This window comes from Lentzea tibetensis, from assembly GCF_007845675.1.
In the GTDB taxonomy this organism is placed as follows: Bacteria; Actinomycetota; Actinomycetes; order Mycobacteriales; family Pseudonocardiaceae; genus Lentzea; species Lentzea tibetensis.
This window is the reverse complement of sequence record NZ_VOBR01000044.1, coordinates 1-50,547: the sequence shown is the minus strand read 5'-3', so window position 1 is coordinate 50,547 and position 50,547 is coordinate 1. Positions and strand designations below refer to the sequence as shown.

The following is a 50,547-nucleotide window of genomic DNA, read 5'->3' as shown; positions in this document are numbered from 1 at the left end:
CCCGCCTCGATCGCGGCGAACACGTACTTCGGCTGGAAGTGGATGTCCGCGATCACCGGGATCTGCGACTTCTTCGCGATCGCCGCCAACGCGTCCGCGTCGTCCTGCGACGGGCACGCCACCCGCACGATGTCGCAGCCGGAAGCGGTGAGCTCCGCGATCTGCTGCAGCGTGGCGTTGACGTCCGCGGTCAGCGTTGTCGTCATGGACTGCACCGACACCGGGAACTCGCTCCCGACGCCGACGTTTCCCACCATGAGCTGCCTCGTCTTGCGACGTTCCGACAGCACCGGAGGCGGCAATGCCGGCATTCCGAGCATCACGCCGTCACTCATGGGTTGTGCACCTTCCACTGAACGATCTCGATCACTGACCGAGCCTGATGGGGTTGACGATGTCGGCGGTCACGGTCAGCAGGGTGATCGCGCCTCCGACGAAGATCACGAAGTACGTGAGCGGGAGCAGCCGCAGGTAGTTGACCGGGGCGCCGGCGGGCTGGCCACGCAGCTTCCTCACCCAGTCTCGCACCCGTTCGTAGAGGTTGACGGCGATGTGACCACCGTCAAGCGGGAGCAACGGCAGGAGGTTGAACACACCGACGAAGAAGTTCAGGCCGGCGAGCATCAGCAGGAAGAACGCCCACAGCCCGCGCTCAGCCGCCTCGCCGCCGAGCCTCGACGCGCCGACCACGCTGATCGGGGTGTCGATGTCGCGCTCGCCGCCGCCGATGGCCTTGACCACGGCCGGGATGCGCTCGGGGAAGCGCATGAGGCCTTCCCAGGTGTTGACGAACATCGTCCCGGTGAACGCGACGGAGCCGCCGATCGCGGTGACCGGGGTGTACTCGAAGTTCGTGGTGGTCTGCACGCCGATGGTGCCGACCTCGCGCACGGTCTTGTTGCCGCTGGCGTCCAGGAACTCGCGGGAGACCTTGGGCACGTCGATCGTGATGAGCTTCTCCTGGCCGTCGCGGAGCACCTTGAACTCCGTGGGGCCGCTCGAGTCCTGGGTCTTCTTGCGGACCTCGTACCAGGTGGGCGTGGTGACGCCTCCGACAGCGAGGATCTTGTCGCCCGCCTGGATGCCCGCCGCCTTCGCGGGCGCGGGCGCGCCCTCCTTGCACGGGGCGTCGACGGGGATGGTGTGGTCCTGCACGCAGTTCGACACCTGCGACAGGATCGGCTCGTCCTTGGTGTTCGGCAGGCCGAGCGTGGCGGCGAGCAGGTAGAGCACGATGAAGCCCACGATGAAGTGGGTGATCGAACCGGCGGACAGGACCACGACGCGCTTCCACGTCTTCTGCTTGTAGAACGCGCGGTGCTTGTCCTCCTCCGGCACCTCCTCCAGCGCGGTCATGCCGGTGATCTCGCAGAAACCACCGGCCGGGATGGCCTTCAGGCCGTACTCGGTCTCGCCCTTGCGGAACGAGAAGAGCTTCGGGCCGAAGCCGATGAAGTACCGGGTGACCTTCATGCCGAAGGCCTTGGCGGTCAGCAGGTGACCGAACTCGTGCAGCGCGATGGACACCGCGATGCCGAGCGCGAAGAGCACGACGCCGAAGACGTAGCCCACGTTCAGTTCCTTCCGACCAGTTCGCGGGCGCGTGCCCGTGCCCATTCCTCGGCGGCAAGCACTTCAGCTGCGTCCGCCGGGTCGTGCTTCCAGTCGTCGCTCTCCCCCAGCACCTGCCCGATGGTGTCCACGACGGAGAGGAACGACGTGTCGCCGGCGACGAAGGCGGCGAGGCCTTCCTCGTTCGCGGCGTTGTAGATGGCGGGCAGGCAACCGCCGCCCGTGCCGGCCTGCCTGGCCAGCTCCACCGCGGGGAACGTGACGTTGTCCAGCGGCTCGAAAGTCCATGCGGTCGGTACGTCGAAGGTACACGCGGGCGCGGCACCGGCGACGCGCTCGGGCCAACTGAGACCCAGTGAGATCGGAAGTCGCATGTCCGGCGGGCTGGCCTGCGCGAGGGTCGACCCGTCCGTGAACGTGACCATCGAATGGATGATCGACTGCGGGTGGACGACCACGTCGATGCGGTCGTACGGCACCCCGAACAGCAGGTGCGCCTCGATCAGCTCGAGGCCCTTGTTGACGAGGTTCGCCGAGTTGATCGTGACGACCTGGCCCATCGACCACGTCGGGTGCGCCATGGCCTTCTCGACCGTGACGTCCTTCAGCTCGTCGCGCGTCCGGCCGCGGAACGGGCCGCCGGACGCGGTGAGCACGAGCCGCGCGACCTCGTTCTCGGTGCCGCCGCGCAGGCACTGCACGAGCGCCGAGTGCTCCGAGTCCACGCTGATGATCTGGCCGGGCTTGGCGGCCTTCAGCACGAGCGGGCCGCCCGCGATGAGCGACTCCTTGTTGGCCAGCGCGAGCAGCGCGCCGGTGTCGAGCGCCTTGAGGGTCGGCTCCAGCCCGCGCGAGCCGTCCATGCCGTTGAGGACGACGTCGGCCGGGCACGCCTCGATGAGGTCGAGCACGGCGGTGGGGCCGGCGAGCACCCGCGCGTCGGTCGGGACGTCGACCTGCTTGGCGACGGCGACCGTGCGGACGCCGAACTCGGCCGCCTGCTCGGCCAGCAGCGCCGGGTTGGCACCGCCCGCCGCCAGGCCGACCACCTGGAACCGGTCGCGGTTGGCCCGGATGACGTCGAGCGCCTGCGTGCCGACGGAGCCGGTGGACCCGAGGATCAGGACAGTGCGTGGAGTACTCATCGCCCCTCATTGTTCCGGAACGCGCCTGAGAGCTGCGCGCGCCCCGTACTGTGATAACGAGAGAGTCACGGCCGTGTGAAGTCCCCGAATGTGGCTATTCCTTACCGGGATAGACCAACGAAGGGAGACCCACGGTGGGCGTTCTGGGCTGGATTGTTCTCGGACTACTGGCCGGCGCGATCGCGAAGGCCATCATGCCTGGTCGTGACCCCGGCGGACTCATCATCACGATGCTGATCGGCATCGTCGGCGCGATCCTCGGCGGGTTCGTCGGCTCCGCGCTGTTCGGCACAGACCTCGGCACGTTCTTCGACCTGCGCACCTGGTTGCTCGCGATCCTCGGGTCGCTGGTCCTGCTGGGCGTCTACCGCCTGGTCACCGGCAACCGCGCACGCGCCTAGCCACTGTGCCGTCAGGGGCACCCTTAGGACGGACGCCGCCGCGAGGGTGCCCCTGACGGCCGCTCAGCCGGCCATACCGGCGTCGCGAGCCAGCAACGCGGCCTGCACCCGGTTCGTCAGCCCCAGCTTCGCGAGCAACCGGCTGACGTAGGTCTTCACCGTCGCCTCGCTCATGTGCAGCTTCTGCCCGATGTCCGCGTTCGACATCCCCTGCCCGAGCAGCGCGAGCACCTCGACCTCGCGCTCGGTGAGCCGCTGCACCTGCCGCACGGCCTCCTGCCGCTTGGGCTGCCCGCTGGTGGCGACCATCCCGACGACCCGGCTGGTGACCATCGGCGAGAGGTACGCCTCCCCGTTGTGCACGGCCCGCACGGCCCGCAGCAGCTCCTCGGGCGCGGAGTCCTTCAGCAGGAACCCGGCGGCGCCGTCGGACAGTGCGCGCACGATGTTCTCGTCCTCGCCGAACGTCGTGAGCATCACGACCTTCACGTGCGGTGCCACCGAGTGCAGCTCCCGCGCGGCGGCGAGGCCGTCGAGCCGGGGCATCCGGATGTCGAGCACCGCCACGTCGACCCGGCGCTCGCGCACGGTCTGCACGGCCTCGCGGCCGTCGCCGACCTCGGCCACCAGCTCGATGTCGTCGGCGGTGCCGAGAATGGCTTTGATGCCCGCGCGCATCAGCGGTTCGTCGTCGGCGATCAACACCCGGATCATGAGGTCCTCTGCACGTGGAGCTTCTTTTCGATCAGCTTGCCGTCAACGAAGCAGAAACGCACGAGCTGCACGCCGCGTGCGAGGTACCGCTGCTCGTCGGTCACCCGGTACTCGCAGTGCGACCCCGGTGGCTCAGGTGTGGCGTCCGAGCTGGGATCGCCCTCCGTCAGCAGCGGTGGACTGCCCTTCGGGATCTTCGCGATCACCTCGGCCTCGGACTGACCGGGCTGGATCGAGTTGAGCACCTCTGCTGACACGACGTCGGTCACGGGTTGGGACCCCAGCCAGGTGAACCCACCGACCACGACGGCGACGAGGAAACCCGCCACGACGATCGAGCCCACACCGGCCCACTTGCGGATCCGCGTCGGCGGTTCCTCGTCGTCCGGCTCGTCGGCGGGCTCCGCGACGTGGCTCTCCTCGTACGGCAGCACCGCGGCGATCCGGTAGCCGCCGGTCGGCAGCGCGCCGACGTGCAGCATGCCGCCCGCCACCCGGACCCGCTCCCCCAGCCCGATCAGGCCGACGCCCGCGCCGTTCGGCGTGGACCCCGAGCGAGGGGGGTTGTTGCGCACTTCGACGACGAGCGCGTCCGGCTCGTACTTCACGGTCACCTGCACGGTCGCGCCGGGCGCGTGCTTCGACGCGTTCGTCATGCCCTCCTGCGCCACCCGGTACGCGGCGTGCGACACCTTCGCGGGCACGTCGGTGGCCTGTCCGCCGCGCACGAGACTGACCAGCATGCCCGCGCGCCGCGCTCCCTCCACCAGCTCGTCGATCGCGTCGACGGTGCGCCGCGCCGGGTCGTCGTCCGGCTCGTCCTCGCTGCGCAGCACGCCGATGACGGCGCGCAGCTCCTCCATGCCGGTCAGCGCGGCGCCGCGCAGCACGCCGATCGCCTCGCGCTGCCGCTCGTCCAGCCTGGTGTCCATCGCGAGCGCACCCGCGTGCACGCTGATCAGGCTGAGCCGGTGCCCGAGGCTGTCGTGCATGTCCTGCGCGATGCGGCTGCGTTCCCGCAACCGGACCTGACGCGACAACATCTTGTGCTCCGACCGCATCCTCGCCTCGCGTTCCTGCATCGCGACGACGAGCGCCTGCCGGGCCGCGAGGTAGCGGCCGACGAGGAACGGCACGGCGACCACCATGCTGAAGACCGTGATCATGATGAACACGCCGAACGAGCCGCTGACCCCGACGGGTGTGTCGTTCCACATCGCCACCAGCAGCACGAACGCCACCAGCGCGGTGATCGACGCGCGCAGCCACGACTCGATCCGCCGCCCGGCGTTGTAGCTGAGCACGAGGAAGATCGCCGCACCCCCGTACGGCGTGATCATCGCGAGCGCCACGCCGAGCAGGAACGCCGTCGCGGGCAACGCGAGCCGCAACGGCAGCACGAGCACGTACCCGGCGATCAGGGCGGCGAGCACCCACCCACCGGTGGTCTTGCTGGCCCACCACCCCGGCCAGAGGTCGAGCAGGACGGGCACGGCGACGACGGCGATCTCCCCGGCGAGTCGCAGCGGCGTCACCCGGCGCATCCGCGCCCAGGTCTCGTCGACGAACGCCGTCACTGACGCGCGCACGTCCGGGAGGACGGGCAGCAGACGGCGGGGAACGGCTTCAGTCACGACACAAAGCTACGAGACATCCCACGTTCCGTCCGCGCACGTTGGTAGCGATTAGCCCAGACGAAAGTTGACGTCACGCGCTGACCAGCGCCGCGGCCTGGCCGGCCCGCCGCGCGCGCCACGACGCGATTAGCACGCCCGCGAGCAGCAGCGCGGTCGTCGCGGTGACCATCAGGGTGGACAGGGCGACGATCTCCGGCGAGATGCCGCGCTTGCTCGCCTGCGCGTAGACGAACACCGGCAACGTCGTCGAGCCCACGCCGGTGAGGTAGCTGGAGATCACCACGTCGTCGAACGACAGCAGGAACGCGAACGCCGCGCCCGCCAGCACCGCGGGTGCCACGAGCGGCAGGGTGACCGTGCGGAACGCCGTGAGCGGCGACGCGCCCAGGTCGGCCGCCGCCTCCTCCATGCGCGAGTCCATCCCCGCGACGCGCGACCGCACGACGACCACCACGAAGCTCAGCGAGAACGCCACGTGCGCGAACAGCAGCGCGCCGAACCCGAGCGGGATCCCGGCCAGCTTCACGCAGAACCCCAGCAGTGCCACGCCCATCACGACCTCGGGCACGACCAGCGGCAGGCTCAGCAGCACCGTCCACAGCGACCGGCCGGGGAACGCCTTGCGCAGCCCGAACGCCGCGAGCGTGCCGATCACCGTCGCGATCACCGCGCTCGCCAGCGCCAGCCGCAGCGTCAGTGCGAGCGACTCGAGCACGCGGGAGTCCTCGAAAAGCTCGCCGTACCAGCGGCCCGACAGCCCGGTGATGCGGCTGAGCGAGCGGGAGTCGTTGAACGACACGACGGCCAGCCACGCGATCGGCGCGTACAGGAACAGGAACACCAGCCCGGCGACACCGCCGAGCACCCACGGCCTGCGGTTCACAGGACGTCCTCTCCGCGCCGTCCGCGCAGGACGAGCACCGCCACGACGAGCAGGAGCAGCAGCACGGCCATCGCCGACCCGAGCGGCCAGTTGTTGCCGCCGCGGAACTGGTCGTCGATCACCGAGCCGAACGTCGACTGGCCGACGCCGCCGAGCAGCCGCGGCGTCACGAAGTCACCGGCCGCGGGCACCAGCACGAGCAGCGACCCGGCCAGCACCCCGCTGAACACGCCGGGCAGCACGATCCGGAAGAACGTCGACACCCGGCCGTGGCCGAGGTCGAACGACGCCTCGACGAGCCGGTGGTCGAACCGCTCGCACGCCACGTACAGCGGCAGCACCATGAACGGCAGGAACCCGTAGGTCAGGCCGAGCACCACGGCGGAGTGCGTCAGCAGGAACCCGCCGGAGCGGTCCAGCCCCACGACGCCGAGCAGCTGGTTGACCAGCCCGTCGCCGTCCAGCAGCGCCTTCCACGCGTAGATCCGGGCGAGGTAGCTCGACCAGAACGGGATCAGCACGGCCACCAGCAGGACGGTGCGGAACCGGCCGCCGTGCCGCGCGATGAACCACGCCAGCGGGAACCCGAGCAGCAGGCACAGCGCGGTCGTGGCGAACGCGTAGGCGAGCGTGCGCAGGAAGATGGGCAGGAACGCGGGGTTCAGCGCCGTCAGGTACGCCTGGGTCGTCCACGGCAGCACGGCCCGCGCGACACCCGTGTCCCGCGTGGCGAAGCTGAACTGGACGACCAGCGCCAGCGGCGCGATGAGGAAGATCCCGAGCCAGACTCCGGTCGGAAGTAGCAGGCCGTTGGCCTTCAGCCACCGCGATCGAGACACGAACGCACATGATGCCATGTGAACATTCGTGTACCGTTGTGAACATGAGTGTTCACCTCCTGCAGATCGCCACCACCGTCCTGCTGAAGGACCAGACCGCGACGCTGGGCGACGTCGCGAAGGCGGCGGGCATCGGCAGGACGACGTTGCACAAGCGGTTCCCGACCCGGCAGGACCTGATCGTCGCGATCGCCGAGGCGGCGCTGGACGTCATCGACGACGCGCTGTCCGACACCGAGCCCGGTGACCTGGAAGGGCTCATCACGACGTTGATCCCGCTCGGTCCCAGGGTCGAGTTCCTGCTCCGCTTCCCCGGCCTCGAACGCGACGAGCGCATCGCCGCCCGCATCGAGGCCATGGACGCCCCCGCGCTCGAGTCGATCCGACGCCAGCAGGAGACGGGCGTGCTGCGCGCCGACCTGCCCGCGTGGTGGATCGGCCAGACGCTCTACGCGGGGATCTACAGCGCGTGGGAGTCGATCGCCGCCGGACGGCTGGCACCTCTCGACGCGCCTCATCTCGTGCTCACCACGCTGTTGAAGGGGGTAGCGACATGATGCCCAGAGAAATGATGCTCAGAGAACTGTCCGGACACGAGGACCCGCATCCGGTCTACGAGCGGATGCGGGCACGGGGGCCGCTGATCCTCGACGGCGGCATGTGGCTCACGACGAGCTACGAGCTGTCGAACAGGATCCTGCGGGACCGCCGGTTCGGTGTCCGCTACACCGACGGCACGTATCCGAACGCCAGCGAGGTGTTCCCCGAGTCGTTCCTGGAAGCCGATCCTCCCGACCACACCAGGCTGCGCAGGCTCTCCGCGCCCGCGTTCAGTCCCAAGAGGATCGACGAGTACCGCCCGCGCGTCGAGAAGATCGCGGAAGCCTTGCTCGACAAAGGCGAGTTCGATCTCATCGCGGACTTCGCGGCGCCGCTGCCGATCGCGGTGATCAGCGACCTGCTCGGCATTCCCGACGAGGACACGACCGAGTTCGCCGACTACGGCAAGCTGGTCGCCGCGTCGTTCGACGGCGGCGTCAGCGAGGAGATGATGCGGGCCAGTGAGAAGGTCCTCGCGCTGTTCACCCGCCTCATCGAGGAACGGCGTGCGAAGCCGGGTGACGATGTGATCAGCTCACTGGTCGCGGCCGAAGCCGAGCGCGAGCTCACCGCGCGCGAGCTGATGGGCACGCTGCTGCTGTTGCTCGTGGCCGGGTTCGAGACGACGGTGAACCTCATCGGCAACGGCACCAAGGCGTTGCTCGACCACCCGAGCCAGTGGGCGTTCCTCAAGGCCAACCCGGACGTGGCGCCGGACGTGGTCGAGGAGGTGCTGCGCTGGGCGCCGCCCGTGCAGCTCACCTCCCGCATCGCACACGAGGACGTCGGCCAGATCGGCGTCGACCAGGAGGTGAACATCATCATCGGCGCGGCGAACCGCGACCCGGCCGTCTACCCGGACCCGAACCGGTTCGACGTCATGCGCGTGCGCAAGCCGGAGCACCTGGCGTTCTCCAGTGGCATCCACTACTGCCTCGGCGCGACACTCGCCCGCATGGAGGGCGACGTGGCGTTCCGCGCGCTGGCGAAGCGGGTGCCGGACCTGCGCCAGGCAGGCCCGGTGACGTACCGCGACTCGGTGGTGATCCGAGGTCTGGCGACCTTCCCGGTCAGCCGGTCTTGACGCGCGTCCAGGCGTCCGCGTACTTGGCCTCGACGTCGCCGCCGAGATCCTTGGTGAAGGGCAGCTTCTTCAACTGGTCATCGGAGGGGTAGACCAGCGGGTCCTCCAGCAGCTCCTTCTCGATCATCGGCTTGGCGGCCGCGTTCGGGCTGCCGTAGCGGACCGCGTTGGAGAGCGCGGCGCCGACCTCCGCGCCGAGGACGTAGTCCATGAACCTGTGGGCGTTCTCGGCGTGGGGCGCGTCCTTCGGGATGCACAGCACGTCCACATAGGACATGCCACCCTCCGTCGGGATCGCGTAGGCGACGTCGGCGTTCGCTTCCCGTGCCTGGAACGCGTCACCGGAGTACGCCTGCGCGAGCCGGACCTGACCGGAGGTGAGCGGCTCGATCACGTCGGAGGTGATCTGGCCGAGCTTCTTCTTCAACGACAGCAGGAAGTCCGCCGCGTCGCTGATCTGCTCGGCGTCCGTGGTGTTCGGGTCGTGGCCGAGCTTCAGCAGGCCCAGCGCCAGGCCGTCGCGCGCTTCGTCGAGGATCGTGCAGCGCTTGTCCGCGTTCGGCAGGTCGAACGCGGAGAAACCGGTGACCTCACCGCCGATCTGCGACTTCGAGTAGGCGAGACCGGTCGTGCCCCACGCCCAGGGCACCGAGTACTCGTTGCCCTGGTCGTAGTCCGCGTCGGCGAACCGCTTCTCCAGGTTCTTCAGGTTCGGCAGCAGCTCGTGGTCCAGCGGCTGGACGAGCCCGGACCGCAGGAAGCGGCGCAGGAAGTTGTCGCTCGGCACCACCAGGTCGTACCCGGCCGAGCCGGACGCGATCTTGGCTTCCATCTCGTCGTTGGTGCTGAAGTTGTCGTAGGTGACCTCGATGCCGGTCGCCGTCTTGAAGCCCGACAACGTGTCCGGCGCGATGTAGTCCGTCCAGTTGTAGAAGTTGAGCTTCGGCTCCTGCTTGAGGTTGGACGCCTTGACCCCCGTCGCCGGGCCGGACGTGCTGCCCGACGGTGCCGCGCCGACACCGCACGCGGCGGCACCCTGCGCGGCGAGCGCGAAGAACGCCATGGTGCGCAGCATGCTGCGGCGCGTCACCCGCGGGCTCGCGGCGTCCCACAGGCGCGCGATCCGGACCTTGTCGTCAGTCATCAGCACTCTTCTCCAGCAGCACGGTGAACTCCGGGTCCCACGCCATGCGCACGGGCTGGCCCGGTGCGCCCGCGTCGTCGATCCTGCGCGCGTTCTGCACGAACGCCACCAGCTCGCCACCGGCCGGCGTGTCCACGACGAACTGAGTGGACACCCCGGTGTAGACGACGTCCTTCACGACACCGCGCAGCACGCACCAGCCCGCGGGCGGCTCGGTCGCGTCGTCGTACAGGTGCACCTTCTCCGGGCGGACCGTCGCGGCGACCCGCTGGCCGTGCCGCGCGGTCTGGTTCAGCCGCGCCCGCAGCCGTTCGACGCCCGGCGCGTCCAGCTCGACCCACGCACCGTCCACACCGGACACGGTCGCGTCGAGGATGTTGGACGTGCCGATGAACCCGGCGACGAACCGGGTCGCCGGGCGCTCGTAGACGTCCTCCGGGTAGCCGACCTGCTCGACCTTGCCCGCGTTCATGACGGCGATCCGGTGCGACAGCACCAGCGCCTCCTCCTGGTCGTGCGTGACGTAGAGGAACGTCGTGCCGACCTCGCGCTGGATGCGCATCAGCTCGATCTGCAACTCCTTGCGCAGCTTGGCGTCCAGCGCGCCGAGCGGCTCGTCGAGCAGGAGCAGCTGCGGGCCCGCGGCCAGTGCACGGGCGATCGCGACGCGCTGCTGCTGCCCACCGGAGAGCTGGGCCGGACGGCGCTTCGCGAACTCCGACAGCCGCACGAGCTCGAGGTGCTCCCCCACCCGCTTGGTCAGCTCGGCGCCGCGGACGCTCTTGCGGCGCAGGCCGTACGCGACGTTGTCCCACACCGACATGTGCGGGAACAGCGCGTACGACTGGAAGACCGTGTTGACGTCGCGCCGGTAGGGCGGGACGCCGACCATGTCGTTGCCGTCGAGCTCGATGCGGCCCTCGTCCGGGTCGACGAACCCGGCGATCATCCGCAGCACGGTCGTCTTGCCGCAGCCGGACGGGCCGAGCACCGAGAAGAACTCGCCCTCGTGCACCTCGAGGTCGATGCCGTCGACGGCGACCTGGTCGGAGAAGCGCTTCGTCACCCCGTGGAGACCGATCTCGACCGGGGCGTAGGTGTCGGGAGTGCTTGCCTCAGCGGGCTGGAAGCCGGTCAATCCTGGCGCCTTAGAGATCGGATGTGTGTGGCCGCGGCCGAGGGTAGACGAGTCCGGCCGCCGCTGACAGCCGCACGCGCGCGACCTCACACCGTCGGGGACTCGATCGTGTGCGACGATGACGCCGTCACCGGATGAGCTGTGGAGGAACTGTGTCTTCGTCTTCGGAGCTGGACAAGCGTCCCGCCGTCGACACCCACGACGAGCCCTCGGCCGAGTGGGGCTGGCACGGCACCTTCCCCAAGGCCGTCCGGATCGCCGGGGTGATCTCCGCCCTGTTCTGCTTCGCGATGCTGATCGGCAACCACCACGGGTTCACCGAGGACCTGTGGCTGATCGCGACCGGCACCTCGATCATCCTGTTCCTGGTCTGGGACGGCGTGCGCGGCCGCACCTCCTGGCGCCGCTAGTCCGTCACGCTCCGGCGAGCACCCAGCCGAACTGGAACTCCCTGGTCTGACCCTCGCACGCCGCGTCGAGCGACGTCATCCAGTCCTCGCTGTCCTTCACTTTGCACGCGTAGAGCGGCCGGGTGTTCGCCTCCTGGCTGGCCGCGAGCCAGCCGAGCGGGCCGTCCACGTGCGAGAACCCCGGCGGGACCGCCACGTTCGGCGTGCCGCTGAAGTGCCACTTCGTGTCGTGGTAGCGGGTGATCGCGAGCGTCTTGCGCTTCGGCTTCTCCGCGCTGGTGGCCGGCTTCGTCGGCTCCTGCGGCTTCGCCGAGTGCTCGACGACGCGGCGGTGCTCGTGCTCGTCGAGGTGCCGGGGACCGCGGGGTTCTGCCCGGCCGCGGCCGTCCCGTTCCGGCCATCCGGTTCGAGCACGAAGAACGCGGCGAGCGCGATCGCGACCACGGCGGCCGCCGTGCCCGCGATGATCACGGTCTTGCGCCGCGCCGGCTGACCGTCCGGGTTCGGGCGGGTGTCGGACGGGCGCGCGGTGACGAATGTCGTGGGTGCCTCGATGATCACGGTGTCGGCCTCGACCGGCCGCACCGCACGGGTGCCGTCCTGCAGGTGTTCGCGCAGCTGGGCCGCGGTGAGCCGCTGCTCGACCGGGGTGAGCAGCCGCATGACCACCGACGCGAGCTGCCCGGTCGTCCGCTCGAGCCGCGGTGCCTCGTACATGATCGCGTGCATGGTCGCCGCGGTCGTGTCCCGCGCGAACGCGGACCGGCCCTCCGCGGCGTGGAACATCGTCGCGCCGAGCGCCCACAGGTCGCTCGCGGGTGACGGCGCCTTGCCCGCGAACAGCTCGGGCGCCATGTAGCCGGGCGAGCCCATGATCCCGCCGGTGGCGGTCAGGCCGGGGTCGTCCATGGCGCGGGCGATGCCGAAGTCCGCGAGCTTCACCCGGCCGTCGGGCAGCACCATGATGTTGCTGGGCTTGACGTCCCGGTGCACGATCCCGGCTGCGTGCGCCGTCTCCAGCGCGGTCAGCACCTGGAGCGCGATGTCCCGGACGCGGTCCTCCGGCAGCGCGCCCTCGCGGGCCATGACGTCGGCCAGCGTCGGCGCCTCGACCAGCTCCATCACCAGGTACGTGACGCCGTGCTCGGTGATCACGTCGTGGATGCCGACGACGTGGGGGGCTGTTCAGGCGGCCCGCCGTGCGCGCCTCGCGGAGCACCCGCTCGTGCTCGCCCGCGGACGTGGTGCGCAGCTCCTTGAGCGCGACCTGACGGCCGATCACCTGGTCCTCGGCCAGCCAGACGACGCCCATGCCGCCCCGGCCCAGCTCGCGGAGCTTGCGGTAGCGGCCGGCGACGATCATCGAACGACCCACCCGAACTGGAACTCGACTTGGTAGCCCTCGCAGTTCGTGGTGACCGAGTCGAAGTGGTGACCGCCCATGTTGCAGCGGAACAGCGGCAGCACCTCGACGTCGGCCGGCTTCTTGCTGAAGACGTAGCCGAGCGTGCCGTACACCGTCTGGCTCTCGCAGGTCGACGACCCCGAGGACATCCGGTCCTCGCTGTTGTTGACCCGGCACGTGTACAGCGGCTTGGTGTCGGCCTCGGGGTTGGCGAGCAGCTTGCCGAGCCCGCCGGTGTTCTCGACGCTGAAGCCCGCCGGGACCGGGACGCGCGAGGTGCCGCTGTAGTGCCAGCCGCCGCCGTTGCGGTACCGCGCCAGCGGGAGGGTTTCCCTCGGCGGCTTGGGTTTCGTGGTCGTCGGCACCGGGTTGTTCGGCGCGGACTGGGTGGGCTTCGGGCCTGCCGCCGCGTTCGACGACGTCGGGCCGGCGCTGCTGCTGGGCGCGCTGCTCGGTGCCGACGACGCGCTGCTCTCCGGGGTGGACGACGCCGCTGCCGAGGACGACGCCGGGTCGGTGCCCTGCTGCGCGGCGGCCGTTCCGGTCTGCTGGTCCGGCTTGATCAGGAACACCGCGGCCAGCGCCACCACGACGACGACCGCCGCCGCACCCGCGATGATGCCGATCTTGCGCCGGGACTTGGGCTTCTCCTCGTCGTCCCAGCTCTGCGCCCAGCTGGGCGCCGTGCTGGCCGGGGTGACGAGTGAGGTCGGCGCCTCGACGATCACGGTGTCCGCGGGCCGCACCGCTCGGGTGCCGTCCTGGAGGTGCGCGCGCAGCTGGGCCGCGGTGAGCCGCTGCCCGACCGGCGTGAGCAGGCCCATGATCACCGACGCGAGCGGGCCGTCGGCGCGGCTGAGTGCGGGCCGGTCGTACATGATCGCGTGCATGGTCGCCGCGGTCGTCTCGCGGGTGAACGGCGACCGGCCCTCGACGGCGTGGAACATGGTGGCGCCCAACGCCCACAGGTCGCTGGCGGGTGAGGGCGGGTCACCGGCGAACAGCTCGGGGGCCATGTAGCCGGGCGAGCCCATGATGCCGCCGGTGGCCGTGAGGCCGGGGTCGTCCATGGCGCGGGCGATGCCGAAGTCGGCGAGCTTCGCGCGTCCGTCCGGGAGCACCATGATGTTGCTGGGCTTGACGTCCCGGTGCACGATGCCCGCCGCGTGCGCGGCTTCCAGCGCGCTGAGCACCTGGAGCGCGATGTCCGCGACGCGGGCTTCCGGCAGCGCGCCCTCGCGGGCCATCAGGTCGGAAAGCGTTGGCGCCTCGACGAGTTCCATCACGAGGTACGTGACGCCGTGCTCGGAGATCACGTCGTGGATGCCGACGACGTGGGGGCTGTTGAGCTTGCCCGCCGTGCGGGCCTCGCGCAGCACGCGTTCGATGTCGGTCTTCGACGAGGTGCGCAGCTCCTTGAGCGCGACCTGACGACCGATCACCTGGTCCTCGGCGAGCCAGACGACGCCCATCCCGCCCCGGCCCAGCTCGCGGATCGTCGCGTAGCGGCCCGCGACCAGCCTGTTCTGTTCCCCCACGGCGGGGCATGGTATCTGGCCGCGCCGCGGCGCCTGTCGTGAGCACCGGCCGGTGCGCGGACGTTTGCCGCGCACCGGCCACCTCGCGTTGCTACGCGTACAGGCTGTTCCCGGTCTCCAGCAGCGACTTGAGGTCGCTGAGCACCTCGGGCCAGCCGCCGCCCGCGCCCTCGACGTTGCCGGACACCTGCGCCCCGGTGAGCGGCGCGTCGTGCACGTCGTGGGTCAGCGTCAGCGAGCAGACGCCGTTCTCGCCTTCCTTGATCTCGTAGGTGACCGTGGTGAAGGCCTCGTCGAGCCACGTCGGCCGCCAGGTCTGCACGAGGCGGTGCGGCGGGTCGACCTCGACGACCTCGCCCTCGACGACGCACGCGTCGGACTCCATGCCGGGCATGTTGTCGCCGGCGAGCGTCTTGAACGCGCCGCCCGGCCGCAGGTCGTAGTCGACCACGCCGCGGTAGCCGTACTTCTGGCTCCACTCGGGGTCGGTGATGGCGGTCCAGATCGCCTGCGCCGTCGCCTTGATGAAGACGCGGTGCACCTGCACGGTCGTGCCGGTCTCGGTCGTGGTCATCGGATTCTCCAACTCGATCTTCAGGTCGGCGAGCGCCGCGACCTGCGGTTCGGTGTACTTGTCGATCCATCGGTCGTGGATGAGCCGGATGGGGACGGCGTTGAGGAAGTGCAGCTTCTCCCGGCCGGACTTCCGCGTGACGACGAGACCGGCGTCCTCCAGCTGGCGCAGGTGCTTCATGACACCGAACCTCGTCATGTCCACATCGGACTCGAGGTCGGACAGCGTCCGCCCGTCCCTGGAGAACAGCCGGTCGAGCAGCCGCCTCCGGGTCCCGTCGGCCAGCGCCTTGAAGACGCGGTCATCGTCGTCGTTCACGGTTCCGACGATAGGTGACCAAATGGTCACATGTCAACCGTGCACGGACTACCTGACGCGGTGTTCGAGGCAGTATTCGACGTGCAGCCACTGCCTCATCCCGTCCACCGTCACCTCGGCGCAGCAGTGCGTGCCCGGTTCCTCGTGCATGTGCCGCGGGCAGTCCTCGACCAGCTCCCGCAACGGCTCGCCCCAGTACTCGAACGCCTTGCGGCTGCCGACGAGGAACAGCGTGTCGGCGGCGATGTCGTGCCGCAGCACGTCCCTGTCGTCGTGCTCCACGACGTACTCGACCTCGGGAAGTCCTTGGGAGACAACGGTGTGCGGCCGCCCAGCGCCGAGCTTCGCGCGCACGGCCTTCCACCGCGACGCCGGGAACCCGAGGCTGTGGTGGAGCAGCACGAGGTCCAGCAGCCGCTCCTCGCCGGTGCCGAACAGACTGCAGCGCCGGTCGCTGTGCCGCATCGGCAGGTAAACGATCGTGCGCGGCGACCGCGCCGCCAGCGCCCAGGCCATCGCCAGCGTGCGCGCGGTGGTCTTGTCCACCGTCATCTGCATGCCGAGGTAGCCCTCGTGCATCGGCGCGTGCGAGAGCGGCTTCAGCGGCCGGATCACCCGGTACTCGTCGGGCCCCAGCCGGACGGTGCTGAGCAGCGTGCGCCAGCGTTGACCTTCGAGCTTCACCCGGTCAGCGTGCCGCGCCCGTCAACCGGTTTGGATCTACCCCCAGGTCAGCCCTCGGCCGCGAGCTGGCCACAGGCCGCCGCGATCTCCTGCCCGCGGGTGTCCCGCACGGTGCACTCGACACCCTGCTCCCGCACCCGCCGCACGAACTCGCGCTCGACAGGCTTCGGGCTGGCGTCCCACTTGCTGCCCGGCGTCGGGTTCAGGGGAATCAGGTTCACGTGCACGAACTGCCCGAGATGCTTGCGCAGCTTCTTGCCGAGCAAGTCGGCCCGCCACGGCTGGTCGTTGATGTCCCGGATCAGCGCGTACTCGATGGAGACGCGACGGCCGGTCTGGTCCGCGTAGCCACGCGCGGCCTCCAGCACCTCGGCGACGTCCCACCGCGTGTTCACCGGCACCAGCGTGTTGCGCAGCTCGTCGTCCGGCGTGTGCAGCGACACCGCCAGCCGAACCTGCATCTTCTCCTCGGTCAGCTTCCGGATCGCGGGCACCAGACCGACCGTCGAAACGGTGACCGTGCGCTGCGAGATCCCCAGCCCGTCCGGAGCGGGCTCCGTGATCCGGCGCACCGCCTCGATGACCCGCTTGTAGTTCGCGAGCGGCTCACCCATGCCCATGAAGACGATGTTGGACAGCCGGCCCGGACCACCGGGCAGCTCGCCGTCACGCATCGCCTTCGCGCCCATGCGCACCTGGTCGACGATCTCCGCCGTAGACAAGTTGCGCTGCAGGCCACCCTGCCCGGTCGCGCAGAACGGGCACGCCATGCCGCAGCCCGCCTGGCTCGAGATGCACAGCGTCGCGCGGTCCGGGTAGCGCATGAGGACGCTCTCGATGAGCGTGCCGTCGTGCGCGCGGAGCAGCGTCTTGCTGGTCGTCCCCTCGTCACAGGTGACCTTGCGCACCGTCGTGAAGAGCGGCGGCATCAGGTCGCTGACCAGCTTGTCCCGGCTCGCCGCCGGGATGTCCGTCATGTCCGCCGGATCGACGGTCAGACGGCCGAAGTAGTGGTTCGACAGCTGCTTCGCCCGAAAGGGCTTCTCCCCCAGCTGCTCAACGGCTTCCTGCCGTTCAGCGGGGGTGAGGTCCACCAGGTGGCGCGGCGGCAGGCCGCGCTTGGGCGCATCGAAGACAAGGGGAAGAGACGTCATAGCACACCTAGTGTCCCATGAGATTCACCCGGCACTTACCGATAGTCGACGACACACTTCGACCGTCGGCGATAGCTACCGATAGTTACCGATAGTCGGTGAGCGCTCCCGATCATCGCCACACCTCGATGACCATCGCCGAGCCTCACCAGCCATCGCCCCCGCACTCACGACAGCAGGCGACACCTGCCGACTGCTACCGATAGTTACCGTTGCATCCCGATAGTTTACGATATATCGTTAGCGCCATGAGACGACACATGAACGAACACATGCACAGGCACGGTCACGGCCACCATCTCCGCGGTTTCGGCGGCAGGGAGGGGTTCGGCGGTGGCGGAGGTTTCCGAGGAGGCCCTGGTCACGGCCATGGCCCGGGATTCGGACACGGGCACGGCTTCGGCGAAGGCCGCGGAAGGGGCAGGGGCAGGCAGCGACGCGGTCAGATGCGCGCGGCCGTCCTGCACCTGCTCGCAGAACGACCGATGCACGGTTACGAGATGATCCAGGAGATCGCCAGGCGCACGGACGGCCAGTGGACGCCGAGTCCCGGCTCGATCTACCCGACGCTGCAGATGCTCGCCGACGAGGGCTTTGTCACGTCGACCGAGGAGGGCGGCAAGAAGCTGTTCTCCCTCACGGACATCGGCACGACCGAGGGCGAAGCCGCCCCGTGGGACGTGCTGAGCTTCCAGCTAGACCCGGTCGACGGCGAGCTGCGCAGCGCGGTGCGTCTGCTCGGCAGTGCGATGGAGCAGATCTCCCACGCAGGCACGTCGGCGCAGAAAGCCCGCGCCGCGCAGCTCTACAACGAGCTGCGGCGCAAGCTCTACTCGATCCTCTCCGAGGAGTCGTAGTTCACCAGCGGTCGTGCACGTGCGGCCGGATCAGCTCGTCGTAGATCTTCTCGATCTCGACCGAGTCGACCGGCGCCAGCTCAGCCGCGGCCGAGTTCGCCCTGGCCTGCTCCACGTTGCGCGCACCGGGGATCACGACGGTCACACCCGGCTGGTCGATGATCCACCGGAGCGCGAACTGCGCCATCGACGCATCACCAGGCACGAGGGGACGCAACCGCTCGACGGCCTCCAGGCCGACGTCGTAGGGCACACCCGAGAAGGTCTCGCCGACGTCGAACGCCTCGCCGTTGCGGTTGTAGTTGCGGTGGTCGTCCGCACCGAACGACGTGTCCTTCGTGTACTTCCCGGACAGCAGTCCGCTCGCGAGCGGCACGCGCGCGATGATCGCGACGCCTGCTGCCGCCGCCGCGGGCAGCACCTCTTCGAGCGGCTTGAGCCGGAACGCGTTGAGGATGATCTGCACGCTCGCGACGTTCGGGCGCGCGATCGCGGCCAGCGCTTCCTCGACCTTCTCCACGCTCACGCCGTAAGCGGCGATCCGCTGCGCCTCGACGAGCTCGTCGAGCGTGTCGAACACCTCGTCGGTGCGGTAGACGGGCGTCGGCGGGCAGTGGAGCTGGACGAGGTCGAGCGTGTCGACGCCGAGGTTGCGCCTGCTGCGGTCGTTCCACTCCAGAAAGTTCGCCCGGCTGTACCCCTCGGGGGTCTGCGCGGGCAGCCGCCGTCCCATCTTGGTGGCGACGAAGACACCCGAGTCCTTGCGCTCCTTGAGAAAGCGGCCCACCAGGGTCTCACTGCGGCCGTCGCCGTACACGTCAGCGGTGTCGAAGAAGTCGACCCCCGTGTCGGCGGCGGCGTGCAGCAAGGCCAGCGCCTCGCTCTCGTCGACCGCACCCCAGTCGGCGCCGAGCTGCCAGCAGCCCAGCCCCACCACGCCGACGTCCCGCCCGAGCCTGCCTGCGCTTCGCTTCTCCACGAACCTGATCGTAGTCAGATCCGCTCGCCGAAGACGCACAGGTACTTGGCCCCCTGCTTGCGCCGCTCGAGCAGTCCGACCATCTGGCCAAGGACGATCAGCGCGGTCTCGCACGCCTGCCCCAGATCAGGCCAGACGATCACGAACCGGTTCGGGCGCTCCAGCCAGAACCCGCCGCTCACCGAGTCGACCGCCGCGCCTCCTGCCGAACCTCGTCGAGCACGTGCGGCTCGACGAACCACACCCCGGAGCGGATCTTCACGTCAGACGATCAGCCCGGCCGGCTTGCGGCGCACGTGCAGGCGGTACCCGACGGGGAAGCTCAGCCCCGGCGTGGCCGCGATCGCCTGGTCCGCGACCTTCTCCGAGAACTCGATGCGCAGCACCGACTCGAGGTCCTCGCGCCGTTCGAACCGCCACTCGGCGACCACGCGCTGCAAGCTGAACCCGTTGTCGGAGAAGAACTTCTCCACCAGTGACGGGTTGTAGCGCGGTTCGTCCGCGCACAGCCACGGCCCGTACGGCTCGGCGGTGCCGTCGAGATCGACGATCGCCAGCGCGCCACCGGGACGCAGCACGCGATCAGCCTCCTGCATGCCGGGCTCGCAGCCAGGCCCGAAGAAGTACGCGGTGCGCGCGTGCACCAGGTCGACGCTCGCGTCGGACAGCGGAAGCCGTTGTGCGGGACCGGAAACAGCCCGCGCGTTGGGCAGCGACGCGACCCGCTGCTCGGCGCGCACGACGAGCGGCTTGTGCGGTTCGACGCCGAGGACGCTGCGCGCGGACTCGGCGAACATCGGCAGGTGGAAGCCCGTGCCGCAGCCGACGTCGACCACGTCGAGTCCGGCCCAGTCGCACGACGCGCGCAGCGCGGCCCAGATCGCGCCGCCGACGTCCTGGGCGCGGTTCTCGACCTCGTAGACCTCCGGCCAGTGCCAGATGTTCGGGCTCGGCACTACGTCGATCGGACGCACCGCGGCCAGCGCCGCACGGACAAATCCCCTCACAGGGGCACTGTAGTTGCTGGAGGAGTGTTCGGATTCGCTGTTTGACGGCGTAGCGTGATCGCATCTTCACCCCTTGCAGGAGGCGGTTGTGTCGATCGCACCCAACTCGCCCCAGCTGACGCCGCTCCTCGCCGGTAGTCCGTGCTGGGTCGAACTCCCCGTCCCCGATCTCCGTGCTGCTGTCGACTTCTACACGGGACTCTTCGGCTGGCACTACGCCGACGACGCCGGCTACTGCGTGGCCATGGTCGACGGCATCCCCGTCGCCGGGCTCCCCACCGCCGAGCAGGCCGGACCGTGGCGGCTGTACCTGCTCACGCCGCACGCTCGCGCGACCGCGGAGAAGGCGTTCCACCTGGGCGGCACGGTGCTGCGCAACCCGGAGGACATCGCAGATCACACGCAGTCCACGCTGATCAGGGACCCGTCGGGGGCGGTCGTCGGCTTCCGGCACGTGCCGCCGGACTGGCGGTTCGGCACGAACGGGCACGGCGCGTTCGCGTGGGCCGAGCTGAACACGCGTGACGGTGCGGCGGTGGACGCGTTCTTCCGGGATCTGTGCCACTTCGACATGACCCAGATCGGTGACGGGCACCGCTTCGACTACGTGGTCTGGTCGGTGGAGGGCCAGGACGTGCTCGGCAGGCAGCGCATGGGGCGCGAGTTCCCGTACCGGCAGAAGCCGCACTGGATGATCTACTTCAACTCCGCGCCGGAGATCGACATCGACGCGGTGGCGAACCGGGTCGTCGAGCTGGGCGGACGGATCACGGTGGAGCCGTACGACACGCCGTTCGGGCGGATCACCACGGTCGAGGACAACAACCACATGGCGTTCTCGGTCGTCGACCAGTCTCGTGCGATCGAGGCCGAGCCTCGTGCCGAGGTCGATGACCCGTACGACGACTAGGACACGAACAGGTGCAGCAGCAGCCAGGACGCGACGGCCGACGGCAGGAGTGAGTCCATCCGGTCCATCAGTCCGCCGTGGCCGGGCAGCAGCGTGCCCATGTCCTTGATGCCGAGGTCGCGTTTGATCAGCGACTCGACGAGGTCACCCGCGGTGGCCGTGATGACGAGGACCGCGCCGAAGAGGACGCCCTGCCACCACTGGCCGTCGATCAGCAGGCTGACGGTCAGCGCGCCTCCGACCATGCCCGCGACCATCGAGCCCGCGAAGCCCTCCCAGGACTTCTTCGGGCTGATGGTCGGCGCCATCGGGTGCTTGCCGAGGAACACGCCCGCCGCGTAGCCGCCGGTGTCGGACAGCACCACGCCGATCAGGAAGCAGAACGCGCGGCCCGCGCCGTCCTCGGGGACGACGAGCATCGCGGCGAACGTGCCGAACAACGGGAGGTACGCGGCGGTGAACACCGAGGCGGACAGGTCGCGCAGGTAGCCGTCGGAGCCGCCGCGGAATCGCCAGATCATGCAGACGAGCACGGTGATCACGAACGCGGTCATCAGACCGGTGCGCTCCAACGGCCAGGACAGCCAGATCATGGCCTGGCCGCCGACGAGCACCGGGATCAGCGCGATGTTGATGCCGCGCTGCTTCAACGCACCGGCGAGCTCGACGGTCGAGACCGCGACGGCCGCGGCGACGATGCCGATGAAGATGTGCCGGTAGGTCAGCAGGGCGGCGATGATCACGGCGCCGAGGCTGACGCCGACGAGGATCGCCGCCCGCAGATCGCGTCCAGCCCTCGACGGCTTGGACGCGGCCGCGTCTTGCTGCCCTGCCACCTGTGCTCCCATCACGGCCTCCGCCCGGCCAATGCAACCACGCCAACGGCGACTCGGCCGGGCGAACCCAACAGGAACATCAGACCTCGAGGAGCTCGGTTTCCTTGTGCTTCACCAGCTCGTCGACCTGCGCGGTGTACTTGTGCGTGAGGGAGTCGAGCTCCTTCTCGCCGCGCGCACCGTCGTCCTCGCCGACCTCGCCGTCCTTGACGAGGCGGTCGATCTCCTCCTTGGCCTTGCGGCGGACGCCGCGCACGGAGACGCGCGCTTCCTCGCCCTTGGTCTTGGCGACCTTGACCATCTCCTTGCGGCGCTCCTCGGAGAGCTGCGGGATGACCACGCGGATGATCGTGCCGTCGTTGCTCGGGTTCACGCCGAGGTCGGAGTCGCGAATCGCCTTCTCGATCGAGTTCAGCTGCGTGGTGTCGTACGGCTTGATGACAGCCATGCGCGCCTCGGGGATCGCGACGCTCGCCAGCTGGTTCAGCGGGGTCGGCGAACCGTAGTACTCGACGACGATGCGCGAGAACATCGAGGGGTTCGCGCGACCGGTCCGGACGGAGGCGAGGTTCTCCTTCGCCACCGAAACGGCCTTTTCCATCTTCTCCTCGGCATCGAGGAGGGTCTCGTCGATCACGACTGCTCCTTGCTCTGCGTGTGCGTCTGTCCCGAAAACCCGTCTGGCCTGATCCCAGCAGGTCTAGAAGGACGGCCGCCCACCGGGGGTACTCACCAGGGTTCCGATCTTCTCACCACGCACCGCGCGCGCAATGTTCCCCTCGGTGAGGAGGTTGAAAACGAGGATCGGCATGTTGTTGTCCATGCAGAGGCTGAACGCGGTCGCGTCGGCGACGTTGAGGCCGCGCTCCAGCACCTCGCGGTGGGTGATGTTGTCGAACATCAGCGCGTCCGGGTCGACCTTGGGGTCGGCGGTGTAGACACCGTCCACGGCCTTGGCCATCAGCACGATCTCGCAGCCGATCTCCAGCGCGCGCTGGGCGGCCGTGGTGTCCGTGGAGAAGTACGGCAGACCCGCGCCGCCGCCGAAGATCACGACACGGCCCTTGTCGAGGTGACGCATCGCGCGGCGAGGGATGTAGGACTCGGCGACCTGCGTCATCTGGATGGAGGTCTGCACGCGGGTGTCGATGCCGTGCTCGCGCTCGAGGAAGTCCTGCAGCGCCAGGCAGTTCATGACCGTGCCGAGCATGCCCATGTAGTCGGCGCGGGAGCGGTCCATGCCGCGCTGCTGGAGCTCGGCGCCGCGGAAGAAGTTGCCGCCACCGATGACGACGGCGACCTGGACACCGGAGCGGACGACCGCGGCGATCTGCTTCGCGACCGTCTGGACGACGTCGGGGTCGACGCCGACGCCGCCGCCACCGAACATCTCGCCGCCGAGCTTGAGCATCACCCGGTTGTAGCCGTGGCTACCTTCTTCGCTCACAGGTCCTTCTCCTCGCGCCATTTGGGCCTGGGGGTGTGGGGGTCTCCCCACTGTCTCGCGGAACGACCCGGTTCGTGCTTTCCGCGAACACACCTCACCAGAGTGAAGTCCGTAGACACGCCAAGGGCGGGGTCGCCTGTGCCTGCAACCCCGCCCTCATGCGAATCAGCTCTGGCCGACCTCGAACCGAGCGAAACGGGTCACCGTCACGCCGGCCTCGTCCAGAAGAGCCTTGACCGTCTTCTTGCTGTCGGTCACGGAAGCCTGCTCGAGGAGCACGACGTCCTTGAAGAAGCCGTTGACGCGACCCTCGACGATCTTGGGCAGCGCCGCCTCCGGCTTGCCTTCCTCGCGAGCGGTCTCCTCGGCGATGCGGCGCTCGTTCGCGACCAGGTCCTCCGGGACCTCGTCACGGGTGACGAACTTCGGGCGCATCGCGGCGATCTGCATCGCCGCACCCTTGGCGACCTCGGCGTTGTCACCGGTGTACTCGACCAGCACGCCGACGGCGGGCGGCAGGTCGGCCGCACGCTTGTGCAGGTAGACCGAGACGGTGCCGTCGAAGTCGACGGCCTTGGCCAGCTCGAGCTTCTCGCCGATCTTGGCGGAGAACTCCTGAACCAGCGCGTCGACGGTCTTGCCGTCGACCTCGACGGCCTTGAGAGCCTCGACGTCGGCGACCTTGTTGGCCTTGGCGATCCCGACGATCTCGTCCGCCAGTGCGATGAAGTCGGCGTTCTTGGCGACGAAGTCGGTCTCGCAACGCAGCTCGACCATCGCACCGTCCTGGACGGCGACGAGGCCGTTGGACGTGGTGCGCTCAGCGCGCTTGCCGACGTCCTTGGCGCCCTTGATGCGCAGGATCTCGACGGCCTTCTCGAAGTCGCCGTCCGACTCGTCCAGCGCCTTCTTGCAGTCCATCATGCCGGCGGCGGTCAGCTCGCGGAGCTTCTTGACGTCCGCGGTGGTGTAGTTCGCCATCGTTTTCCTTCTGCGATGTACGCGCTCAAGCCACGCCCTGCCCGCTTGTGCGCGGGCAGGGCGTGGGGGAAATCAGGACTGGACGGGCTGCTCGGCCGGAGCCGCGGCCTCAACCGGGGCCGGGGTCTCGGCCGAGGTGTTGGTCAGGAGCTCCTGCTCCCACTCCGCCAGCGGCTCGTCGCTCGCGACACCGGGCTCCGGCTTGTCCTGGCCGTCGGCGGCGTTCTGGCGAGCGCCCGAGCGGGCCATGAGACCGGCGGCGGCGGCCTCGGCCACGACCTTGGTCAGCAGGGCGGCCGAGCGGATCGCGTCGTCGTTGCCCGGAATCGGGTAGTCGACCTCGTCCGGGTCGCAGTTGGTGTCGAGCACCGCGACGATCGGGATGTTCAGCTTGCGAGCCTCACCGACCGCGATGTGCTCCTTCTTGGTGTCCACGATCCACACGGCGCTGGGCACCTTGGACATGTCGCGGATACCGCCGAGCGTGCGCTCCAGCTTGTCCTTCTCGCGGTTCATCATCAGGATTTCCTTCTTGGTGAAACCCTGGAAGCCGCCGGTCTGCTCCATCGACTCCAGCTCCTTGAGCCGCTGAAGCCTCTTGTGGACCGTCGAGAAGTTGGTGAGCATGCCGCCCAGCCAGCGCTGGTTCACGTAGGGCATGCCGACGCGGAGCGCCTCGTTGGCGATGGCCTCCTGCGCCTGCTTCTTGGTGCCGATGAAGAGGATCGAGCCACCGTGCGCGACCGTCTCGCGGACGAACTCGAACGCCCGGTCGATGTAGGTCAGCGTCTGCTGGAGGTCGATGATGTAGATGCCGTTGCGCTCGGTGAGGATGTAGCGCTTCATCTTCGGGTTCCAGCGCCGGGTCTGGTGCCCGAAGTGCACGCCGCTGTCGAGCAGCTGCTTCATGGTTACGACGGCCATGGCCGGTTCGCACCTCGTCTGTCGGACGCGTCCTGGTGGACGCGCATGTCGGTTGTCGCGGCCGGCCCTGTGGCTGACCGCCCTGGTACCCGCGCCGACGCCCGTACCCGTGGCATTGCTGCCGGGACCGTTCAGACGTCGTGACTCGACCACGCTCAATTGCCTGGTCGGATCTGCGTTGGCACGCGAAGTCGTCCCGCGCTTACACGGGACGCGCCCAACAGTCTACGCCCACACCCGGACAAACTTCGAATCGGCCCCTGGCGCCGGACCGGACTTATCCACAACCCCGCAGTTGTCCACAGTTAGCTGGTCCCGACACCACACGAGCAAGCTTTCGCGAGACCGTTTGACCATGCCGATTCCCCTGCTCGTCGCACTGCTGCTGCTCCCGCCCCCGGCGTCGACCGGGCGGTACGGCTGGCCGCTCGCGCCACCGCACCCGGTCGTGCGCGCCTTCACTCCCCCGGCGACGCCCTACGGGCCTGGGCACCGCGGGGTGGATCTGGGCGCGCCGGTCGGGGCTCAGGTGCAGGCCGCGGGCGACGGGGTGGTCGTGTTCGCGGGGGTCCTGGCCGACCGGGAGCTGGTGTCGCTCGACCACGGCGGCCTGCGGACGACGTACGAACCGGTCTCGCCCGTCGTCGCGGTGCGCCAGCGAGTTCATCGAGGGGAGGTGATCGGCACGCTGGTGGGAGGCCATCCGGGGTGTCTCAGCTGCCTGCACTGGGGCGCTCGGCGTGGCCACGAGTACGTCAACCCGCTGCGCCTGGTGTCGTCCGGCCGGGCTCGGCTGCTTCCGCTGACCCGCCTGGGAGCTGTGGGCTCAACTCCCGGCGGCTCCGGCGGGGTCAGTCCTCGGTCTGCTCGTTGAGCTTCGTCCGCAACCTCAGGACGGCTCGGGTGTGCAGCTGGCAGACCCTGGACTCGGTGACGCCGAGGACCTTGCCGATCTCGGCGAGCGTCAGGTTCTCGAAGTAGTACAGCGTGACGACCACGCGGTCGCGTTCGGCGAGCTGGGCGATGGCGTCGGCGAGCTGGCGGCGGCTGTCCTGGTCGACCAGGCTCGCGACGGGGTCCTCGGCACCCTCGTCGGGCAGCGACTCCGCGAGTGAGGAGCCGCCCTTGTTCGGCGCGATGAGCTCGTCCAGCGCGACGACGCTGGTGAGCTGGAGCTGGCCGTACAGCTCGCGCAGCTCGGCCAGACCGATCTTGAGCTCTGCGGCGAGCTCGCGGTCGGTCGGTGTGCGCTGCAGCTTGGCGCCGAGGCGTTCGAGCGCGCGCTCGACGTCGCGGGCGCGGCTGCGCACGGAACGCGGAACCCAGTCCTGGGAACGGAGGTCGTCCAAGATCGCACCGCGGATGCGCTGCATCGCGTAGGTCTCGAACTTGAGGCCGCGCTCGGGCTCGAACTTCTCGATCGCGTCGACCAGGCCGAAGATGCCGGACTGGATCAGGTCGGCCACGTCGACGTGCGCGGGAAGACCGGTGCCCACGCGACCGGCGACGTACTTGACCAGCGGCGCGTAGTGCAGCACGAGCTTGTCGCGCTGGCTGTGGTCGCGCGACTCGCCGTAGCTGCGCCACAGCGCGACGATGCCGGCTTCGACGTCGTCACCGGTCCGCACGTCCGGCTTGTGCGCGGCAGGGGTCACGCCGTTCGGCGTGCCCTCGTCGCTGGGTGTGTCCTCGTTCGAGATGGCCTCGCTGGGTGTGCCCTCGTCGGGGGTGCTCTCGTCGGAGGTGCCCTCTTCAGGAGTGCCCTCGCCGTTCGGGGTGGCTTCGCCGTTCAGGGTGCCCTCGTCGTTCTGCTGGCCCTCGCCGGCACCGGGCCCTTCCTCAGCACCGGGCTCTGTCTGCTCGGTGCGTGACACGCCGTTCTGACGGTGCCCGTTGGTCCGCTTCTGCGCAGGCGCGGACACCAGGGGTTCAGGGGGCACGGTCGCCGTACGCGAACCTCCCCCTGAGGCGTCAGGAACGGGGGTGGGTTCGGTCATGGATCGCCTTCAGCCGTTCGACAGTGACGTGTGTGTAAAGCTGAGTCGTTGCGAGCGTAGCGTGACCAAGCAGTTCTTGGACGGTGCGCAGGTCCGCTCCTCCTTCCAACAAATGGGTCGCAGCGGAGTGGCGCAACCCGTGTGGCCCAATGTCCGGCGCATCCGGTACCACAGCGACTACCTCGTGTACCAGTCGCCGAACGGAACGCTGATTGATCCGACCGCCGCGCGACCCGAGAAACAGCGCAGCCGGAGAACCAGCGGTGACCAGGTGTTCCCTGCCCTGATCCAGCCACCGCCGCAGAGCTCGTTCGGCCGGAACGCCGAACGGGACCGTGCGCTCGCGCCCGCCTTTGCCGAGTACTCGAATCACCCTTAGGGAGTAGTTCACGTCATCGAGATCCAGGCCACAGAGCTCGGCGACACGAATGCCTGTGGCGTACAGCAACTCCACCACGGCCTGATCACGCAGCGCAACCGGATGGCCCTCAGAAGCGCCAGAGGATACGGCGTCCATCGCGTCACGCGCCTGGTCAGCCCGTAACACGTTGGGCAACGTCCGATGCGGCCGCGGTGCCGCGAGCCGGGGCCCCGGATCCTGCTCGAGATGCCCGTTGCGCACCGCCCAGCCCGTGAACGCCCGAGCAGCAGCCGCCCGCCGAGCCAACGTCGTCCGACTGGCACCAGCACCCCGCTGCGCCGCCAGCCACGACCTCAACTGCGCCAGGTCGACCCGCCCGATGTCCGCGTTCTCCGGCTCCTCACCAGCAACGTGCCCGAGCAACGCCACGACGTCACCGAGGTACGCCCGCACCGTGTGCGGCGACAGATCCCGCTCGAGCGTCAGGTGCCGCTCGTACTGCCGCAACGCTTCGGCAACGCTCGCCGGCAGCATTTCGCGCAGGCGAACAAGATCGGCACGACGTGTCCGACCAGGCGGCGGTGAGGACATAGACGGAGACGCTGCGCCTCCGGAGCCCCGTGGTCAAGTTCCGCCACGCCCCGCGTTGCAGTGAGAGCGCTCCCAACTTGGTTGAGTCAGCAACTTCTCCTCTCTCCGCGACCGATTCCCATTCAACGGGAATGCTTTGCCTCCACCACGGATACGCCATGCATCCACAACCGCATCCACCGCACGCCGCACCCCCCGCGCGCCGGCCAGCCTTGGCGATGCGTGTGCCGCACGCGTGCAGGCACTTCCCCCGCACGACGGGCTTCCGCCGCGAATCCTCGAGGACCGCGGTGCGGCTCGACCGTCGCCAGCGAGCACTCCGGCCACACGCCCGCACCCACCACACACCTGTGCACGCCCACATGGCTGCGCCCGCACCGACCATGCCCGCCAGCCGAACCGTCAGGCCAGCCGACGGACTCGCCGCAAGCGGCCAACTCGCGAGCAGGCGCCTTGACCAGCCGGTTCGCCCCGGTCCTGCTTGAGCACTCCGCCAGCCAGCGCGCATGGCTGGGCGAAGCGCATGGGCAGGCGAACCACTTGGCTAGTCAGCCGGCTGACCAGGCGGGTCGCTTGACCAGTCGGTGTGGCTGGCTCGGCAAAGCGCCGGGCTGGGCGGAGCGGCTGGCACGGCGACACGGCTGACGAACCGGCCGCCTTGCCAGTCGGCTCGCTTCACCAGTCGGTGTGCCTGGCTGGCGGTGTGCCTAGCTGGCCGAAGCGCACGGCAGGCGAGGCACCTGACCAATCGGGCCGACTGGCAAAGCGGACCGCTTCACCAGCCGGTGTGCCTCCCTCGGCAAAGCGCCAGGTTCGGCGGAGTGGCTGGCCACCGGCCCGCTTGCCAGTCGGCCCGCTTGCCAGTCGGCCCGCTTGCCAGTCGGCCCGCTTGCCAGTCGGACCGCTTGCCAGTCGGTGTGCCTGGCTGGGCGGCGTGCCGGCTAGGCGGCATGCCCGGCTGGCGGTGTGCCCGGCTGGCCAGAGCGCAGCGCCCGGCACGGCGCGCTTCGCTCGGCGGCGCCCGGTACTGCGGCGGGCTTGGCTCGGGGGCGTGGATGGCTGGTTGGCGTGGTGTGTGGGTGGAGTTGGTGGGGTGGGGTTGGTTAGGCGGGTTGGGATTGGGGTTGGGATTGAGGTTGGGGTGGGGATAGGCGGCGCCAGCCTGAGTCTTCTCGTTGGGCTAGGCCTGCTAGTTCCAGTTCGGGTAGTAGGGCTCGGACGCGTGGGAGTTCTACGCCCGACTCGACTGAGATGGCTTCTGGGCTGAAGCCGTCGCGCAGGCCTAGGGCTTCGTAGACGCGCATGGCTTCGCCTTGGGGTGGGCCCAGGTCGTGTGTGGTGCGGGTGGTGGGTTCGACCAGGTCGTCGCCGAAGCGGCCTATCGACTCGACGACTTCGGCGACGTTGCTGACTGGGACGGCGTCGCCTGAGCGCAGGAGTTCGTTGCAGCCCGTTGAGCTCAGGGAGGTGACCGGGCCCGGTACTGCCATCAGGACTCGGCCCAGGGCCAGGGTGGTGGCGGCCGTGTTCTTCGCGCCGCTGCGGCGCGCGGCTTCCACTACGACTGTGCCCGCGCCGAAGGCGGCTATCAGGCGGTTGCGGGTCAGGAAGCGGTGGCGGGCCGGTTGGACGCCCGGCGGGTACTCGCTGACGACCACGCCTGCCTGGGCGATCTTGGCGAGCAGGCCCTGGTGGCCTGCTGGGTAGGCGACGTCCACGCCGCAGGCCAGCACGGCGACGGTGGTGCCGCCCGCGGACAGTGCGCCGCGGTGTGCGGCGCCGTCTATGCCGTAGGCCGCGCCGGAGACGACCACCACGCCTGCCGCGGCCAGGCCGTGAGCCAGTTCGGTCGCGACGTGCTGGCCGTAGCCGCTGCTGTCGCGGGAGCCGACGACCGCGACCGCGCGCTCGGCCAGGTCGGTCAGCCGGTGGTCGCCGCGGACCCACAGGGCCAGTGGCTCGCCGCCGCATCTGCGGTGGGACGCGGCCACGCCCAGGGACACGAACGGCCAGCGCGGCCACTCGTCGTCCTCCGGGATCACCAGGCGGCCGCCCTTCGCCTTGACGCGCTGGAGGTCGTCCTCGGCCTGTTCCTGCGCGCGTCTCGCCGAGGTCTGGCTCGCCACGCTGGGCGAGACGTCACCCGCGCGCACGAGTGCGGCGGCTTCAAGTGGACCAACCTCGGCCACCAGGGTGGAGAGCGCTCCCGCGTGGGGTTCGGCCACCCGTGACAGGTACGCGCGGGCCAGGCGCACGTCGCGCAGGTTCATCCGCGCCCCCGCCGGTCGGCCTGGCAACCCGGTGGTGGCGGGCGCCAGGTGAAGGTGCACGGGCGGCCCCAGTCGATGTGGAACCGCGCCGACAGCACGAGAGGTTCCGGGGCCGGAGGTGTCGGTGGGCGGCGCGGAGGCAGGGGTGACGGGAGCGAAGGCGGGGCTGATCGCTGGGACGGGATCATGCCGACCTCCGCTCGCGGAACTCCAGGGCCGCGGCCACGTGGTCGGCGGTGGGGCGGTCGGACTCCGACAGGTCGCTCAAGGTCCACGCCACTCGCAGGCAGCGGTCTGCGCCTCGGCCCGTCAGGACGCCGCTGGCCAGGCCGCGGTCCAGCAGACTCGTGGATTGGCGCGGTAAGGCGAACTCGCGGCGCAGCACCGGGCCTGGGACCTCCGCGTTCGTCGTCCAGGTGTAGCCGTGGGCGGACCAGCGGGCGGTCGCCCGTGCGCGGGCCTTGAGCACGCGTTCACGCACCAGGCCCGTGGGTTCCGGGGTGCCGGCTTCCGCTCCCGTCATCGCCGTCAGGGGGCGCATGCGCACGCGGAGGTCCACGCGGTCCAGCAGCGGACCCGACAGCTTGGCCGAGTAGCGGCGGCGGACTGTCGAGGTGCAGCAGCAGTCGATCTCCTTGGGCGGGGCGCACGGACAGGGGTTCGTGGCCATCACCAACTGGAAGCGGGCCGGGTAGCGGACGATGCCGTCACGCCGGGCCAGGCGCACCTCGCCCTCCTCCAACGCCGTGCGCAAGGCCTCCAGCGTGCGGGGCCCGAACTCGCACGCCTCGTCCAGGAACAGAACGCCTCGGTGGGCCCGGCTCACCGCACCCGGCTTCGCCAGGCCCGCGCCGCCGCCCACCAACGCCGCGATGGACGTCGAGTGGTGCAGGGACACGTACGGCGGCAACGTCACCAGCGGGGACTCCGGGGTGAGCATGCCCGCCACCGAGTGCACCGCCGTCACCGCCAGCGCCTCGTCGTTGGTCAACGGTGGCAGCAGACCGATCAGGCGCTGGGCCAGCATGGTCTTGCCGGTGCCCGGCGGGCCCGTCAGGAGGAGGTGGTGGGCGCCTGCCGCCGCGACCTCCAGTGCCCAGCGGGCCTCCGGCTGGCCCAGCACGTCCTCCAGGTCCGGTGACGCGGGCAGTGGTTGCTCCGCCGGCGTCGGCGGTGAAGTCAAGACGTCGTCGGCGCCGCGCAGCCACGACAGCACCTCGGCCAGGCGGGTCGCGCCCAGCAGCTCCACGCCGTCGACCAATGCGGCCTCGGGCAGGGTCTCCGTCGGCACCACCGCCCGGCACAGGCCCGCGCGACGCGCCGCCAGCAGGGACGGCAGCACCCCTCGGACCGCCCGGACGCGGCCGTCCAGTGCCAGCTCGCCGATCAGGACGGTGCCCGCCAGGCGTTCGGACGGAACGGTGTTCGCGGCGGCCAGGGTCGCGCACGCGATGGCCAGGTCGTAGCCCGAGCCGCCCTTCGGCATCGCGGCCGGGGACAGGCCCAGCACCACCCGCTGCTTCGGCCACTCCTCGGCGCTGTTGCGCACGGCGGCTTTGACGCGTTCCTTCGACTCGTGCAGCGCCGCGTCCGGCAGGCCCAGCAGCTGGGTCTTCGGCTGGCCGGTGCCGACGTCGGCCTCGATCTCCACCGCGAGGCCGTCGACGCCGAACAGGGCGACTGACCACGACCGCGCGAGGCCCATCAGGCACCCCGCAGGTGCCGCAGGCTGACCTGGCCGTCGGGTTGCCAGAGCACGAACACCAGATCGACGCGCACCCGGCACCAGCCGACCCGGTACGCGGCCAGCCACCGCATGCCCAGCTTGCGCACCCGGTCCAGCTGGGCAGGCGACACCGACTCGTCCGGACCGCCGAACCAGTCGCTCGACCTGGTCTTCACCTCGCAGACGACGAGCTGGTCGCCGTCTGTCGCGACGACGTCCAGCTCACCGTCGCGGCACGCCCAGTTGCGCGACAGCACCACGAGGCCCTGGTTCTCCAGGAACTCGCAGGCGACGTCCTCGCCCTTGCGGCCGAGCTCGTGGTTCCGGTTGCGGGTGATCACTGCCATGGTTCCTCGCCTCCCTGGAAGGTCTTCGGGTACGACCTTGCAGGGTGGGGCGGGGTGGGAACCGGCCTTGGTGGTGATCTGTGGACAAGTCCGGGGCTGTGGACAGGTCACGCCGAGTCGGGGTCGACTCGGCCCGGAATGTCGGTGGGGTGTGCTACGTGGGGAACGGCCCGCTGTCCGGCAGGCGGAGGTCCGGCTTGTCCAGCTCCTCCACGTTGACGTCCTTGAACGTGATCACTCGGACGTTCTTCACGAAGCGCGCGGGACGGTACATGTCCCACACCCACGCATCGGACATCCGCACCTCGAAGTACACCTCGCCGTCGGCGTTGCGGACCTGCACGTCCACCGAGTTGGCCAGGTAGAACCTTCGTTCGGTCTCCACGACGAACGAGAACTGGCTGACGATGTCGCGGTACTCCTTGTACAGCGACAACTCCATCTCGGTCTCGTACTTCTCGAGATCCTCTGCACTCATTACGCCTCCGCGCGGGTCATCTGTTCCGCGCCCTCCCTCGTCGCGAGCTCCCCGATGGAAATCGGGAGTGCCCCATTCTGGACTACTGCTGTCGCGGCCACGCTGCGCGCCACCCTGTGCGGCGCCGTCATGCCGTGGGCCAGCGCCGCCGATGTCACGTTCGCATACGACCAGCGATGCTCCGCACACGGCCCGTGCTCCGTCAACGCGGCGGTGTGCTCGGGCGTGCAGTAACCCTTGTGCACGTCGAACCCGTACACCGGATACGACCCGTGCAGGTCCGCCATGATGCGGTCCCTGGTCACCTTGGCCAGGATCGACGCCGCCGCGACGCACGCCGCCGCCTGGTCGCCCTTCAGCACGGACATCGAAGGCGCGGTCAGCCCCGGCACGCGGAAACCGTCGGTCAGCACGTACCCAGGATGCGTCGCCAGCTGCGCGACCGCTCGCCGCATGCCCTCGATGTTCGTCACGTGGATGCCGATCCGGTCCACCTCGGACGCGGGCACCACGATCACCGCGTGGTCCACCGCGCGCGAGAGCACCTTGTCGTACATGCGGTCACGCGCGAGCGCGGTCATCAGCTTCGAGTCCGTCAAGCCGTCGAACTTCGCGGCATCACCCGGACGAAGGACGCAGGCCGCCACCACGAGCGGCCCCGCGCAGGCACCGCGGCCCGCCTCGTCCACACCTGCCACCGGACCGAGGCCGCGGCGGTCCAGCGCGGACTGCAGGGCCCAGTTGCCGGACGACCCCCGCACCACGGCCCGCGGCGGCAGGAGCATCGTCATCGCTGAAGGGCGCGGCGCACGCGCCGGCCGAGCAGAAGAACGGGCCACGCGGCGACGATACCGACGCCCATCGGGACGCTCTCCTGCCATCCCGGTGCACCCATGGAGACGGCCTGCGGGTTGTGGTCGGTCACGCCGCCCCACCTGGTCGGCGGCAGCACGATGACGCGCGCCTTGCCGATCACGTTGTCGATCGGCACGAGACCGGCCTGCCCGCCGCCGCCCTGGCAGCGCGAGTCGCACGAGTCGTTGCGGTTGTCGCCCATCACGAACAGGAAACCGTCCGGGACCTTCAGCTCCGCGAACGACTCCTGCGACGAGCTGGCGCCCGGCGCGTAGTACACGTACGGCTCGTCCAGCGGCTTGCCGTCGACGGTCACCTTGTTCTGGTCGTCGCAGCACTTCACCGTCTGCCCCGGCACGGCGATGACGCGCTTGACGAAGTCCTCCTCGTTCGCCTGCGGCAACCCGATCAGCGAACCGAGCCACGACAGCGACTTCGTCACGAAGTTGCCCGGCTCGTCGGACACGAAGTCGTTCTGCCACGCCTCCGGCCCGCGGAAGACGATCACGTCACCCGGCGACGGGTCGGTGAAGTTGTAGGTGACCTTGTCCACGAGCACTCGGTCGCCGTAGCAGTTGTAGCAACCGTGCAGCGTCTGCTCCATCGACTCCGACGGGATCATGTAGACGCGACCGAGGAACACCTGGATGAGCGCCGCGAGCCCGAACGCGACGACGAGCAGCACAGGCAGCTCTTTCCAGAAGTTGCCCTTCTTGCGCTTCTTCTTCGCAGAGGACTTCTCGTCGTCTGCCGGGGCCTGCTCGGGATCCACGTCAACCACGAGATCAGCCTAGGCGCTTGCGAATGCGTCGTCCCACCCACAACACCGGAAACGCGCCGAGCACGCCGAGGCCCAGCGGCGCACCCAACGCCACGACCTGCGGATTGTGGTCCGAGATGCCGCCCCAGCGCGACGAAGGAAAAACGATCACGCGCGCCTTGCCGATCACGTCGTCGACCGGCACCGTGCCCGCTTCGCCCCCACCGCCCTGTTTGCGCGAATCGATCGAGTTGGTGCGGTTGTCCCCCATCACCCAGAGCCGCCCGGCGGGCACGCGCACCGGCGCGAAGGGTTCGTGGTCCGCCGGGGACGTTCCCGGCTGCCAGTACGCATATGGCTCGTCCAGCGGCTTGCCGTCGACGAGGAGCCGGTGGTCGGCGTCGCAGCACTCGACGGTCTGGCCGGGCAACGCGATGACGCGCTTGATGAAGTCGCGCTCGTTCGGCGGCGCGAGACCGACCAGCGAGGCGGCGCCCTGCAGCGCCGAGACGAACTTGTTCGACGAGCGCGGCGACACGAAGTCGTTGTTCCACGCCTCGGGCCCGCGGAACACCACGACCTCTCCCGCGGAGATGTCGGTGAAGCGGTAGGTGATCTTGTCGACCAGGACGCGGTCGTTCTCGCAGCCGTTGCAGCCGTGCAACGTCTGCTCCATCGACGCCGAGGGGATCACGTAGACCCGCGCCACGAACGCCTGGATGACGACCGTCAGGACGATCGCGGTGACGACGAGAACGACGACCTCACGCCAAAGAGGAGTACGCCTCCCACGCGAGTCCTGTTCGGACTCGGCGTCGGAGGCGCACTCGTCTTCGTTTGAGGGGCTCTCAGCCACCGATCAGCGTGTTCAGCTGACCGGCTTGGCCTCGCGCTTCTCCTTGATCTTGGCGGCCTTGCCGCGCAGGTCGCGCAGGTAGTACAGCTTCGCGCGACGCACGTCACCGCGGGTGACGACCTCGATCTCGGAGATGTTCGGGGAGTGCACCGGGAAGGTGCGCTCGACGCCCACGCCGAACGAGACCTTGCGAACGGTGAACGTCTCACGGATGCCGCCACCCTGGCGACGGATCACGACGCCCTGGAACACCTGGACGCGCTCGCGCGAGCCCTCGATGACGCGGACGTGGACCTTCAGCGTGTCGCCCGGCCGGAAGCTCGGGATGTCGGAGCGCAACGACTGGGCGTCAAGTGCGTCCAGGATGTTCATCGGTGGTCGTCCTCACGTGTCTGTGCTCCCCAGAGCATGTTCCATGGCAGTGCACGACATGATGGGGGTCGGCTAAGCGCGCGCCGGTACGCGACCGGCTGCAGCAACCTGTCCAGTGTGCCAGAAGGGGCACCCCGGAATGAAATCGGGCTACTCCCCGCCCTCGCGCAGGCGCGTGAGCAGGGCTTTGTCGTGCTTGTCCAGCGCGCCTTCCGGCAGCGCTTCCAGCAGGTCCGGGCGCCGTTCGAGGGTCCGCGTGAGCGATTGGTCACGCCGCCAGCGGTCGATGGCCTTGTGGTTGCCGGACCGCAGCACGTCCGGCACGGCCAGCTCGCGCCACACCTCGGGCCGCGTGTAGCTGGGGCCCTCCAGCAGGCCGTCCTGGAACGAGTCCTCAGCGTGCGACTTCGGGTTGCCCAGCACACCGGGCAGCAGCCGCGCGACGGCCTCGACGATCGCCAGCACGGCGACCTCGCCGCCGACCAGCACGTAGTCGCCGATCGACACCTCGTCCACGCGCATCCGGCGCGACGCGTCGTCGACGACGCGCTGGTCGATGCCCTCGTAACGGCCGCACGCGAACACCAGATGCGGTTCTGCGGCGTACTCGTGCGCCAGTGCCTGGGTGAACGGGCGACCGGCCGGGGTCGGCACGACCAGGCGCGCGGGCTCGTCGCCCACGATCGAGTCCAGTGCCTCGCCCCAGACCTGGGGCTTCATGACCATGCCGGGACCGCCGCCGTACGGGCTGTCGTCCACGGCCTTGTGCACGTCGTGCGTCCACTCGCGGAGGTCGTGGACGTCGACGCTGATCAGGCCCTTGTCGATGGCCTTGCCGAGCAGCGCCGCGCGCAGCGGGGCCAGGTACTCGGGGAAGATCGTGACGACGTCAATCCGCATCGAGCAGGCCCTCTGGCGGGTCGATCACGACGCGGCGGCCCGCGATGTCCACGGTCGGCACGATCTCGCGCACGAACGGGATCAGCGCCTCGCCGTTCTCCCGCTTCACCACCAGCAGCTCGCCACCGAGGCCGTGCAGTACCTCCAGCACGGTGCCGATCTTGGTGCCGTCGGTGAGCAGCGCGTCGAGGCCTTCGAGCTCGTGGTCGTAGAACTCGTCCGGGTCGCCCGTCGGCGGGAGGTCGTCGGTGCTGCCCAGGAGGATGGTGCCGCGCAGCGCCTCAGCGACGTCGCGGGTCACGACCTCGGTGAAACGCACGAGCAGCCGCCCGGCATGAGGCCGGGCGGCTGCCACGGTGAGGCTTCGAGACGTGCCGTCGCGCAGTTTGGCTTGCAGGGTCGCGCCGAGCGCGAAACGCATCTCGGGCGAATCCGTGCGCACGTCAATGGCGAGTTCGCCAGTGATTCCGTGCGCCTTGGCCACACGGCCGACGACGACGTCCATACCCTCTTCTAAAGCTCGATCAGCGGTCGGTGTCGACGACGTCGACCCGGACACCGCGACCGCCGATGCCGGCCATCACGGTGCGCAGTGCCGTCGCGGTGCGACCGCCACGGCCGATCACCTTGCCGAGGTCGTCCGGGTGGACGTGGACCTCGAGGGTGCGGCCGCGGCGGGTCGTGACCAGGTTCACCCGGACGTCGTCCGGGTGGTCGACGATGCCGCGAACGAGGTGTTCGAGGGCGTCAGCCAACAAACTCACGCCTCGTCCTTGGTCGCCTCGGCGTCAGCCTTCGGCGCGTCGTCGGCCTTCTTGGCCTTCTTCGCCTTGGGCGTGGTGGCCTGGGTCATCGGCTCCTCGTTGGCGGCGGCCAGCGCGGCGGCGAACAGCTCCGCCTTCGGAGTCTTCGGCTCCTTGACCTTCAGCGTGCCCTCGGCGCCCGGCAGGCCCTTGAACTTCTGCCAGTCACCGGTGATCTCGAGGATGCGCTGGACGGACTCGGTCGGCTGCGCGCCGACGCCCAGCCAGTACTGCGCCCGCTCGGAGTCGACCGCGATGAACGACGGCTCTTCCTTGGGGTGGTACTTGCCGATGGTCTCGATGGCCTTGCCATCGCGACGGGTGCGCGCGTCGGCGACGACGATCCGGTAGTACGGCTGACGGATCTTGCCGAGACGCTGAAGCTTGATCTTGACGGCCACGAGTGTGGTGCTCCTTGAACTCTGTGTTGGTGTCGCTACACAGCCGCGGCCCGGGCAGAGGGGCCGACCGCGGCGGACAGCAGGCAATTGTGCCAGATGGGGTGGTGCGAGTCCGAATCGGGGCTCAGGCGAACGGAGCGACGCTGCCCAGAGCCTCCCGGACCGCCCTGGCGTGCCCCACCGCACCGGGCGTGTCGCCGTGCACGCACAACGATTCGGCGGACGTCTTGAGCACCGTTCCGTCGACCGCGACCAACTCGCCGTCCAACAGCCTGCGGGCTCGTTCGACGACGGCTGCGGTGTCCGTGATCAGGGCGTTCGGCTGGCTGCGGGGCACCAGGGTGCCCTCCGGGGTGTAACCGCGGTCCGCGAACGCCTCCTCCACGGGGCGCAGTCCGGCCTTGCGGGCGAACTCCAGCAGCTGTGAACCGGGCAGGCCGAGCACGGGCAGTTCGCCGAACGCGCGCACGCCCTCGACGACAGCGCGCGCCTGCGCTTCGTGGTGCACGGTCGCGTTGTACAGCGCGCCGTGCGGCTTCACGTACGCGACGCGCGTTCCGGCCGCTCGCGCACACGCCTCGAGAGCGCCGATCTGGTAGAGCACCTCGTCCGCCAGCTCGCGCGGGTCGGCGTCGATGAACCGGCGCCCGAACCCGGCGAGGTCGCGGTAGGACACCTGGGCGCCGACGACGACCCCGCGCTCGGCGGCGGCGACGCACACCCGCCGCATCGTCGACGGGTCGCCCGCGTGGAAGCCGCACGCGACGTTCGCGCTGGTGATGACGGCCAGGAGCGCCTCGTCGTCGCCGAGCCGCCAGATCCCGAAGCCCTCGCCGAGGTCGCTGTTGAGGTCCATCAGGCGGGGATCACTCCGATCGTGACGAGCAGCAGGGTGAGTCCGGGCAGGAAGTTGTTCATGACGTGGGCGACGATGCTCGCGCCGAGCCTGCGGGTGATCAGCCGGGCGATGCCGATGGGGATCGCGATGACGATCAGCAACGTCGTGCGCAGCGGTTCGAGGTGGCTGATCGCGAAGATCACCGTCGTCATGCCGAACGCGGCCCAGCGGTTCCAGCCCTGGCGTTCGACGGCGCCCCACAGCAGGCCGCGGTAGATGATCTCCTCGCACACCGGCCCGATGAAGCAGACGTACAGGAACATCACGACGGCGGCGGACACCGGCAGCGAGGCCTGGGTGACCAGCTCGCCGACGGCCGAGGTCGCGTTCTCCTCGCCGACGGCCTTCGCCCAGATCGTCGCCGCGACGTAGGTGAGGAAGAGCCCGAGTATGCCGAGCTTGAGCCCGGTGGCGACGTCCTCCCTGGTCCACTGCAGCCGCAGGTCGATCACCGGCCCGTTGCCGCGCACCTTGGTGATCACGACGGCGACGGCGGCGGCGAGCACGCTGGGCACGATCGACCCGATGAGCACGAGTGACACCGAGCTGGACAGCGACGCGCCGTTGATGCGCCCGACCGCGGTGATGAACACGGCGGACAGGATGAACACGGCCTCGACGAGCAGGAACGCGCCGAAACCCCAGCGCTGGCCTGCCCGGTCGGGCTCAGGTGCGCTGCTGACCGCGCGCACGCTCTCGATGAGGCCCGGTGGACTCGGCTCCGGGGACTCGGACGGTGTCACGTTCAGCCACCCTAGTCACGCTGGGGCCATCTACAGGTATACGGCCAGTAGCAGAATGTCCGTAACGTACCCGATCACCCGTTTGCCGAACCCTCAGGTCAGTGGATGCGGCCCCGCAGCATGACCAGGCGCGGCGACCGCAGAACCGCGAGGTCGGCGCGCGGATCGGTGTCGTAGACGACGATGTCCGCGGCCGCACCCTCGGTGAGCGACGGGTAGCCGAGCCACGCGCGGGCGTTCCACGAGGCGGCGCCGATGGCGTCCGTCGCGGACATCCCGACCCGGTGCAGCGCGATGATCTCGTCGACGATCCGCCCGTGCTGGATGCCGCCGCCCGCGTCCGTTCCCGCGTAGACCGGCACGCCGGCCTCGATCGCGGCGCCGACGGTCGCGGCGTTGCGCGCGTGCAGGTCGCGCATGTGCTGACCGTACGACGGGTACTTGCTCGCCGAGTCCGCGATGCCGGGGAAGTTCTCGATGTTGATCAGGGTCGGGACGAGCGCCGTGCCGTTCGCGGCCATCAGCTCGATCGACGACTCGGACAGCCCGGTGCCGTGCTCGATGCAGTCGATGCCCGCGGCGAGCAGGCCCTCCAGCGCGTCCTCGCCGAAGACGTGCGCGGTGACGCGGGCGCCTCCGTCGTGCGCGACCTTGATCGCGGCGGCGAGCACGTCCGGGTCCCACAGCGGGGCCAGGTCGCCTGCCGACCGGTCGATCCAGTCGCCGACGAGCTTGACCCAGCCGTCGCCGTACGCGACCTGCTCGGCGACGGCGTTCGGGAGGTCCTGCTGGTCCTCGATCTCCACGCCCAGGTACGGGATGTAGCGCTTGGGCCTGGCGAGGTGCCTGCCGGCGCGGACGATCCGCGGCAGGTCGAGGCGCTCCTGCAGCGGGCGCGTGTCGATCGGTGAGCCGCAGTCGCGGATGAGCAACGTGCCCGCGTCGCGGTCGGTGATCGCCTGCTCGGTCGCTTCCGCGAGGTCGACCGGGCCCTTCGGGCCGATGCCGACGTGGCAGTGCGCGTCCACGAGGCCCGGCACCAGGAAGCCGCCGTCGACCACCGTCTCCGCGCCCGGAACGGGCCGGGTGCGGACGCGGCCGTTGACGACCCAGATGTCGGTCTCGGTGTCGTCGGGGAGGACTACACCGCGCAGGTGCAAGGTCATGGATCTACTTGTCGAACTTCAGCTTCGACGGGTCGAAGCCGGGCGGCAGCTGGTCGAGACCGCCGCCTTCGAGGCCGCGCGGGAGCCCGCCGGGGGGCATTCCGGGCATCCCGCCCGGCATGCCGCCGGGGAACATGCCGGGGAAGCCGCCGCGCACCTTGGGCTGCGTCGGGCCCTTGCCCTTGCCCTTCTTCCCCTTCTTGCCCTTGCGGTTCTTGGAGCCACCGCCGCCGCCGAAGCCCATGCGGCCGGCCATCTGCGACATCATCTTGCGCGCCTCGAAGAACCGGTTCACGAGGTCGTTGACGTCGCTGACCTTCACACCGGAGCCGTTGGCGATGCGCAGGCGGCGCGAGGCGTTGATCATCTTGGGGTCGTCGCGCTCGGCGGGCGTCATGCCGCGGATGATCGCCTGGATGCGGTCGAGGTGCTTCTCGTCCAGCATCGCCAGCTGGTCCTTCATCTGGCCCGCGCCGGGGAGCATGCCGAGCAGGTTCGCGATCGGGCCCATCTTGCGGATCGCGAGCATCTGCTCGAGGAAGTCCTCCAGCGTCAGCTGGCCGGTGTGCAGCTTCTCGGCGGCCTTCTCGGCCTGCTCCTGGTCGAAGTGCTGCTCGGCCTGCTCGATGAGGGTGAGCACGTCACCCATGCCGAGGATGCGCGACGCCATCCGGTCCGGGTGGAAGACGTCGAAGTCTTCGAGCTTCTCACCGTTGGACGCGAACAGGATCGGCTGGCCGGTGACCTCGCGGACGGACAGCGCGGCACCACCGCGGGCGTCGCCGTCCAGCTTCGTGAGGACGACACCGGTGAAGCCGACGCCGTCGCGGAAGGCGGTCGCGGTGTTGACCGCGTCCTGACCGACCATCGCGTCGACGACGAAGAGGATCTCGTCCGGGTCGACGGCCTTACGGATGTCGATGGCCTGCTGCATCATCTCCTCGTCGACGCCCAGCCGTCCGGCGGTGTCGACGAGCACGATGTCGTGCTGCTTGGCCTTGGCTTCCTCGATGCCGCGCCGCGCGACGTCCACCGGGTTGCCGACGCCGTTGCCCGGCTCGGGCGCGAACACCGGCACACCTGCGCGCTCGCCGACGACCTGGAGCTGCGTCACCGCGTTCGGGCGCTGGAGGTCGCAGGCGACGAGCATCGGCGTGTGGCCCTGGCTGCGCAGCCACTTGGCCATCTTGCCCGCGAGCGTCGTCTTACCCGCACCCTGCAGACCCGCGAGCATGATCACGGACGGCGGGTTCTTGGCGAGGTTCAGCCTGCGCGTCTCGCCACCGAGGATGTTGACGAGCTCCTCGTTGACGATCTTCACGACCTGCTGCGCCGGGTTCAGCGCCTGGGAGACCTCCGCGCCCTTGGCGCGCTCCTTGATGCTGGCGATGAACGCGCGCACAACGGGCAGCGCGACGTCAGCCTCGAGGAGGGCCACCCTGATCTCGCGACAGGTGGCGTCGATGTCGGCGTCCGAGAGCCTGCCCTTGCCGCGCAGGCCCTGCAGAACCGTGGTCAGCCGGTCGGAAAGCGTGGAGAACACGACACCCAGCCTATACGCACGCCTTTGCGGCACATCCGTGACGCAGGCCGGAGGCGACGATCATCCGGTGGAACCGGCCTCGGGCTCCCTCCCGGTCACGGCTCTGGCGATCTCGACCCAGCGCGGCTCCGCGCCGGCGTGCACCGCGGTCGACTGCACCGCGAACGCCACCGCCACCCGCCCCTCGGGCAGCTCGAACTCGAGGCCGTAGCCACCGGGGTGGACCGACACCACGTCGGAGGCCGGGAACTCCCGAACTCCCCACGGATTGACCACCCGAACCATGCCGTCGGCGAGCTCGATCCGCGCCCGGAAGGCCGACCAGACCACCAAGGCCAGTGCGACCACGAAGCCCCCACCCCAGATCTGGTCCTCCAGCGGCACACCGGTGCGCTGCCAGTCCGGGTTCGGCGCGGTCGCCCACACCGTCTGGAGCATGACCATCAGCACCAGGACCGCCACCGACAGCACCCGGACCCACCACCGCACCCGCCAGACCATTCGCACGAGCCGATGATCAAACACGCGGACACGCAGGTAAAGGGTTATCACCACCCCACTGAGGTTTGGACCCGAACGAACCTAGTCGTATAGACATTCATTTGAACGACTAGAGAGGGGGTGAGACTGCCGTGGACCGAACCGAGACGCGCGAGATCTTGGGGCGCGAAGAAGTCACGCTTCCGCCTGGAGACGCTCCCCCAGTACCTCGTCGAGGCAGAGACCGAACAGTTCGCGGAATGGAAAGCCGGCCGACGGTTCCGGCGACCCGTCGAAGAGAGCCCGTTTCTCACCAGGATCAAGAACACCACCGCACAAGGTGTGCGGTGGAGCAGGGCACGCATCCTGGACCCCTTGTGCGACTACTCGCAGTGGGAACTGTGGGGGTACCAGGAGAACCAGCTGGCAGGCGAGAACATCTTCGTCGCAGACCGCGCGTCGAGCCCAGAACTAACCGATCTGCACGAGGACTTCTGGCTGGTGGACGACGAGGTCGTGGTCAAGATGATCTACGACGACGAGGGCCATTTCCTGCGCCCGGAGCTCGCCGAGAACGTCGCGCCGTACTTGGCGATGCGCGATCGTTCTCTGCAGCACACCATCGCACTGAACGAGTACCTGACGACACGGGAACCCCACCTGATCCGATGACCACGCAGTCCGAGGAACGCCAACGGCTCGCGTCGATGTTGCGCGCTCTGCGCCTCGACGCGGCCTTGTCGACCACGGAACTCGCGCGCCGGTTGAACTGGTCGCAGTCGAAGGTCTCGAAGACCGAACGCGGCGAGACCTCGCCCCCGCCGGAGGACGTCCAGGAGTGGGCGCGTCTCACCAAAGCATCCGAGCAAACGCACGCCGAGTTGGCTGAACTCGCGGAGATCACCAACAGCGAAGCCGTCGAGATGAAGCGGTACCGGGCGCCCGGACGTCGCCGCCGACAGGAGGAACTGCACCGGCTCGAGGCGAACGCTTCGGCGGTCCGCGCCTACTCCGGCGATCTCGTGATCGGCCTGGCCCAGACCCGTCCGTATGCGCGAGCGATGTTCATGCTCGGCGGCAGGCAGTCACCGGAGGAGCGGCTGGATGAGGTGGTGGACGCCCGCCTGGCACGACAGGAGTCGCTGAACAACCTCGACAGGCAGTTCGAGTTCGTGATGAACGAGAGCGCCTTCCGGCGCAAGCTCATCCCAGCCGAAGACATGCGGCAGCAGGTCCAGCACCTGATCGAGTTCTCGCACCGGCCGAATGTCGACTTCGGCCTGATCACGTTCAACTCGAACGAACGCGTGCACCAACTCCACAGCTTCAGCATGATCGGCGATCCGGGGCGCGACGCGGAGTCGATCGTGCTCATCCAGACGCTGACCAGAAGGCTCGTCATCCGCGATCCCGAGGAGATCGCGGAGTACCTGGAGCACTTCAACGCCTTGCGGACGGCCGCGATCAGCGGTGACGAGCTGCGCGCCTTCCTCCGGGAGGTCATCGAGGACCTCGGCAGGTGATTCCTCTCAAGAAGACGTGCTTCGACTGCGACGCCGAGTGGCGGGCCCGCGAGAACCTGAGGCCCGTGCCGTGATGTTCGAGGACGACATCGTGCTGCTGGGTCAGCTCAGCCAGGCGCTCGCCGGCCTGCTCGGCAACCAGCCGGACGCGGCGCGAGCGGACAGGCTGCGCGAGATGGCCGACCTGCTCACCGACTTCAGCACCTACCTGAGGAACCGCGCGGACGAGCTGCTCACACGGTGAGGCGCAGGCCGCCCGACGTGCCCGCCCTCGTCAGCACCGTCACCGCGGGCCAGCCGAACGGCTTCCAGCCCGCCTCGAACTGGTCGCGCATCACGTCGGCACGGCGTACGTGACGCTCGAACGAGTGGGCGCGGATCATCCGGTGGCGCGCGATCTGGCCGTCCAGTGCTTCGGCGGCGGAGGCGTCCAGCCACAGGAAGTGGCGAGGGCGGCCCGACAGCAGGGCCATGACCAGCAGCATCGCGCGGGTCCCCTGACGCGTGGACGGCTCGTGCACCACCAGGAGCCCCGGCGAGAACAGCGCGTGCCAGAGGACGCGGAAGCGGTGTGCGAGGTGCACGAACAGGCGGTACGTGCGGTACGGCAGTGAGATGCGGGCCTGGATCCACTCGCGGACCTGGTCCGAGTCGAGGACCGTGACCGGCTCGGCGGCGTCCAGTCTGCCCAGCAGGGTCGTCTTGCCCGCGCCGGGCAGCCCGGCGAGCACGACGAGCGAGCGGGGTCGTACCGCGACCGAGGCGACGGTCGGGGTGACGGCTGAGGCGCGCAGCAGGGCGGTCATACCTGATTAGACGTCCGACCGGGGGTGCTCGTTCATCGTTTTGTCCGAATACCAGGGAAATCTCAGGGTGGTCGTCCGGGAGCGGTCCAACCCCTCAGTGGGCCGCTCCCGGACCAGTGACGACCGCCTCCCCCGCGTTCCCCCCGGAGCGGGTTTCCCCTCGTCCGTCACTGAGGAGAAGCCTGCCCTCCGGGGGAACCCTGAGGCAGCGTGAGCACACCCGAGTGGTTGTGCGTAGAGCTACCTATTCCATCCGAGTGGGTTACCGAGCGGCGTCGAGGACCGCTCGTTCGATCTTCTTGCGGTCCAGCGGGCCGTCCGCGACCAGGCTGAACGAGTCGACGACGGTCGCGCCGAGCGTCGACGCACGGGCCCATTGGACGTCGGCGCCGCAGCGTTCCAGCGCGTCGGCGACCCGGTGCAGCAGCCCGATGCGGTCGCCCGCGCGGAGCTCCAGCACGACGGCGCCGGTCGACTCGTCGTCGAACCACAGGACCTTGGCCGGCGGGCGGTCGAGGGGTGGGCCGCCGTAGTCGCGTTCCTTGGCCGCCAGCTTCTCGGCCAGCGACAGGGTGCCGTCGACCGCGCGGGTCAGCTGTTCGCGCAGGAGCGACGCGTCCGGCATGGAGCCGAACCTCGGCGAGACGGTGAACACGTCCACCGCCGCCGGGCCGTGTGACCGCATGGCGGCCGCGTGCACCTCCAGCGAGTTCAACGCCAGCACGCCAGTGGCGCGCGACAGCAGGCCCGGACGGTCCGGTGCGACGACGGTGACCGTGGTGCCGTCGACCAGCACGTCCGGCTTGCCCGCCTTGGTGACGCGGTCGGCCATGTCCTGCTGCACCTGGTCCAGCGGTTCCGGCTTGGGCAGTTCCTCACCGGCCATGGCGACCCGGCAGCGGCTGACCAGGTCGGCCATCAGCGATGCCTTCCAGTCCGTCCACACGCCGGGCCCGGTGGCGAGTGCGTCCGCCTCCGACAGCGCGAACAGCAGCTCCAGCAGCACCGGGTCGCCGCCGAGCGTTTCGACCACGCGGTGCACAGTGGCCTCGTCCTCGACGTCACGGCGGGTCGCCGTGTGCGGCAGCAGCAGGTGGTGCCGGACCATCAGCGACAACGTCTCGACGTCGTGCGGCCACAGGCCGAGCCGTTCGCCGATCTGGGTCGCCAGCGCGGCGCCCACCTCGGAGTGGTCGGCCTGGCGGCCCTTGCCGATGTCGTGGATCAAGGCGCCGAGCAGCAGCAGATCCGGTCTGGACACCGTGGTCGCGAGCCGTGCGGCGTGCGCGGTGGCCTGCACGAGGTGCCGGTCGACCGTCCACATGTGCGCGGCGTCGCGCGGGGGCAGATCCCTGACCGCGCCCCACTCCGGGAACAGCCTGCCCCACAAACCCGTGCGGTCCAACGCTTCCACGACGTCCACGAGGCCCGAACCGCTGCCCAGCAACGCGAGCAGCTCCTCGCGCGCTTCGCGGGGCCACGGCTGGCGCAGCTCGGGCGCGGAGTCGGCGAGGCGGGTCAGCGTGCCCGCCGCGATCGGGTGCTTGCTGCGCGCCGCCGCCGTCGCGACGCGCAGGAGCAGGGCCGGGTCGCGGCTGGGCATCGCGTCACGCGCGAGTGACACCTCGGATCCGTGCAGCACCACGCCTTCGTCCAGCGGACGGCGTGGCGGCGTGCGGCTGAGGAACGCGCCGAGCCCGCGCTTGGGCACGGCCGCGCGTGCGGTGCGCAGCGACACGTCGAACGAGTAGACGACCGTGCGCGCGGCGGAGGACAGCGCACGCGCGAGTGCGAACCGGTCCGCGAGGCCGAGCGCGGAGGCGACCTCGTCACCGTCCTGTGCGCGCAGGACATCGCGTGGTTTCCGCGCCACGCGGCGGAGTTCGGTGCGGACGTCCAGCAGCAGCCTGCGGGCTTCGTCCACTTCGACCGACGGGCGGTCGACCAGCTGCGCCACCGCCAGCGCGTCCAGCATCGTGATGTCGCGCAGGCCGCCGCGCCCGTGCTTGAGGTCGGGCTCGACGCGGTGCGCGATCTCGCCGCTGCGCGCCCACCGCTTGGTGGCCGACTCGGCGATCTCGTCCAGCCTCGTGCGGACGCCGGAGCGCCACGCCTGGCGCGCGCTGTCCGCGAGCCGCTGCGACACCTCCTGGTCGCCCGCGACGTGCCGGATGTCCAGCAGTCCCAGCGCGGTCCGCAGATCTCCCGCGGCCACCCGGAGCGCCTCGCCGACCGTGCGGACCGAGTGGTCGAGCCCGATCCCCGAGTTCCACAGCGGGTACCAGAGCTTGTCCGCGACGTCGTCGATGCCCTTGAAACCGTTGTGCACCAACACGAGGTCGAGGTCCGAGTACGGAACCAGCTCGCGTCGCCCCAGCCCGCCCACAGCCACCAGCGCGATTCCCGGCCCCGAGATCCCGGCGGCGCTCGCGTGCGCGGTCAGCCAGAACTCGTGCAGGTCCACGAGTGCCTCGCGGAGCGGTTCGGCGGCCAAGCGGCGACGACCTGGCGTGAGCAGGCGTTCGCGTGCTCGCACCAGGTCGTCAGCCGTGACGACGGCCGTCTCGTTGTCATCCATGCGGCCGTCCCCCTGTGTTTAAAGTGCGTCCTGTCCGCGCTCTCCCGTGCGGACGCGGATCACCGCGTCGACCGGGGTGACCCAGACCTTCCCGTCACCGATCTTGCCGGTGCGGGCGGCCTCGACCACCGCGTCCAGAACCTTGTCGACAGCCGCGTCGTCGACAACGACCTCGACCTTGATCTTGGGCACGAAGTCCACCGAGTACTCGGCACCGCGGTAGACCTCGGTGTGGCCCTTCTGGCGGCCGTACCCCTGGACCTCGCTGACCGTCATGCCGAGCACCCCGAGCTGTTCGAGTGAGCTCTTGACGTCATCCAGCGTGAACGGCTTGATGATCGCGGTGACCAGCTTCATGACTTCTTGCTCCCCTCGAGGACCGCGGTGGCGCCCGCGGTGACACTGGGCTTGCTGGCACCACGAGCGCTGGTGAGGCTGCCGTACTCGTACGCGCGCTCGGCGTGCTCACCTTCGTCGATCGAAGCGACTTCCGCTTCCTCAGTGGCGCGGAACCCGACCGTCAGCTTGACCGCGTAACCGAGGATCAGGCTGAGGACGAAGGAGTAGCCCATGACCGCGAACGCGCCGACGGCCTGCCGCCAGAGCTGGTTGAACCCGCCGCCGTAGAACAGGCCGTTGACCGCGGCCGGGGCGGCGTCGCTGGCGAAGAGACCGATCAGGATCGTGCCGGAAAGACCACCCACCAGGTGGACGCCCACGACGTCGAGCGAGTCGTCGAAGCCGAAGCGGTACTTGAGGCTCACGGCGAGTGCGCAGAGGACACCGGTGATCGCACCGACCGCGATCGCGCCGATCGGCGTGACGCTGGAACAGGCCGGGGTGATCGCGACCAGACCGGCGACGATGCCCGACGCGGCACCGAGCGTGGTGGCGTGACCGTCGCGAATGCGTTCGACGATCAACCAGCCGAGCATCGCGGCACACGTGGCGACGGCGGTGTTGATGAACGTGACACCGGCGGTGGTGTTGGCGGCGAGCGCGGAGCCCGCGTTGAACCCGAACCAGCCGAACCACAGCAGACCGGCACCGAGCACGACGAGCGGCAGGCTGTGCGGCTTCATCGGCTCCTTGGGCCAGCCGACGCGCTTGCCGAGCACGATCGCCAGCGCGAGACCCGCGGCACCGGCATTGATGTGGACGGCCGTACCACCGGCGAAGTCGATCGCGAGCAGCTTGTTGGCGATCCAGCCACCGGGGTCGATGACGTTGCCGTCAGCGTCCTTGCCGTCGAAGTCGAACACCCAGTGCGCGACCGGGAAGTACACGACCGTCGCCCACAACCCGGCGAACAGCAACCACGGTCCGAACCGCGCGCGGTCCGCGATCGCACCGGAGACGAGCGCGACCGTGATGATCGCGAACATCGCCTGGAACGCCACGAACACAGTGCTCGGGATCGTGCCGAACAGCGACTCCTTGCCGAGCAGCCCGTCGAGCCCGAAGAACTCGAACGGTTTGCCGAGGAGACCGGCGCCGACGTCGGCGCCGAATGCCGTCGAGTACCCGAACAGCACCCAGAGGACACCCACGACGCCCATGGCGCCGAGGCTCATCATCATCATGTTGAGCACGCTCTTCGAACGGACCATGCCCCCGTAGAAGAAGGCAAGGCCCGGAGTCATCAACAGCACCAGAGCGGAGCTGGTGAGCACCCAGGCGGTGTCCCCTGTATCCACGTCGACCTCCACTGAACATCGGTTGCAGGGGAGCATCGGTTTGTCCTGTTTCACTTACCCGCGCGTCAGGTTTCGTCGAGGTGAACTGTCGACCTGCGCGTGTTACGTCCGCGTTTCGCGGCGTTCACGGCCAAACTTCCTACGCCTCACGGGCCCAGGGCGGCAGGAATTTCCGTGACGAGCGGTAGCCCGGCTGCTCACCCGACCGGGCGACGAAATAGGCCCAGGCGGCTGGTACCCACCAGGCCGAATGCCTGCGGGCGGGGCGTCGTGTCGACCGTCAGGTGCGTGGAGCGGGGCGGGCAGGGGCCTCGCCCAACTCGCACGCGCGCGACGGGCGCGGCTGACCGGCGGATGCGCGGCAGGCTTCACCGACTCGGACGCGGGGCACGCTCACGCAGGCGTCCCCCGCGCACGAGAACCCCCCGATCGATGCTCGCAGCCAGCACCGACAATTCCCGGCCCCGCAGACACGCCAGCCACGAAGCCGGGGTGCGACAGCCCGCACTTTCTGCCGCGCGGCGCACACCCCCGCGAGCGAAGCGAAGCCAGCACACCCAGCGACCCACCACGAAACCGGCAGAAGCCAAGGCGGCCCACACACCACAGGCCGACATGGCGAGCACCAGCCAGCCGGGAGAAGCCGTGGCGGGCATGGCGGGCGGCCACGCTCACGCAGGCGTCCCCGCGCGTGAGAACCCCCCGAATCGATGCTCCCAGCTAGCACCGACAATTCCGCGCCCGCAGAAGCGGAGGCGGGCAAAGCGAGAACCGGCAGGTGCGTGGCGGGCACGACGGCACAGGCAGGCCACAAGCGAGCACCAGCCGAACCGGCAGGCGCACCAGGGAGCACCGCCCAACCGGCGCGAACAAGGCGAGCACCGCCCAACCGGCAGATACCAAGCGAGCACCGCCAAACCGGCAGATGCCAAGGGAGCCCGACGAAACCGGCGCGAACCAAGCGAGCACCAGCCAAACCGGCGCGTACCAAAAGAAAAGAGCGCCCGCCGCACTCCCAACCCACGCACTGCCAACCGGGCGCGGCCCCCGAACACAACCGGCAGCCGAATAATCCCAAGCATCCGAAGGGCCAGGGGTGGGGAGGTCCTCGCTGATCAGGCGCAGCCTTGCCACATCGAAAAGCCCCTGTCAAGGCAGCTTTTCCGCCTTGACAGGGGCTTTTCGATGTGGCGACCGTGAGGTGATCAGCGAGGA

General features: G+C 69.4%; 55 protein-coding genes. 10 read left to right on the top strand and 45 right to left on the bottom strand.

Going from position 1 to position 50,547, the window contains the following annotated elements:
• The 3 genes from FKR81_RS40120 to dxr all read right to left on the bottom strand — a co-directional run.
• On the bottom strand, positions 1-311 hold a 311-nt coding region (locus FKR81_RS40120), incomplete at its 3' end, for a flavodoxin-dependent (E)-4-hydroxy-3-methylbut-2-enyl-diphosphate synthase (RefSeq protein WP_186763457.1).
• 55 nt (positions 312-366) lie between these two features.
• Positions 367-1,617, bottom strand: a complete 1,251-nt coding sequence (locus FKR81_RS40115) for a M50 family metallopeptidase (RefSeq protein ID WP_146360336.1) — start codon at positions 1,615-1,617, stop codon at positions 367-369.
• Positions 1,575-2,717 carry a 1-deoxy-D-xylulose-5-phosphate reductoisomerase gene (gene dxr, locus FKR81_RS40110; RefSeq protein WP_146360334.1) on the bottom strand — a complete coding sequence of 381 codons (1,143 nt, stop codon included), beginning with the start codon at positions 2,715-2,717 and terminating at the stop codon, positions 1,575-1,577. The genes FKR81_RS40115 and dxr overlap by 43 nt, the downstream gene beginning before the upstream one ends.
• A 134-nt stretch (positions 2,718-2,851) precedes the next feature.
• Between dxr and FKR81_RS40105 the strand changes: the two genes are divergently transcribed.
• Complete coding sequence (locus FKR81_RS40105) at positions 2,852-3,118, top strand: GlsB/YeaQ/YmgE family stress response membrane protein (protein WP_146360332.1); 267 nt, start codon at positions 2,852-2,854, stop codon at positions 3,116-3,118.
• Positions 3,119-3,181: 63 nt separating this feature from the next.
• On the opposite strand, the gene FKR81_RS40100 is transcribed toward FKR81_RS40105, so the two are convergent.
• The 4 genes from FKR81_RS40100 to FKR81_RS40085 form a co-directional block, all read right to left on the bottom strand.
• Positions 3,182-3,832, bottom strand: coding sequence for a response regulator (locus FKR81_RS40100; protein ID WP_146360330.1), 651 nt, complete (start codon positions 3,830-3,832; stop codon positions 3,182-3,184).
• Entirely contained in the window at positions 3,829-5,466 is a 1,638-nt protein-coding gene (locus tag FKR81_RS40095) for a sensor histidine kinase (RefSeq protein ID WP_146360328.1), read from the bottom strand. Before FKR81_RS40095 ends, FKR81_RS40100 begins: the two co-directional genes overlap by 4 nt.
• A gap of 73 nt (positions 5,467-5,539) precedes the next feature.
• Positions 5,540-6,352 carry an ABC transporter permease gene (locus tag FKR81_RS40090; RefSeq protein WP_146360326.1) on the bottom strand — a complete coding sequence of 271 codons (813 nt, stop codon included), beginning with the start codon at positions 6,350-6,352 and terminating at the stop codon, positions 5,540-5,542.
• Positions 6,349-7,191, bottom strand: coding sequence for an ABC transporter permease (locus FKR81_RS40085; protein ID WP_235922190.1), 843 nt, complete (start codon positions 7,189-7,191; stop codon positions 6,349-6,351). Before FKR81_RS40085 ends, FKR81_RS40090 begins: the two co-directional genes overlap by 4 nt.
• 44 nt (positions 7,192-7,235) lie before the next feature.
• Here FKR81_RS40085 and FKR81_RS40080 point away from each other — a divergent pair, with 44 nt between their 5' ends.
• Together FKR81_RS40080 and FKR81_RS40075 are read left to right on the top strand one after the other, a co-directional pair.
• A complete protein-coding gene (locus FKR81_RS40080; RefSeq protein ID WP_146360322.1) occupies positions 7,236-7,748 on the top strand; it encodes a TetR/AcrR family transcriptional regulator in 513 nt (170 codons plus the stop codon).
• Complete coding sequence (locus tag FKR81_RS40075; RefSeq protein ID WP_146360321.1) at positions 7,745-8,875, top strand: cytochrome P450; 1,131 nt, start codon at positions 7,745-7,747, stop codon at positions 8,873-8,875. The genes FKR81_RS40080 and FKR81_RS40075 overlap by 4 nt, the downstream gene beginning before the upstream one ends.
• On the opposite strand, the gene FKR81_RS40070 is transcribed toward FKR81_RS40075, so the two are convergent.
• Together FKR81_RS40070 and FKR81_RS40065 are read right to left on the bottom strand one after the other, a co-directional pair.
• Positions 8,862-10,019, bottom strand: coding sequence for a polyamine ABC transporter substrate-binding protein (locus FKR81_RS40070; protein WP_146360319.1), 1,158 nt, complete (start codon positions 10,017-10,019; stop codon positions 8,862-8,864). The genes FKR81_RS40075 and FKR81_RS40070 overlap by 14 nt on opposite strands.
• Positions 10,012-11,157 (bottom strand): ABC transporter ATP-binding protein, encoded by a 1,146-nt coding sequence (locus FKR81_RS40065; RefSeq protein WP_146360317.1) that lies wholly within the window; start codon positions 11,155-11,157, stop codon positions 10,012-10,014. Before FKR81_RS40065 ends, FKR81_RS40070 begins: the two co-directional genes overlap by 8 nt.
• 134 nt (positions 11,158-11,291) lie before the next feature.
• Here FKR81_RS40065 and FKR81_RS40060 point away from each other — a divergent pair, with 134 nt between their 5' ends.
• Positions 11,292-11,567: a DUF2631 domain-containing protein gene (locus FKR81_RS40060; protein WP_146360315.1), complete on the top strand. Its 276-nt coding sequence runs from the start codon at positions 11,292-11,294 to the stop codon at positions 11,565-11,567.
• A 96-nt stretch (positions 11,568-11,663) separates the two neighbouring features.
• On the opposite strand, the gene FKR81_RS40055 is transcribed toward FKR81_RS40060, so the two are convergent.
• The 5 genes from FKR81_RS40055 to rlmN all read right to left on the bottom strand — a co-directional run bounded on the left by FKR81_RS40055 (position 11,664) and on the right by rlmN (position 17,240).
• Positions 11,664-12,722, bottom strand: a complete 1,059-nt coding sequence (locus FKR81_RS40055) for a serine/threonine-protein kinase (protein ID WP_235922189.1) — start codon at positions 12,720-12,722, stop codon at positions 11,664-11,666.
• A gap of 204 nt (positions 12,723-12,926) precedes the next feature.
• On the bottom strand, positions 12,927-14,510 hold the full coding sequence (locus tag FKR81_RS40050) for a serine/threonine-protein kinase (protein ID WP_268891610.1): 1,584 nt from the start codon (positions 14,508-14,510) through the stop codon (positions 12,927-12,929).
• Between the two features lie 91 nt (positions 14,511-14,601).
• Positions 14,602-15,402, bottom strand: a complete 801-nt coding sequence (locus FKR81_RS40045) for an ArsR/SmtB family transcription factor (RefSeq protein WP_146360313.1) — start codon at positions 15,400-15,402, stop codon at positions 14,602-14,604.
• A 48-nt stretch (positions 15,403-15,450) separates the two neighbouring features.
• A complete protein-coding gene (locus FKR81_RS40040; RefSeq protein ID WP_146360311.1) occupies positions 15,451-16,086 on the bottom strand; it encodes a hypothetical protein in 636 nt (211 codons plus the stop codon).
• A 47-nt stretch (positions 16,087-16,133) separates the two neighbouring features.
• Positions 16,134-17,240, bottom strand: a complete 1,107-nt coding sequence (gene rlmN / locus FKR81_RS40035) for a 23S rRNA (adenine(2503)-C(2))-methyltransferase RlmN (RefSeq protein ID WP_146360309.1) — start codon at positions 17,238-17,240, stop codon at positions 16,134-16,136.
• A gap of 446 nt (positions 17,241-17,686) precedes the next feature.
• On the opposite strand from rlmN, the gene FKR81_RS40030 reads away from it, so the two are divergent.
• A complete protein-coding gene (locus FKR81_RS40030; RefSeq protein WP_222598562.1) occupies positions 17,687-18,097 on the top strand; it encodes a PadR family transcriptional regulator in 411 nt (136 codons plus the stop codon).
• Between the two features lies 1 nt (position 18,098).
• Here the strand turns inward: FKR81_RS40030 and FKR81_RS40025 are convergent, their stop codons facing one another.
• From FKR81_RS40025 to FKR81_RS40015, 3 genes are read right to left on the bottom strand one after another with little or no spacing between them, the layout of a single operon-like run.
• The gene (locus tag FKR81_RS40025; RefSeq protein ID WP_146360305.1) at positions 18,099-19,076 is read right to left on the bottom strand and encodes an aldo/keto reductase; all 978 of its coding nucleotides are present in this window, start codon (positions 19,074-19,076) and stop codon (positions 18,099-18,101) included.
• 14 nt (positions 19,077-19,090) lie between these two features.
• A complete protein-coding gene (locus FKR81_RS40020) occupies positions 19,091-19,318 on the bottom strand; it encodes a hypothetical protein (protein WP_146360304.1) in 228 nt (75 codons plus the stop codon).
• Between the two features lie 21 nt (positions 19,319-19,339).
• The gene (locus tag FKR81_RS40015; RefSeq protein ID WP_146360302.1) at positions 19,340-20,083 is read right to left on the bottom strand and encodes a class I SAM-dependent methyltransferase; all 744 of its coding nucleotides are present in this window, start codon (positions 20,081-20,083) and stop codon (positions 19,340-19,342) included.
• Positions 20,084-20,171: 88 nt separating this feature from the next.
• On the opposite strand from FKR81_RS40015, the gene FKR81_RS40010 reads away from it, so the two are divergent.
• Positions 20,172-20,993: a VOC family protein gene (locus tag FKR81_RS40010; protein ID WP_146360300.1), complete on the top strand. Its 822-nt coding sequence runs from the start codon at positions 20,172-20,174 to the stop codon at positions 20,991-20,993.
• On the opposite strand, the gene FKR81_RS40005 is transcribed toward FKR81_RS40010, so the two are convergent.
• The 5 genes from FKR81_RS40005 to rpsB form a co-directional block, all read right to left on the bottom strand.
• The gene (locus tag FKR81_RS40005) at positions 20,990-21,841 is read right to left on the bottom strand and encodes a phosphatidate cytidylyltransferase (RefSeq protein WP_146360298.1); all 852 of its coding nucleotides are present in this window, start codon (positions 21,839-21,841) and stop codon (positions 20,990-20,992) included. The two genes, FKR81_RS40010 and FKR81_RS40005, sit on opposite strands and share 4 nt — an antisense overlap.
• Positions 21,842-21,908: 67 nt before the next feature.
• Complete coding sequence (frr, locus tag FKR81_RS40000) at positions 21,909-22,466, bottom strand: ribosome recycling factor (RefSeq protein WP_146360296.1); 558 nt, start codon at positions 22,464-22,466, stop codon at positions 21,909-21,911.
• 63 nt (positions 22,467-22,529) lie between these two features.
• Positions 22,530-23,297, bottom strand: coding sequence for a UMP kinase (gene pyrH / locus FKR81_RS39995; RefSeq protein ID WP_407936587.1), 768 nt, complete (start codon positions 23,295-23,297; stop codon positions 22,530-22,532).
• A 144-nt stretch (positions 23,298-23,441) separates the two neighbouring features.
• Positions 23,442-24,257, bottom strand: coding sequence for a translation elongation factor Ts (gene tsf / locus FKR81_RS39990; RefSeq protein ID WP_146360292.1), 816 nt, complete (start codon positions 24,255-24,257; stop codon positions 23,442-23,444).
• A gap of 72 nt (positions 24,258-24,329) precedes the next feature.
• Complete coding sequence (gene rpsB, locus FKR81_RS39985; protein ID WP_146360290.1) at positions 24,330-25,181, bottom strand: 30S ribosomal protein S2; 852 nt, start codon at positions 25,179-25,181, stop codon at positions 24,330-24,332.
• 355 nt (positions 25,182-25,536) lie between these two features.
• Here rpsB and FKR81_RS39980 point away from each other — a divergent pair, with 355 nt between their 5' ends.
• A complete protein-coding gene (locus tag FKR81_RS39980; RefSeq protein WP_146360288.1) occupies positions 25,537-26,055 on the top strand; it encodes a murein hydrolase activator EnvC family protein in 519 nt (172 codons plus the stop codon).
• Here the strand turns inward: FKR81_RS39980 and FKR81_RS39975 are convergent.
• The 19 genes from FKR81_RS39975 to FKR81_RS39880 form a co-directional block, all read right to left on the bottom strand.
• Positions 26,033-27,178 carry a FliA/WhiG family RNA polymerase sigma factor gene (locus tag FKR81_RS39975; RefSeq protein ID WP_407936586.1) on the bottom strand — a complete coding sequence of 382 codons (1,146 nt, stop codon included), beginning with the start codon at positions 27,176-27,178 and terminating at the stop codon, positions 26,033-26,035. The genes FKR81_RS39980 and FKR81_RS39975 overlap by 23 nt on opposite strands.
• Positions 27,153-28,130 carry a tyrosine recombinase XerC gene (locus tag FKR81_RS39970; protein ID WP_146360287.1) on the bottom strand — a complete coding sequence of 326 codons (978 nt, stop codon included), beginning with the start codon at positions 28,128-28,130 and terminating at the stop codon, positions 27,153-27,155. Before FKR81_RS39970 ends, FKR81_RS39975 begins: the two co-directional genes overlap by 26 nt.
• A 1,103-nt stretch (positions 28,131-29,233) precedes the next feature.
• Positions 29,234-30,400 (bottom strand): DNA-processing protein DprA, encoded by a 1,167-nt coding sequence (gene dprA, locus FKR81_RS39960; protein WP_146360340.1) that lies wholly within the window; start codon positions 30,398-30,400, stop codon positions 29,234-29,236.
• Positions 30,401-30,584: 184 nt separating this feature from the next.
• Positions 30,585-32,105: a YifB family Mg chelatase-like AAA ATPase gene (locus tag FKR81_RS39955; protein WP_146360283.1), complete on the bottom strand. Its 1,521-nt coding sequence runs from the start codon at positions 32,103-32,105 to the stop codon at positions 30,585-30,587.
• Positions 32,105-32,473 carry a YraN family protein gene (locus FKR81_RS39950; protein ID WP_146360281.1) on the bottom strand — a complete coding sequence of 123 codons (369 nt, stop codon included), beginning with the start codon at positions 32,471-32,473 and terminating at the stop codon, positions 32,105-32,107. Before FKR81_RS39950 ends, FKR81_RS39955 begins: the two co-directional genes overlap by 1 nt.
• A gap of 154 nt (positions 32,474-32,627) precedes the next feature.
• Positions 32,628-32,951 carry a DUF2469 domain-containing protein gene (locus FKR81_RS39945; RefSeq protein ID WP_146360279.1) on the bottom strand — a complete coding sequence of 108 codons (324 nt, stop codon included), beginning with the start codon at positions 32,949-32,951 and terminating at the stop codon, positions 32,628-32,630.
• Complete coding sequence (locus tag FKR81_RS39940; RefSeq protein ID WP_146360277.1) at positions 32,951-33,742, bottom strand: ribonuclease HII; 792 nt, start codon at positions 33,740-33,742, stop codon at positions 32,951-32,953. Before FKR81_RS39940 ends, FKR81_RS39945 begins: the two co-directional genes overlap by 1 nt.
• A complete protein-coding gene (gene lepB / locus FKR81_RS39935) occupies positions 33,739-34,587 on the bottom strand; it encodes a signal peptidase I (RefSeq protein ID WP_146360275.1) in 849 nt (282 codons plus the stop codon). The genes FKR81_RS39940 and lepB (FKR81_RS39935) overlap by 4 nt, the downstream gene beginning before the upstream one ends.
• A gap of 4 nt (positions 34,588-34,591) precedes the next feature.
• Entirely contained in the window at positions 34,592-35,422 is an 831-nt protein-coding gene (lepB, locus tag FKR81_RS39930; RefSeq protein WP_146360273.1) for a signal peptidase I, read from the bottom strand.
• A 12-nt stretch (positions 35,423-35,434) separates the two neighbouring features.
• On the bottom strand, positions 35,435-35,794 hold the full coding sequence (gene rplS, locus FKR81_RS39925; RefSeq protein ID WP_146360271.1) for a 50S ribosomal protein L19: 360 nt from the start codon (positions 35,792-35,794) through the stop codon (positions 35,435-35,437).
• A 150-nt stretch (positions 35,795-35,944) separates the two neighbouring features.
• Entirely contained in the window at positions 35,945-36,694 is a 750-nt protein-coding gene (gene trmD / locus FKR81_RS39920; protein ID WP_146360269.1) for a tRNA (guanosine(37)-N1)-methyltransferase TrmD, read from the bottom strand.
• Positions 36,684-37,199 (bottom strand): ribosome maturation factor RimM, encoded by a 516-nt coding sequence (gene rimM, locus FKR81_RS39915; protein WP_146360267.1) that lies wholly within the window; start codon positions 37,197-37,199, stop codon positions 36,684-36,686. The genes trmD and rimM overlap by 11 nt, the downstream gene beginning before the upstream one ends.
• Positions 37,200-37,218: 19 nt before the next feature.
• The gene (locus FKR81_RS39910) at positions 37,219-37,458 is read right to left on the bottom strand and encodes an RNA-binding protein (protein ID WP_030468017.1); all 240 of its coding nucleotides are present in this window, start codon (positions 37,456-37,458) and stop codon (positions 37,219-37,221) included.
• Complete coding sequence (gene rpsP / locus FKR81_RS39905) at positions 37,455-37,898, bottom strand: 30S ribosomal protein S16 (RefSeq protein ID WP_146360265.1); 444 nt, start codon at positions 37,896-37,898, stop codon at positions 37,455-37,457. Before rpsP ends, FKR81_RS39910 begins: the two co-directional genes overlap by 4 nt.
• 124 nt (positions 37,899-38,022) lie before the next feature.
• Positions 38,023-38,754, bottom strand: coding sequence for a LamB/YcsF family protein (locus tag FKR81_RS39900; RefSeq protein WP_146360263.1), 732 nt, complete (start codon positions 38,752-38,754; stop codon positions 38,023-38,025).
• Positions 38,754-39,539: a CPBP family intramembrane glutamic endopeptidase gene (locus FKR81_RS39895; protein ID WP_407936585.1), complete on the bottom strand. Its 786-nt coding sequence runs from the start codon at positions 39,537-39,539 to the stop codon at positions 38,754-38,756. Before FKR81_RS39895 ends, FKR81_RS39900 begins: the two co-directional genes overlap by 1 nt.
• Positions 39,540-39,637: 98 nt before the next feature.
• On the bottom strand, positions 39,638-40,705 hold the full coding sequence (locus FKR81_RS39890) for an amidohydrolase family protein (protein WP_186763455.1): 1,068 nt from the start codon (positions 40,703-40,705) through the stop codon (positions 39,638-39,640).
• A 4-nt stretch (positions 40,706-40,709) separates the two neighbouring features.
• A complete protein-coding gene (gene ffh / locus FKR81_RS39885) occupies positions 40,710-42,248 on the bottom strand; it encodes a signal recognition particle protein (protein WP_146360259.1) in 1,539 nt (512 codons plus the stop codon).
• A gap of 60 nt (positions 42,249-42,308) precedes the next feature.
• The gene (locus tag FKR81_RS39880) at positions 42,309-42,755 is read right to left on the bottom strand and encodes a hypothetical protein (protein WP_146360257.1); all 447 of its coding nucleotides are present in this window, start codon (positions 42,753-42,755) and stop codon (positions 42,309-42,311) included.
• Between the two features lie 114 nt (positions 42,756-42,869).
• Between FKR81_RS39880 and FKR81_RS45895 the strand changes: the two genes are divergently transcribed.
• From FKR81_RS45895 to FKR81_RS39870, 3 genes are all read left to right on the top strand, one after another.
• Complete coding sequence (locus tag FKR81_RS45895) at positions 42,870-43,400, top strand: DUF6879 family protein (RefSeq protein WP_328593193.1); 531 nt, start codon at positions 42,870-42,872, stop codon at positions 43,398-43,400.
• Positions 43,397-44,251, top strand: a complete 855-nt coding sequence (locus FKR81_RS39875; protein WP_186763453.1) for a helix-turn-helix domain-containing protein — start codon at positions 43,397-43,399, stop codon at positions 44,249-44,251. The genes FKR81_RS45895 and FKR81_RS39875 overlap by 4 nt, the downstream gene beginning before the upstream one ends.
• 73 nt (positions 44,252-44,324) lie before the next feature.
• Positions 44,325-44,495 (top strand): hypothetical protein, encoded by a 171-nt coding sequence (locus FKR81_RS39870; protein ID WP_186763452.1) that lies wholly within the window; start codon positions 44,325-44,327, stop codon positions 44,493-44,495.
• On the opposite strand, the gene FKR81_RS39865 is transcribed toward FKR81_RS39870, so the two are convergent.
• The 4 genes from FKR81_RS39865 to FKR81_RS39850 all read right to left on the bottom strand — a co-directional run bounded on the left by FKR81_RS39865 (position 44,485) and on the right by FKR81_RS39850 (position 49,332).
• The gene (locus FKR81_RS39865) at positions 44,485-45,057 is read right to left on the bottom strand and encodes an AAA family ATPase (protein WP_146360251.1); all 573 of its coding nucleotides are present in this window, start codon (positions 45,055-45,057) and stop codon (positions 44,485-44,487) included. The two genes, FKR81_RS39870 and FKR81_RS39865, sit on opposite strands and share 11 nt — an antisense overlap.
• 262 nt (positions 45,058-45,319) lie before the next feature.
• Positions 45,320-47,635 carry a [protein-PII] uridylyltransferase gene (locus tag FKR81_RS39860; RefSeq protein WP_146360250.1) on the bottom strand — a complete coding sequence of 772 codons (2,316 nt, stop codon included), beginning with the start codon at positions 47,633-47,635 and terminating at the stop codon, positions 45,320-45,322.
• A gap of 18 nt (positions 47,636-47,653) precedes the next feature.
• The gene (locus FKR81_RS39855) at positions 47,654-47,992 is read right to left on the bottom strand and encodes a P-II family nitrogen regulator (RefSeq protein WP_146360248.1); all 339 of its coding nucleotides are present in this window, start codon (positions 47,990-47,992) and stop codon (positions 47,654-47,656) included.
• A complete protein-coding gene (locus FKR81_RS39850) occupies positions 47,989-49,332 on the bottom strand; it encodes an ammonium transporter (protein ID WP_146360246.1) in 1,344 nt (447 codons plus the stop codon). Before FKR81_RS39850 ends, FKR81_RS39855 begins: the two co-directional genes overlap by 4 nt.
• Positions 49,333-50,547: the final 1,215 nt, after the last annotated feature.

Coding starts and splice junctions, on each gene's coding strand:
- FKR81_RS40115 (WP_146360336.1), bottom strand. CDS start 1,617: ATGGGCACGGGCACGCGCCCGCGAACTGGTCGGAAGGAACTGAACGTG.
- dxr (WP_146360334.1), bottom strand. CDS start 2,717: ATGAGTACTCCACGCACTGTCCTGATCCTCGGGTCCACCGGCTCCGTC.
- FKR81_RS40100 (WP_146360330.1), bottom strand. CDS start 3,832: ATGATCCGGGTGTTGATCGCCGACGACGAACCGCTGATGCGCGCGGGC.
- FKR81_RS40080 (WP_146360322.1), top strand. CDS start 7,236: ATGAGTGTTCACCTCCTGCAGATCGCCACCACCGTCCTGCTGAAGGAC.
- FKR81_RS40075 (WP_146360321.1), top strand. CDS start 7,745: ATGATGCCCAGAGAAATGATGCTCAGAGAACTGTCCGGACACGAGGAC.
- FKR81_RS40070 (WP_146360319.1), bottom strand. CDS start 10,019: ATGACTGACGACAAGGTCCGGATCGCGCGCCTGTGGGACGCCGCGAGC.
- FKR81_RS40060 (WP_146360315.1), top strand. CDS start 11,292: ATGAGCTGTGGAGGAACTGTGTCTTCGTCTTCGGAGCTGGACAAGCGT.
- rlmN (WP_146360309.1), bottom strand. CDS start 17,240: ATGACGTCTCTTCCCCTTGTCTTCGATGCGCCCAAGCGCGGCCTGCCG.
- FKR81_RS40030 (WP_222598562.1), top strand. CDS start 17,687: ATGCGCGCGGCCGTCCTGCACCTGCTCGCAGAACGACCGATGCACGGT.
- FKR81_RS40005 (WP_146360298.1), bottom strand. CDS start 21,841: ATGGGAGCACAGGTGGCAGGGCAGCAAGACGCGGCCGCGTCCAAGCCG.
- pyrH (WP_407936587.1), bottom strand. CDS start 23,297: ATGGCGCGAGGAGAAGGACCTGTGAGCGAAGAAGGTAGCCACGGCTAC.
- tsf (WP_146360292.1), bottom strand. CDS start 24,257: ATGGCGAACTACACCACCGCGGACGTCAAGAAGCTCCGCGAGCTGACC.
- rpsB (WP_146360290.1), bottom strand. CDS start 25,181: ATGGCCGTCGTAACCATGAAGCAGCTGCTCGACAGCGGCGTGCACTTC.
- FKR81_RS39980 (WP_146360288.1), top strand. CDS start 25,537: ATGCCGATTCCCCTGCTCGTCGCACTGCTGCTGCTCCCGCCCCCGGCG.
- FKR81_RS39975 (WP_407936586.1), bottom strand. CDS start 27,178: ATGACCGAACCCACCCCCGTTCCTGACGCCTCAGGGGGAGGTTCGCGT.
- FKR81_RS39970 (WP_146360287.1), bottom strand. CDS start 28,130: ATGTCCTCACCGCCGCCTGGTCGGACACGTCGTGCCGATCTTGTTCGC.
- dprA (WP_146360340.1), bottom strand. CDS start 30,400: ATGAACCTGCGCGACGTGCGCCTGGCCCGCGCGTACCTGTCACGGGTG.
- FKR81_RS39955 (WP_146360283.1), bottom strand. CDS start 32,105: ATGGGCCTCGCGCGGTCGTGGTCAGTCGCCCTGTTCGGCGTCGACGGC.
- FKR81_RS39950 (WP_146360281.1), bottom strand. CDS start 32,473: ATGGCAGTGATCACCCGCAACCGGAACCACGAGCTCGGCCGCAAGGGC.
- FKR81_RS39945 (WP_146360279.1), bottom strand. CDS start 32,951: ATGAGTGCAGAGGATCTCGAGAAGTACGAGACCGAGATGGAGTTGTCG.
- FKR81_RS39940 (WP_146360277.1), bottom strand. CDS start 33,742: ATGACGATGCTCCTGCCGCCGCGGGCCGTGGTGCGGGGGTCGTCCGGC.
- rplS (WP_146360271.1), bottom strand. CDS start 35,794: ATGAACATCCTGGACGCACTTGACGCCCAGTCGTTGCGCTCCGACATC.
- trmD (WP_146360269.1), bottom strand. CDS start 36,694: ATGCGGATTGACGTCGTCACGATCTTCCCCGAGTACCTGGCCCCGCTG.
- rimM (WP_146360267.1), bottom strand. CDS start 37,199: ATGGACGTCGTCGTCGGCCGTGTGGCCAAGGCGCACGGAATCACTGGC.
- FKR81_RS39900 (WP_146360263.1), bottom strand. CDS start 38,754: ATGGACCTCAACAGCGACCTCGGCGAGGGCTTCGGGATCTGGCGGCTC.
- FKR81_RS39890 (WP_186763455.1), bottom strand. CDS start 40,705: ATGACCTTGCACCTGCGCGGTGTAGTCCTCCCCGACGACACCGAGACC.
- FKR81_RS39875 (WP_186763453.1), top strand. CDS start 43,397: ATGACCACGCAGTCCGAGGAACGCCAACGGCTCGCGTCGATGTTGCGC.
- FKR81_RS39870 (WP_186763452.1), top strand. CDS start 44,325: ATGTTCGAGGACGACATCGTGCTGCTGGGTCAGCTCAGCCAGGCGCTC.
- FKR81_RS39865 (WP_146360251.1), bottom strand. CDS start 45,057: ATGACCGCCCTGCTGCGCGCCTCAGCCGTCACCCCGACCGTCGCCTCG.
- FKR81_RS39860 (WP_146360250.1), bottom strand. CDS start 47,635: ATGGATGACAACGAGACGGCCGTCGTCACGGCTGACGACCTGGTGCGA.
- FKR81_RS39855 (WP_146360248.1), bottom strand. CDS start 47,992: ATGAAGCTGGTCACCGCGATCATCAAGCCGTTCACGCTGGATGACGTC.